Source organism: Nocardioides sp. 616, assembly GCF_002930065.1.
Taxonomy (GTDB): domain Bacteria; phylum Actinomycetota; class Actinomycetes; order Propionibacteriales; family Nocardioidaceae; genus Nocardioides; species Nocardioides houyundeii.
Genome location: NZ_POAG01000019.1, coordinates 233,536 through 279,321, shown reverse-complemented (window position 1 = coordinate 279,321; position 45,786 = coordinate 233,536). Strand labels below are relative to the sequence as shown.

At 71.4% G+C, this 45,786-nt stretch carries 44 protein-coding genes; 22 read left to right on the top strand and 22 right to left on the bottom strand.

Annotated elements, in window-relative coordinates:
* The 4 genes from C5H89_RS12585 to C5H89_RS12570 form a co-directional block, all read right to left on the bottom strand.
* Nucleotides 1-2,948 (bottom strand): DNA polymerase III subunit alpha (locus tag C5H89_RS12585; protein ID WP_205305002.1); only part of this gene is annotated, 2,948 nt, incomplete at its 3' end.
* Entirely contained in the window at nt 2,938-3,399 is a 462-nt protein-coding gene (locus tag C5H89_RS12580) for an SAV_6107 family HEPN domain-containing protein (protein ID WP_104107530.1), read from the bottom strand. The genes C5H89_RS12585 and C5H89_RS12580, both read right to left, overlap by 11 nt.
* 10 nt (nt 3,400-3,409) lie before the next feature.
* Nucleotides 3,410-3,757, bottom strand: coding sequence for a DUF6504 family protein (locus C5H89_RS12575; RefSeq protein ID WP_104107340.1), 348 nt, complete (start codon nt 3,755-3,757; stop codon nt 3,410-3,412).
* A gap of 100 nt (nt 3,758-3,857) precedes the next feature.
* A complete protein-coding gene (locus C5H89_RS12570) occupies nt 3,858-4,322 on the bottom strand; it encodes a hypothetical protein (protein WP_104107339.1) in 465 nt (154 codons plus the stop codon).
* Nucleotides 4,323-4,555: 233 nt separating this feature from the next.
* Between C5H89_RS12570 and C5H89_RS12565 the strand changes: the two genes are divergently transcribed.
* Together C5H89_RS12565 and C5H89_RS12560 are read left to right on the top strand one after the other, a co-directional pair.
* On the top strand, nt 4,556-4,909 hold the full coding sequence (locus C5H89_RS12565; protein ID WP_104107529.1) for an ArsC/Spx/MgsR family protein: 354 nt from the start codon (nt 4,556-4,558) through the stop codon (nt 4,907-4,909).
* A 47-nt stretch (nt 4,910-4,956) separates the two neighbouring features.
* Nucleotides 4,957-6,255 (top strand): NAD(P)/FAD-dependent oxidoreductase, encoded by a 1,299-nt coding sequence (locus C5H89_RS12560; protein ID WP_104107338.1) that lies wholly within the window; start codon nt 4,957-4,959, stop codon nt 6,253-6,255.
* A 28-nt stretch (nt 6,256-6,283) separates the two neighbouring features.
* Here C5H89_RS12560 and C5H89_RS12555 read toward each other — a convergent pair whose 3' ends face one another.
* Both C5H89_RS12555 and metF read right to left on the bottom strand, forming a co-directional pair.
* Nucleotides 6,284-6,892, bottom strand: coding sequence for an SIMPL domain-containing protein (locus tag C5H89_RS12555; RefSeq protein ID WP_104107337.1), 609 nt, complete (start codon nt 6,890-6,892; stop codon nt 6,284-6,286).
* Nucleotides 6,893-6,917: 25 nt separating this feature from the next.
* Entirely contained in the window at nt 6,918-7,808 is an 891-nt protein-coding gene (gene metF, locus C5H89_RS12550) for a methylenetetrahydrofolate reductase [NAD(P)H] (RefSeq protein WP_104107336.1), read from the bottom strand.
* Between the two features lie 59 nt (nt 7,809-7,867).
* Between metF and C5H89_RS12545 the strand changes: the two genes are divergently transcribed.
* Nucleotides 7,868-8,962, top strand: coding sequence for a polyprenyl synthetase family protein (locus C5H89_RS12545; RefSeq protein WP_104107335.1), 1,095 nt, complete (start codon nt 7,868-7,870; stop codon nt 8,960-8,962).
* 30 nt (nt 8,963-8,992) lie between these two features.
* On the opposite strand, the gene C5H89_RS12540 is transcribed toward C5H89_RS12545, so the two are convergent.
* Nucleotides 8,993-9,364, bottom strand: a complete 372-nt coding sequence (locus C5H89_RS12540) for an Rv2175c family DNA-binding protein (RefSeq protein ID WP_104107334.1) — start codon at nt 9,362-9,364, stop codon at nt 8,993-8,995.
* Nucleotides 9,365-9,512: 148 nt separating this feature from the next.
* On the opposite strand from C5H89_RS12540, the gene pknB reads away from it, so the two are divergent.
* The 4 genes from pknB (at nt 9,513) to aroF (ending at nt 14,566) form a co-directional block, all read left to right on the top strand.
* Nucleotides 9,513-11,558, top strand: a complete 2,046-nt coding sequence (pknB, locus tag C5H89_RS12535; RefSeq protein ID WP_240181840.1) for a Stk1 family PASTA domain-containing Ser/Thr kinase — start codon at nt 9,513-9,515, stop codon at nt 11,556-11,558.
* Nucleotides 11,559-11,604: 46 nt separating this feature from the next.
* On the top strand, nt 11,605-12,546 hold the full coding sequence (locus C5H89_RS12530) for a deoxyribonuclease IV (protein ID WP_240181839.1): 942 nt from the start codon (nt 11,605-11,607) through the stop codon (nt 12,544-12,546).
* On the top strand, nt 12,539-13,429 hold the full coding sequence (locus C5H89_RS12525) for a DMT family transporter (RefSeq protein ID WP_240181838.1): 891 nt from the start codon (nt 12,539-12,541) through the stop codon (nt 13,427-13,429). Before C5H89_RS12530 ends, C5H89_RS12525 begins: the two co-directional genes overlap by 8 nt.
* Before the next feature lie 87 nt (nt 13,430-13,516).
* Nucleotides 13,517-14,566, top strand: a complete 1,050-nt coding sequence (gene aroF / locus C5H89_RS12520) for a 3-deoxy-7-phosphoheptulonate synthase (RefSeq protein WP_104107332.1) — start codon at nt 13,517-13,519, stop codon at nt 14,564-14,566.
* Between the two features lie 39 nt (nt 14,567-14,605).
* Here the strand turns inward: aroF and C5H89_RS12515 are convergent, their stop codons facing one another.
* From C5H89_RS12515 to C5H89_RS12505, 3 genes are all read right to left on the bottom strand, one after another.
* A complete protein-coding gene (locus C5H89_RS12515) occupies nt 14,606-15,613 on the bottom strand; it encodes a GntG family PLP-dependent aldolase (protein ID WP_275887118.1) in 1,008 nt (335 codons plus the stop codon).
* Between the two features lie 38 nt (nt 15,614-15,651).
* A complete protein-coding gene (locus tag C5H89_RS12510) occupies nt 15,652-16,953 on the bottom strand; it encodes a 3-deoxy-7-phosphoheptulonate synthase class II (protein WP_101526100.1) in 1,302 nt (433 codons plus the stop codon).
* 168 nt (nt 16,954-17,121) lie between these two features.
* Complete coding sequence (locus C5H89_RS12505; protein ID WP_104107331.1) at nt 17,122-18,579, bottom strand: APC family permease; 1,458 nt, start codon at nt 18,577-18,579, stop codon at nt 17,122-17,124.
* A gap of 110 nt (nt 18,580-18,689) precedes the next feature.
* On the opposite strand from C5H89_RS12505, the gene C5H89_RS12500 reads away from it, so the two are divergent.
* Genes C5H89_RS12500 through glpK form a run of 3 tightly spaced genes read left to right on the top strand, consistent with a single transcriptional unit; the run spans nt 18,690 to nt 22,251 of the window.
* Nucleotides 18,690-19,892 (top strand): pyrophosphate--fructose-6-phosphate 1-phosphotransferase, encoded by a 1,203-nt coding sequence (locus C5H89_RS12500; protein WP_104107330.1) that lies wholly within the window; start codon nt 18,690-18,692, stop codon nt 19,890-19,892.
* 53 nt (nt 19,893-19,945) lie between these two features.
* The gene (locus C5H89_RS12495; RefSeq protein ID WP_104107329.1) at nt 19,946-20,788 is read left to right on the top strand and encodes a DUF1028 domain-containing protein; all 843 of its coding nucleotides are present in this window, start codon (nt 19,946-19,948) and stop codon (nt 20,786-20,788) included.
* Nucleotides 20,785-22,251 carry a glycerol kinase GlpK gene (glpK, locus tag C5H89_RS12490; RefSeq protein ID WP_104107328.1) on the top strand — a complete coding sequence of 489 codons (1,467 nt, stop codon included), beginning with the start codon at nt 20,785-20,787 and terminating at the stop codon, nt 22,249-22,251. Before C5H89_RS12495 ends, glpK begins: the two co-directional genes overlap by 4 nt.
* A 7-nt stretch (nt 22,252-22,258) precedes the next feature.
* Here the strand turns inward: glpK and C5H89_RS12485 are convergent, their stop codons facing one another.
* Nucleotides 22,259-23,164: a hypothetical protein gene (locus C5H89_RS12485; RefSeq protein ID WP_104107327.1), complete on the bottom strand. Its 906-nt coding sequence runs from the start codon at nt 23,162-23,164 to the stop codon at nt 22,259-22,261.
* A gap of 23 nt (nt 23,165-23,187) precedes the next feature.
* Between C5H89_RS12485 and C5H89_RS12480 the strand changes: the two genes are divergently transcribed.
* Nucleotides 23,188-24,420, top strand: a complete 1,233-nt coding sequence (locus tag C5H89_RS12480) for an oxygenase MpaB family protein (protein WP_104107326.1) — start codon at nt 23,188-23,190, stop codon at nt 24,418-24,420.
* Here C5H89_RS12480 and C5H89_RS12475 read toward each other — a convergent pair.
* The 5 genes from C5H89_RS12475 to C5H89_RS12455 are packed head-to-tail and all read right to left on the bottom strand — an operon-like array spanning nt 24,417 to nt 28,034.
* Nucleotides 24,417-24,887, bottom strand: coding sequence for a GNAT family N-acetyltransferase (locus C5H89_RS12475; RefSeq protein WP_104107325.1), 471 nt, complete (start codon nt 24,885-24,887; stop codon nt 24,417-24,419). The two genes, C5H89_RS12480 and C5H89_RS12475, sit on opposite strands and share 4 nt — an antisense overlap.
* A gap of 17 nt (nt 24,888-24,904) precedes the next feature.
* On the bottom strand, nt 24,905-25,558 hold the full coding sequence (locus C5H89_RS12470; protein WP_345840643.1) for a response regulator transcription factor: 654 nt from the start codon (nt 25,556-25,558) through the stop codon (nt 24,905-24,907).
* A gap of 9 nt (nt 25,559-25,567) precedes the next feature.
* The gene (locus C5H89_RS12465) at nt 25,568-26,104 is read right to left on the bottom strand and encodes a flavin reductase family protein (protein ID WP_104107323.1); all 537 of its coding nucleotides are present in this window, start codon (nt 26,102-26,104) and stop codon (nt 25,568-25,570) included.
* On the bottom strand, nt 26,101-27,276 hold the full coding sequence (locus C5H89_RS12460; protein ID WP_240181837.1) for a DUF5931 domain-containing protein: 1,176 nt from the start codon (nt 27,274-27,276) through the stop codon (nt 26,101-26,103). The genes C5H89_RS12465 and C5H89_RS12460 overlap by 4 nt, the downstream gene beginning before the upstream one ends.
* 11 nt (nt 27,277-27,287) lie before the next feature.
* A complete protein-coding gene (locus C5H89_RS12455) occupies nt 27,288-28,034 on the bottom strand; it encodes a lysophospholipid acyltransferase family protein (RefSeq protein ID WP_104107322.1) in 747 nt (248 codons plus the stop codon).
* 56 nt (nt 28,035-28,090) lie between these two features.
* On the opposite strand from C5H89_RS12455, the gene C5H89_RS12450 reads away from it, so the two are divergent.
* Together C5H89_RS12450 and C5H89_RS12445 are read left to right on the top strand one after the other, a co-directional pair.
* Nucleotides 28,091-28,858 carry an alpha/beta fold hydrolase gene (locus tag C5H89_RS12450; protein ID WP_104107524.1) on the top strand — a complete coding sequence of 256 codons (768 nt, stop codon included), beginning with the start codon at nt 28,091-28,093 and terminating at the stop codon, nt 28,856-28,858.
* Nucleotides 28,859-28,907: 49 nt separating this feature from the next.
* Nucleotides 28,908-29,363: a hypothetical protein gene (locus C5H89_RS12445; protein ID WP_104107321.1), complete on the top strand. Its 456-nt coding sequence runs from the start codon at nt 28,908-28,910 to the stop codon at nt 29,361-29,363.
* Here C5H89_RS12445 and C5H89_RS12440 read toward each other — a convergent pair.
* From C5H89_RS12440 to C5H89_RS12415, 6 genes are all read right to left on the bottom strand, one after another.
* Nucleotides 29,300-30,667 (bottom strand): glycosyltransferase 87 family protein, encoded by a 1,368-nt coding sequence (locus tag C5H89_RS12440; RefSeq protein ID WP_104107320.1) that lies wholly within the window; start codon nt 30,665-30,667, stop codon nt 29,300-29,302. The two genes, C5H89_RS12445 and C5H89_RS12440, sit on opposite strands and share 64 nt — an antisense overlap.
* A 126-nt stretch (nt 30,668-30,793) precedes the next feature.
* The gene (locus tag C5H89_RS12435; RefSeq protein WP_104107319.1) at nt 30,794-31,765 is read right to left on the bottom strand and encodes an ROK family protein; all 972 of its coding nucleotides are present in this window, start codon (nt 31,763-31,765) and stop codon (nt 30,794-30,796) included.
* Nucleotides 31,762-32,703 carry an ROK family glucokinase gene (locus C5H89_RS12430; RefSeq protein WP_104107318.1) on the bottom strand — a complete coding sequence of 314 codons (942 nt, stop codon included), beginning with the start codon at nt 32,701-32,703 and terminating at the stop codon, nt 31,762-31,764. The genes C5H89_RS12435 and C5H89_RS12430 overlap by 4 nt, the downstream gene beginning before the upstream one ends.
* Nucleotides 32,700-33,161: a hypothetical protein gene (locus C5H89_RS12425; protein ID WP_104107317.1), complete on the bottom strand. Its 462-nt coding sequence runs from the start codon at nt 33,159-33,161 to the stop codon at nt 32,700-32,702. The genes C5H89_RS12430 and C5H89_RS12425 overlap by 4 nt, the downstream gene beginning before the upstream one ends.
* Entirely contained in the window at nt 33,158-34,324 is a 1,167-nt protein-coding gene (locus C5H89_RS12420) for an ArsA family ATPase (protein ID WP_104107316.1), read from the bottom strand. The genes C5H89_RS12425 and C5H89_RS12420 overlap by 4 nt, the downstream gene beginning before the upstream one ends.
* Nucleotides 34,325-34,326: 2 nt before the next feature.
* Nucleotides 34,327-34,764, bottom strand: a complete 438-nt coding sequence (locus C5H89_RS12415) for an SRPBCC family protein (RefSeq protein WP_104107315.1) — start codon at nt 34,762-34,764, stop codon at nt 34,327-34,329.
* 134 nt (nt 34,765-34,898) lie between these two features.
* Here C5H89_RS12415 and C5H89_RS12410 point away from each other — a divergent pair, with 134 nt between their 5' ends.
* The 9 genes from C5H89_RS12410 to C5H89_RS19510 all read left to right on the top strand — a co-directional run.
* Complete coding sequence (locus C5H89_RS12410; RefSeq protein WP_104107314.1) at nt 34,899-36,686, top strand: AMP-dependent synthetase/ligase; 1,788 nt, start codon at nt 34,899-34,901, stop codon at nt 36,684-36,686.
* Nucleotides 36,687-36,842: 156 nt separating this feature from the next.
* Nucleotides 36,843-37,571, top strand: coding sequence for a Flp pilus assembly protein CpaB (gene cpaB, locus C5H89_RS12405; RefSeq protein ID WP_101524131.1), 729 nt, complete (start codon nt 36,843-36,845; stop codon nt 37,569-37,571).
* A gap of 6 nt (nt 37,572-37,577) precedes the next feature.
* On the top strand, nt 37,578-38,834 hold the full coding sequence (locus tag C5H89_RS12400; protein ID WP_104107313.1) for an AAA family ATPase: 1,257 nt from the start codon (nt 37,578-37,580) through the stop codon (nt 38,832-38,834).
* Between the two features lie 4 nt (nt 38,835-38,838).
* Nucleotides 38,839-40,362, top strand: coding sequence for a CpaF family protein (locus tag C5H89_RS12395; RefSeq protein ID WP_104107312.1), 1,524 nt, complete (start codon nt 38,839-38,841; stop codon nt 40,360-40,362).
* Nucleotides 40,362-42,263, top strand: a complete 1,902-nt coding sequence (locus C5H89_RS12390; protein WP_104107311.1) for a type II secretion system F family protein — start codon at nt 40,362-40,364, stop codon at nt 42,261-42,263. Before C5H89_RS12395 ends, C5H89_RS12390 begins: the two co-directional genes overlap by 1 nt.
* The gene (locus tag C5H89_RS12385) at nt 42,263-43,189 is read left to right on the top strand and encodes a type II secretion system F family protein (protein ID WP_104107310.1); all 927 of its coding nucleotides are present in this window, start codon (nt 42,263-42,265) and stop codon (nt 43,187-43,189) included. Before C5H89_RS12390 ends, C5H89_RS12385 begins: the two co-directional genes overlap by 1 nt.
* Nucleotides 43,189-44,790 carry a histidine kinase gene (locus C5H89_RS12380; RefSeq protein WP_104107309.1) on the top strand — a complete coding sequence of 534 codons (1,602 nt, stop codon included), beginning with the start codon at nt 43,189-43,191 and terminating at the stop codon, nt 44,788-44,790. Before C5H89_RS12385 ends, C5H89_RS12380 begins: the two co-directional genes overlap by 1 nt.
* The gene (locus C5H89_RS12375) at nt 44,787-45,461 is read left to right on the top strand and encodes a response regulator transcription factor (RefSeq protein WP_104107308.1); all 675 of its coding nucleotides are present in this window, start codon (nt 44,787-44,789) and stop codon (nt 45,459-45,461) included. The genes C5H89_RS12380 and C5H89_RS12375 overlap by 4 nt, the downstream gene beginning before the upstream one ends.
* A gap of 160 nt (nt 45,462-45,621) precedes the next feature.
* A partial coding sequence (locus C5H89_RS19510) for a Flp family type IVb pilin (protein WP_104107307.1) occupies nt 45,622-45,786 on the top strand: 165 nt, incomplete at its 3' end.

Genomic DNA, 45,786 nt, shown 5'->3' with positions numbered 1-45,786 from the left:
GCCCGGGCCGCCGGCGCCCCGGGCCCCCGCAGGCTCCGCAGCCCCCGCCCGCGGGCAGTCCGGTCCAGGGAGCGGCTGAAGCGGTCGAGCTCGGCCACGCCGAGCAGCAGGTCCCGGCGCGTGACCCGGGCACGGGAACCCACCTCGGTGTCGTCCGCCGCGATCCGGTGCACGGAGTCGAAGGCTCCGGCCAGCACGAGCCTCTCCACCACCGGCCGCGAGACGTGGGCACGGTGCCAGAAGTCACTGAGCGAGGCGAAGGGCCTGCTGGCCACGATCCGCTCCACCTCGGCGTCGTTGATCCCCTTGACCTCCGCCAGCGCCAGCCGCAGGGCATACCCCACCGGATCGTCGGGAGACCGCTCGACGGTGTACTCCCGGGCAGACCTGTTGACGTCGAGGGGGCGGATGCCGATGCCGAACTGGCGGGCGTCGTCGAGGATGAGCCGCTTGGGGTACATGCCCGGGTCATGGGTGAGCACACCGGCGAGGAAGTGCGCCGGCCAATGGGTCTTCAGCCAGGCGGACTGGTAGGTCGGCAGGGCGAACGCCGCTGCATGTGCCTTGCAGAAGCCGAAGGAGGCGAACGCCTCGAGCACCTTCCACACCTGGTCCACCACCGGCCGCGGATAGCCGCGGGCGCAGGCCCGGGGCAGGAACCAGGCACGGGTCTCGGCCATCCCCTCGACGTCGCCGAGAGCGCGCCGCTTCTCGTCGGCCTCGGCCAGCGAGACGTCCGCGAAGCAGGCGATGATCTCGATCACCTGCTCGTGGAAGACCACCACCCCGTGGGTGGGAGCCAGGATCGGGGCCAGGTCGGGGTGGAGGTAGGAAGCCTCCTTCCAGCCCTGCTTCACCTCCAGGTACGGCGTGATCATGTCGCTCTTGACCGGCCCCGGGCGGAAGAGCGAGATGTCGGTGATGATCTCCTCGAAGGAGTCGATGCCCGACTTGCCGACGAGCTCGCGCTGCCCCGGCGACTCGATCTGGAAGATCCCCAGGGTCCGGGCCGAGCTGATCAGGTCGTAGGTCGCCCGGTCGTCGAAGGGCACCTGCGCCTCGTCGTCGAGATCCACCTCGACCTGGTCGAGACGGGCGATCTCGTCGACGGCGTGCGCCATGGCCGACTGCATCCGGATGCCCAGCACGTCGAGCTTGAGCAGGCCGAGGTCCTCCACGTCGTCCTTGTCGAACTGGCTCATCGGGAACCCGGCGTAGCTCGCCTCGACCGGTGTCCGGTCGAGCAGCGTCATGTCGGAGAGCAGCACTCCGCAGGGATGGACCGCGATGTGGCGCGGCAGTCCGTCGAGGCGTTCGACGAGACCGAACATCAGGTCCAGTCGCTCCTCCCCCAGCCCGCTGGCCCGCAGCTCAGGCAGGTCACGCAGCGCCATCCGGGCGTCCCTGGCGCGGATATGGGGAAATGCCTTGGCGATCGCGTCGACCTCGCCCGGCGGCATGCCCAGCGCGGCACCGACGTCGCGGACCGCGTGGCGCACCCGATAGGTCTCCATCATCGACACGCACACGCAGCGCTCCCCGCCGTAGCGGTCGAGGATCGCCCGGTAGACCTCGAGGCGTCGGGCCGACTCCACGTCGACGTCGATGTCGGGCAGCGACTGTCGCAGCGGGGAGAGGAAGCGTTCCATCAGCAGGTTGTGGCGCAGCGGGTCGACGCCGGAGACGCCCAGGAGGTAGTTGACCAGGCTCCCGGCCCCGGACCCCCGGGCCGCGCACCGCACCCCCATCTCGCGGATCAGGTCGGTGACGTCGCTGACGGTGAGGAAGTAGGGGGCATAGCCCAGGGACCCGATGACTGTGAGCTCGTCGTCGAGACGCTTCCAGATCCGCTGCCGCGGCGCGTTGCCGTAGCGGGCGCCGATGGCAGCCTCGCACCGGGTCCGCAGGAGGGCATCGGCAGCCGGAGAGCCTGCCTGCCCGGTGGCGCCACGAGCCGTCTCCAGCTCCGGGAAGTGGATCTCGCCGATCCCCAGGTCGGCCCGGGGGTCCAGGGCGCACCGCTCTGCCACCTGGCGGGTCATCGCCAGCAGCTGATCGGCCTGCCGAGGGCCGAGCCCGGCGAGCCGGCAGATCTCCTCGGCGACCTCGGCCATCTGCCGGCCCGACTTCAAGAAGCCCTCGGCGTTGTCACGGTCCACGTGACGACGGTCCAGGGCGACCAGCCGCCTGGCGGCGTCGAGGACGTCGACTGTCGGGGCATCCAGCCGGTCGGCGTAGCGCACCGCGTTGGTGAGCACCGCCCCGAGACCGAGGTCGCGGGATCCGGCCGCCATCCGGGCCGCGTACGGAGCGCTGCCCGGCCCCCACCCGTCCGGGCCGCTGCCCACCCGGTGAGAGACCAGCTCGACGAGGAGGCTCTCGCGCGGCACGCAGGTCAGCCAGGAGTCCACCACCGCCCGCGCCAGGTCCTCACGGCGCCGGGCCAGGGCAGCTCCGAGCGAGGACGTCGGTCCCAGCAGCACCACCACGTCGCCGCTCATCAGATAGGGCGCCAGCAGCTCCAGGGTCGCCACCGGCCGTCCCCGCTCGCCGGCGAGGTGGACCGCCGAGACCAGCCGGCACACCTTCGCCCACCCGGCCCGCCCCTGGGCCAGCAGCGTGACCCGGGGCAGCCGGTCCTCACGGAACGCTCCCCCGCGCACCGGGCCTCGGCTCGGCGGCACCGGCCGCGTCCCCCGCCTGGGTCCGGCACCCATCTCGCACGCGGGGTCCATGGCGAGGTCCACCCCCAGGACCGGACGGATCCCGGCCCTGCTGCAGGCCTTGGCGAACTTCACCGCCCCGTAGGTGCCGTCCCGGTCGGTGAGCGCCAGCAGGTCCATCCTGTGCTCGGCTGCACGCTCCACCAGGGCATCCGGGTGCGAGGCGCCGTACTGGAGGGAGTAGCCCGACGCCACGTGGAGATGGGTGAAGGGATCAGGCGACACCGGTCCAACCACCCGGTCCCGTCGCGACCACGAGCCTCTGCTGCCCCACGGAGGTGTGCGGCACGAGCCCCAGACAGGACTCCACGACACCCAGGAAGCGGTCGGCGTCCCGGACCAGGTCATCGGCCTCCCGCTCGGTGACGGCACGGCTCGAGCCTGCCTCCGCGGCAGCCCGCTTCCCGGCTCCCGCAGCGAAGAAGGCTGCCCACTCGGAGAGCTCGGGGGTGACCTCGGCCAGCAGCACCCAGGCGTTCTTCTGGCGCCGTCGCGAAGGCGTCGGATGGGCGCGGGCCGCCAGCAGGGCCGCGGCAGCGCGCAGCGCCGCCACGTGGGCACACGCATAACGGGTGGGAACGTCCCGGGCGACCATCGCCTCCTGGAGGGACTGGGCCGCGCGGGCGAGGTAGGAGTGGGTGGTCGCGGGCAACAGGTGCGGGTTGGGCACCGTCATCGTCGTCACCTCAGTCCACGCATCCGACGAGCTGCCAGCGGCCGGCCGTCCCGTCGAAGGAGAGGTCGAAGACCCCACCCGCCGGAGCATCGTCGCGAGCCAGACCCCGCCCCGCCTCGACCCGCCACATCTCCCGCTCCACCAGCAGGTCGGCCCCACCGGTGCCGAGCGGCTCGTCGTCCCCCACCACGGCCCGGGCGCCCGAGGACTGCCACCACGGTGTCGTCTCCACCCAGTGGGCCACCACCGAGCGCACCTTCCACAGCCGGCCACGCCACAGGAACTGCTCCGGCGAATCGGGGTCGCCCCCGGGCACCAGCCCCTGCCGAACCTCCACGGGATCGTCGTAACGCCTCATGACTCCTCCTCCCGTTCGAACATTTGTTCGAACAAGGAAAAGGTACACCTCACCACCGACACCGGGTCAATGGATCAACCGGCGCCGGCGGCGCGTGAGCTCAGCTCTCGCGGAAGTAGCGGCTGGTGTCCTTGTGGAAGAGGAAGAACAGCAACAGCAGGCACAGGACGATCATCAGGACCGCCATCACCACGAACAGCGTCGGAATGCCGCTGGCCACGCACAGCACCGCCAGGAAGACGCCGAACACTGCGATCACCGCCAGCGAGAGCCGCGCCCAGGTGAACCCCTCGACGAAGAAGGCGACCAGCACCCCGACCAGCATCGAGAAGACCACGAACGAGGTGATCGCGACCGGGACGAACGCCGGGACCGTCAGGGTCTCGCGCACCGCGTCCAGGCCGCCCTCCTGAAGGATCACCCGCGCCCCGCTGTTGCCCTCGGCCCAGGAGGTCAGCAGGTCATCGGAGAAGACCCAGGTCAGCACGGTGATCACGCCCGCGGTCAGGACCAGCGCCAGCGCGACGAGGGTGACCCGGTTGACCGAGGCAGGCCGGACGATCATGAGTGGTTCTCCCAGGTGGACGAGGTGCGGCGCGGAAAGAGCGTGGACGGCGGCTGGCGCCATCCCTGACCAGGATCGCAGGACGGCAGCCGGGCACCGGCGGCGACAAGGCGTTTGGCCAGAGCCGCGCCGCAACGGTACCGGCGAGGTGATCGCCGGCGATCCCGTGGGGCCGGGCAGGATGGTGGCCGAGGACCTGCAGACCCGACGAACGAGAGCTCGAGGTGGAGACGATGGAGATCTGGCTCAACCCCGCCTGCAGCAAGTGCCGGGCCGCAGTCGCCGAGCTGGACGCGGCCGGGGTCGACTACACGGTGCGCCGCTATCTCGAGGACGTGCCCGGGGTGGAGGAGCTCGCCGAGGTGGTGGCCCGGCTCGGCGTCGAGCCCTGGCACCTGGCCCGCCCCGCGGAGAGCCGAGAGGCGGGGATCGACCTGCCCCGGGACCCCGAGCACCGGCAGGAGTGGCTAGCCGCCCTCGCGGCCCATCCCCGGGCGATCCAGCGTCCCATCCTCACCGCGAGGGACGGGACCACCGTCGTCGGCCGCGACGCCGACTCCCTGGTCCGGGTGATCGCCGCCGAGTGACCAGCCCAGCCGCGGCGCCTCCGAGAGGTCGGGACTAGCCTCTCGCCATGCGCGTGGTGGTGATCGGGGGCGGCTTCGGCGGCCTGGCCAGCGCCGCCCGGCTCGCCAAGCTCGGCCACGAGGTCACCCTGCTGGAACGCTCGCAGAGCCTCGGCGGCGCCTTGTCCTGGACCGCCGAGGCCGACTATCGCTGGGACTCGGGCCCCTCGACGACCCTGGTGCCCGCCGTGGTCCGCGACCTGTTCCGCAAGTCCGGCCGCCCCCTGGAGCGGGAGCTGGAGCTGGTCCCGGTCGAGGTGATCCGTGAGCACCGGTTCACGGACGGGACCTCGGTGCGGCTTCCGGGCGGCTCCCGGGCCCGACAGAAGGCCGCCTTCGACGCGCTCGGCGCCGGCCTCGGTGCGGCCTGGACGGCGTACGTCGACACCCTCGGCGAGGAGTGGGAGCTGCTGCGGCGCGACTACCTCGAGCGCCCGTGGGACCCCGCACTGGCCCGCCGCGAGACCCGGGACCTCCTCGAGGGCCGGGAGAGCCTGCGCCACAGGCTCCGCAAGGCGCTTCCGGACCCACGCCTGCGACTGGTGGCCGGCCACCCCCTCGCCATGGACGGCCACGACCTTCGCCGGGTGCCGGCGTGGCTGGGCACCGTGTCGTACCTGGAGCAGAAGTTCGGCGCCTGGACCGTCCCCGGAGGGCTGGCCCAGCTCGGCGAGGCCCTGGCGCACCGCCTCCAGACGCGCCGGGTGCAGGTTCTCCTCGGGACCCGGGCCGAGGACCTGGTGGTGCGCGCCGGACGAGCGGTGGCGGTGGTCACCGCGGCCGGCGAGGTGGACGCCGACGCGGTGGTCTGCGCCGTGGACCCGCACCGGCTCCCGGCGCTGCGAGCGCACGTGTCCAGGACCAGGCCCCTGACTCCGGGCCCGGTCTCCTACCTCGGCCTGACCGGCGAGGTACCGGACCTGCCCGCCGAGGTGGTGCTGCACGGCGACGTCCCGCTGGTGCTGCGCACGGGCGGGACCGCACCCCCCGGCGGGACCGCCTGGACGGTGCACGGCCGGGTCCCGTCCTCCGGCGACCTGCTGGCCACCCTGGCCGGTCACGGTCTCGACGTGCGTGGACAGGTCGCCGTACGCGTCGACCGCACCCCCGGACAGCTGCTCGAGCAGTGGGGCGGCTCCCCGCTGGGCGTCGCGTGGCAGGGACGCGGCACGGTGCGTCGCAGGCTCGGTCCCCGGACCCCCGTGCCCGGCGTGTACGCCGCGGGCGCCCACGCCACTCCCGGGTCCGGCCTGCCCTTCGTCGGGCTCTCGGCCGCCCTGGTCGCCCAGACCATCGGTCCCGCCTGAGCAGCCCGCCCTGAGCAGCCCGCCCGACCTACAGCAGCTGCCAGGTCACGGTGACTGCGGCGTCCAGCATCGACTCCCCCGGCTGGAGCCCAGCACTCGCCTCGTCCATGCGAGCGCTCCCTGGACTCCTCGGGAGCCCGTCCTCCAGCACGAGCACGTCACCCAGCCCCGCTCCGGCGAGCCCGGCCAGGTGCGCGGCCCGCTTCCTGGCATCGGCATAGGCGCTCTCCCGCGCCGCCGTGGCGGCCGGCCCGGGATCGGTGACCTCCAGAGCCACGGCCTCGATCCGCAGCGCGTCCCCGACCTCTGCGGCCAGCCCCACCACCAGGGCGGAGGCCGAGGGCAGGTTGGGACAGCGGATCCGGAGCCGGTGGGAGGCCTCGAAGCCGTCCGGGGTCCCGTCGGGGCCGGTCGTGGCCCACATCTGCAGCCCCGCGCTCGCGACGTCGGCCTCCCGGCCACCGGCCCCGGTCACGAACCCTCGGGCCACGGCCACGATGCCGCTCACCGCGGCGTCGACGCCGGCCACGGCCTCGGCCACGGTGGACGCCCGGTGGACGCCGACCACCGTGACCACGGCGGAGTCCGGGACCGCCGGTGCGGACCCGTGACCCGTGACCGTGACCGTGCGCTGCATGCGGCGAGACTAGCCAGCGCGAGGCTCACACGGGAATGCGCAGCGCCGCCCAGATCTCCCGGGTCGCCCGGGACCGGTTCAGGGTGTAGAAGTGCAGCCCCGGGGCACCCCCGGCCAGCAGCTCCGCGCACATCTCGGTGGCGATCCGGACACCTTCGGCGCGCAGCGCCGCCGGGTCGTCCTGGTGGGGCAGCAGCCGATCCTCGGTCTCCCCGGGAATGGCACGGCCCGACATCTCGGCCATCCGGCGCATCGAGGCGATGCCCAGGATCGGCATCACCCCCGGGATGATCGGGAAGTCCACGCCGGCGGCGCGGGCGCGCTCGACCAGACCGAAGTAGTCCGAGGCCCGCAGCACCATGTCGGTGATCGCGAACTCCGCCCCCGCGTCGTACTTGGCGCGCAGGGCACGGACGTCCGCCTCGAGGCTCTCGGCGTCGCGGTGCCCCTCGGGGAAGGCCGCGACCCCGACCGAGACCTCGGCCGCGGACCTGATGAAGGAGACGAGCTCGCTGGCGTAGCGCACTCCCCCCTCGGTCTGCACCCACGGGGTCCCCGGCCCGGCGGGCGGGTCGCCCCGCAGGGCCAGGACATTGCGCACCCCGGCGGCGACGAGGTCGTCCAGGATCTGGCCGATCTCCGCGCAGGTGTGCCCCACGCACGTCAGGTGCGCCATCGGCAGCAGGCTGGTCTCGCGTGCGATGCGACCGGTGATCGCCACCGTGCGGTCGCGGGTGCTGCCGCCGGCCCCGTAGGTGACCGAGACGAAGGTGGGCCGGAGCTTCTCCAGCTCCCGGATCGAGTCCCACAGCACCCGCTCGCCGGCCTCGTCCTTGGGTGGGAAGAACTCGAAGGAGAAGGAGTGGTCACCGCGGCTCACGAGGTCACCGATGCCAGGTACGGGGGCGGGACTCATGCGCCGAATCCTAGGGACGGACCACCTCTCCCCCCGGGGATGTCCACTGGCTAGTCTTCATGACTGTGTCCGCGCCGTCGCACGACCTCATCTCCTCCGGCTGGGACCCAGCGGCCTTCCGCAGCTCGGTCCAGGACGCGCTGGACGAGTTCCTCAGCGAGCAGGCCGACCGGCTGGCACCCCTGGGCCCGGACGCCGCGCGACTGCTCGAGGAGGCCAGAGCGGCGATGACCGGGGGCAAGCGCTTCCGGGCCGCGTTCTGCTGGTGGGGATACCGGGCGGTGCAGCCCAGGGTCGAGGACGAGGCGGCCCTGGTGCGGGCCTGCGCGGCGCTGGAGCTGCTGCACGCGAGCGCCCTGGTGCACGACGACTACATGGACGCCTCCGACACCCGCCGGGGCCGGCCCGCGACGCACCGGGCGTTCGAGGCCGAGCACCGCCAACGCGCCTGGCGCGGGGCGCCCGGACAGTACGGCGCCTCCGCGGCGATCCTGCTCGGCGACCTGCTGCTCTCCTGGTCCGACGAGCTGCTGCGGCGCTGCGGCCTGCCGTTCGCGCAGGTGGCTCCGGCACTGGAGGTCTTCGACCTGTGTCGCTCCGAGGTGATCGCCGGCCAGTTCCTCGACGTCTCGGTACAGGCCCGCGGCCACGCCGACGTGGAGACCGCGATGACCGTGCTGCGCTACAAGTCGGCCAAGTACTCCATCGAGCGTCCCCTGCACATCGGCGCGGCGCTGGCCGGAGCGACGCCCGCGGACCTCGCCCGGCTCTCCGGCTTCGGCCTGCCCCTTGGCGAGGCCTTCCAGCTCCGCGACGACCTCCTCGGTGTCTACGGCGACCCGGCGACCACCGGCAAGCCTGCGGGCGACGACCTGGTGGAGGGCAAGCGCACCGTGCTGGTGGCACTGGCGCTGGACGCCGGCGGGGACGGCGCCCTCGAGCTCGACACCGCACTCGGCCGCCCCCTGGACGCCGCCCAGGTGGACCGGCTGCGGCAGATCATCGACGCCTCCGGCGCCCATGACCAGGTCGAGGTCGTCATCGAGCAGCTCTGCGCGCTCTCCTTGACCGCGCTCGACCAGGCCGAGATCGAGGACGACGCCCGCGGAGTGCTGCGCGACCTCGCGGCCGCGGTCACCCAGCGCACCGTCTGAGGCGCCGTCTGAGGCACCGCCGGCGAGCCGTCAGAAGGCCATCGCCTGGGCGCGGCGCTTGACCTCCGCACCCCGGTTCTCGCGCAGCGCGTCGATCGGCCGGCCCGGCAGGTCCAGGTCGGTGAAGAGCCAGGCGATCGCCTCACGGTCGTCGTAGCCCCCGTCGTGCAGCACCGTCAGCAGGCCCGGCAGCCCCTTGGTGACCAGCCCGTCCTGGATGAAGTCCGCGGGGATCTGCTGTCCGGCCCCGGGACGCGGGACGGCCGCGGCCAGCTCGTGCTCGCGGATCATGGTGCGCACCCGGCTCACGGTCACGCCGAGGAGCTTCGCGGCGGCCGCCCAGTCGATCCAGTCGGGGACGAGGGCGTCGAGGTCGGCATCGGCCAGAGGTACGTCGTTCATGTGCCCATCGTGCCACCCACCGGCTCGCCGAGCCGAGCCGCGGAGGGGGCACGCCACGCCGGGATGGACTGCCGCGCCCGCTCGGTGGCCCACGTCCGTACGATTGGGCCACGGATTCTTCCCCGTCCGGTCAGTTCGGAGGTCCCTGGTGGAGCCAGACCAGCATGCGCCCAGCCGCACGCCCCGCGACTCCGGCGACCCCATGGTCGGGCGGACCCTGGAGCAGCGCTACCGGATCCTGAGGCGGGTCGCGCGCGGTGGCATGGCCTCGGTCTACGAGGCGGTCGACACCCGGCTGGACCGGGTGGTGGCGGTCAAGGTGATGCACCCGGGGTTGGGCGAGGACGAGGAGTTCGTGGCTCGCTTCGTCCGCGAGGCGCGTGCCGCTGCCGGGCTCTCCCACCCCAACATCGTCTCGGTCCACGACCAGGGCGAGGACGACGGGACCGTCTTCCTGGCCATGGAGTACGTCGCCGGCCACACCCTGCGCGACGTGATCCGCAAGGAGTCCCCGATGACCCCGGCGCGGGCGCTGGCGCTGCTGGACCCGGTGCTGTCGGCGCTGGCCACGGCCCACCGTGCCGGCCTCGTGCACCGCGACATCAAGCCCGAGAACGTGCTGATCGCCGACGAGCCGGGCCGCAACCAGGTCAAGGTCGCCGACTTCGGGCTCGCCAAGGCGGTCAGCGCCAACACCCAGCACACCGCCACCGGCGTCCTCATCGGCACGGTCTCCTACCTCGCGCCCGAGCTGGTCGTGCAAGGCCGCGCGGACGAGCGCGCCGACGTCTACGCGGTCGGCGTCATGCTCTACGAACTGCTCACCGGCACCAAGCCGCACGATGGCGAGTCGCAGATCCAGGTCGCCTACAAGCACGTCCACGAGGACGTGCCCGCTCCGTCGGCGAAGGTGCCGGGCATCCCGGCGTACGTCGACGCGCTGGTGGCCCGCGCCACCGCCCGGGACCGTGGCCAGCGCCCGGCTGATGCCAGCGTCCTGCTGCACCAGGTGCACCGAGTGGCGCAGACCCTGCGGGACGGACTGCTGGAGGACCCGGAGCTGGAGGCCGACCTGCGCCCGCTCCCCGTGCAGGCCCCCCTGGACGTGGAGGAGGCCGCGGACCGCGACGGGTTGGTGGACATCGAGGACCCCGCCGACGGCGACATCGTGCCGTTCCCCACCGAGGTCGACCACACCCGCCAGATCCAGACCCTGCCGGCTCCCGAGGCACCGCCGGCTCCCCCGGCCATCCGGCGGCTCCCGGCACCCCGGACCGACCTCCCCGACGAGCCGACCGACCGACCGCGGCGGTCGCGGCGCGGCCCGATCCTGCTGGCCGTGGCGCTGGTGCTGGTCGTCGGCGTCGGGGTGGGCGCCTGGTGGTTCGGCTTCGCGCGCTACACCACCACTCCGGGAGTCCTCAACATGGTCGAGGCCGAGGCCCTGTCCTCGTTGGAGGACGCCGGCCTCGAGGGCGAGCTGGGAGACCCGGCCTACTCCGAGACCGTCCCAGCCGGCGCGGTCCTGGCCACCGACCCCGACCCCGGCGAACGGGTGGTCAAGGGAGGCACCGTCACCGTGGTGCTCTCCCAGGGCTTGGAGCGCTACGACGTACCGGCGCTGGAGGGCATGGACCTCGATGCCGCCCAGGACGCGATCACGGGCCTCACCCTGACCTACGGGCGGGCCGTGGAGCAGTTCAGCGAGACGGTCGCGCCCGGAGTCGTGATGTCCTCGGACCCGCCCGCGGGCACCACCCTCAAGCCCGGCTCCACCGTCAACGTGGTGGTCAGCAAGGGTCGCAAGCCGCGCACGGTCACCGACTTCACCGGTCGCAGCGCCGACCGCGCCGAGCAGGTGCTGACGAAGCGCAAGTTGGTGGTGACCCGCGAGGAGGTCTTCAACGACGACGTCCCCGCAGGTCAGGTGATCAGCCAGGCCCCCAGCAGCGGGACCCTCTTCAAGGGCGAGACCGTGGCCCTGACCGTCTCCCGCGGTCCCGAGCTGGTCGAGATGCCCAACGTCGTGGCCTCGGGAGTGGACGCGGCCACCGAGCAGCTGGAGGCACTGGGTTTCGTCGTGGAGACCCGGGAGTCGAGCACCTACATCGGGCTGGGATTCGTGCTGAGCACCGATCCCGACGCCGGCGAGTCGGTGCCGAGGGGCTCGACGATCACCCTCAGCCTGATCTGAGCGCACCGGCCGGGGGCCGGCCCGCGACGGCGCCTAGGCTGGGACGGTGCCCCAGAACGCCCTGCTCGACGCGACCGCCGCCACCCCGCCCGCTCAGCCGTCCCCGGCCCAGCGCAACCCGGTGGGCACCCATGTGGTGGTGGGCAAGGGGCTGGTGGCCGGAGCACTTGCCAGCGCCGACGAGCTCGGCTGCGAGGCGATCCAGATCTTCGCGGGGAACCCTCGCGGGTGGGCCCACTCTGCCGGCGACCCGGTCCAGGACGCCCGCTTCCGCACGGCCTGCGCCGAGCGCGGCCTGCGGGTGTTCGTCCACGCCCCCTACCTGGTCAACCTGGGCTCCCCCACGGCCGCGACCTACGAGAAGTCCGCCGCCGTGCTGGCCCACAACCTGCGCCGGGGTCGAGAGCTGGGAGCAGAGGGAGTCGTGGTGCACACCGGGTCCTACGTCGACCCCGGCGACAGCGACGTGCGGTACGCCGAGGCCATGAGGCAGGTCCGCGAGTCGCTGCTGCCGATCCTGGAGACCCTGGAGGGCGACGACGCGCCCTGGCTGCTGCTCGAGCCCACCGCGGGCCAGGGCCGGTCGCTGTGCGCCGGGGTCGAGGACCTGGCGCCCTACCTGGCCGCGGTGGACCACCATCCCAAGGCCGGGATCTGCCTGGACACCTGCCACGTCTTCGCAGCCGGCGCCCCCCTCGACGAGCCCGGTGGGACCACAGCCACGGTGGACCGCCTGGTCGAGATCGCCGGACCGGGCCGGCTGCGCCTGGTGCACGCCAACGACTCGATGGACGTCCGCGGCGCCGGCAAGGACCGGCACATGCGGCTCGGCGAGGGACACATCGGGATCGGTGCGTTCGCCGAGCTGCTCTCCCATCCCGCGACGGCCGGGGTGCCGTTCGTGCTGGAGACCCCCGGTTCGCGCGAGGTCGGGAACCCGGACCTGGCACTGCTGAGGAGGCTGCGCGCGGATGCCTGGGGTGACTGAGCGACGTACCACCCTGGTCGCGAGCCTGGCCCTGCTCGCGATGACCGCGAGCTGGGGTTCCACGTTCTTCCTCATCAAGGACCTCCTGGACCGGGTGCCCACCCTGGACTTCCTGGCGGTCCGCTTCGCCGTGGCCAGCCTGGCGCTGTTCGTCCTCGCACCCCGGGCCGTGGCCAGGCTCTCGGCGGAGTCCCGGCGCCACGCGCTGGTGCTGGGTCTGCTCTACGGTGTCGCGCAGATCCTGCAGACCGCCGGCCTGGCGCACACCGCCGCCAGCGTGAGCGGCTTCATCACCGGCATGTACGTCGTGTTCACCCCCCTGCTGGCCGCCTGGATCCTCAAGACGCGGATCACCCGCCTCACCTGGGGTGCGGTGGCCCTGGCCACGGCGGGTCTGGCGGTGCTCACGCTCAACGGGCTGAGCCTGGGATACGGGGAGGCCATCACCTTGGTGGCCGCGGTGATCTACGCCCTGCACATCGTGGGTCTGGGCGCGTGGTCCAAGCCCGACGAGGCGTTGGGCATGTCCATCGTGCAGCTCGTCGTCATCACCCTGGTGTGCCTGACCGCCACCGCCCCGGACGGGATCGTGCTGCCGGCGACCCGGGGCGACTGGCTCTCCCTGCTCTACATGGCCCTGGTCGCGGGCGCCGCGGCACTCGTCGTGCAGACCTGGGCCCAGGCCCACCTGCCGCCCACCCGGTGCGCCATCATCATGAGCCTGGAGCCGGTGTTCGCCGCGCTCTTCGCCGTGCTCCTGGGCGACGAGTCCGTGACCTCGCGACTGGTCGTCGGCGGGCTCATGGTGCTCACCGCCATGGTGGTCGTGGAGATCGTGCCGCGGCGCAAGATCGAGGGCGAGGTCCCGCACCTCGCGGTCTGACTGGGTGTCCTGCCTGATGCCCTGGCGGCGCGGTCCACATCGTGGTGTGACGCGTGAGGCGCCGCGCTGCACCACTACCGTCGCCCCATGGTCGTCGTCATGTCCCCAGAGGCCACGGAGGAGGACATCGCCCGGGTGGTGTCCCGCGTCGAGGGGGTCGGCGGGAAGGCCTTCGTCTCCACCGGCGTGGAGCGAGCCATCATCGGCCTGGTCGGCGACCTGGAGTCCTTCCACCACCTGAACCTGCGCGCCCTGGGCGGCGTCGCGGACGTCCACCGGATCTCAGACCCGTACAAGCTGGTGAGCCGTCAGCACCACCCCCAGCGCTCCACGGTGTGGGTCGGCCCCCCGGAGCACCAGGTGCCCATCGGCCCGGACTCCTTCACCTTCATCGCCGGCCCGTGCGCGGTGGAGACCAGCGAGCAGACCATGGCCGCGGCCCGGATGGCGCAGTCCGCGGGAGCCACCCTGCTGCGTGGGGGTGCCTACAAGCCGCGCACCTCGCCGTACGCCTTCCAGGGCCTCGGCGAGGACGGCCTGAAGATCCTCAGCTCGGTCCGCGCCGCGACCGGGATGCCGATCGTCACCGAGGTGGTGGACGCCCGGGACGTCGACGTGGTGGCCGCACACGCCGACATGCTCCAGATCGGCACCCGCAACATGGCGAACTTCGGCCTGCTGCAGGCCGTCGGCACGGCCGGCAAGCCGGTGCTGCTCAAGCGTGGCATGACGGCCACCATCGAGGAGTGGCTGATGGCCGCGGAGTACATCGCCCAGCGCGGCAACCTGGACATCGTGCTCTGCGAGCGCGGCATCCGGACCTTCGAGCCGTCGACCCGCAACACCCTGGACATCTCGGCCGTCCCGGTGGTGCAGGCCACCAGCCACCTGCCGGTCATCGTCGACCCCTCGCACGCTGCCGGACGCAAGGACCTCGTGGTGCCGCTGACCCGCGCAGCCATCGGCGTGGGTGCCGACGGCGTCATCGTCGACGTCCATCCGAACCCGGAGACCGCGCTGTGCGACGGGCCCCAGGCACTGGTGGGCAGCGAGCTGCGCGAGCTGGCCCAGGCAGTGCGCCGGATGCCGCCGGTGGTCAACCGGGTGGACTCCAGCACCCGGATCAGACGCGCCTGAGCGTGTCGCGAGGCTCATCGGGGTGAGCCTGGTGGCTGCTCAGCTCGTGAGCTTGGCGAGCACCGTCGCCGCGCGCTGGGCGTCCTCCCGATCGATCCCGAGGTGGGTCACGAGTCGGACGGTGCGGGGACCCACGGTGGAGATCCTGATCCCCTCGGCCGAGGCGGCCTCGACGAGCTCGGCGGCGTCGCTCCTCTCGAGGACCACGATGTTGGTCTCCACCTGCTCCGGGTCGACCCCGCAGGCCTCGGCCAGGAGGCGCGCGTGCTCGTGGTCCTCGGCGAGCCTCTCCACATGGTGGTCCAGGGCGTGCAAGCCGGCCGCGGCCAGGATCCCCACCTGCCGCATGCCGCCCCCCATGCGCTTGCGCCACACCCGGGACTCGGCCATCGCCTCGGCCGAGCCGACCACCAGCGAGCCCACCGGGGCCCCCAGCCCCTTGGAGAGGCAGACGGCCATCACCTCGGCGCGGGCGCCGTACGCGGAGAGCGGGGTGCCGGTGGCGACGTGGGCGTTCCAGATCCGGGCCCCGTCGACGTGCAGGCCGACCCCCTGTGCGGTGGTGAAGGCGTGCAGCGCGTCCAGGTCCGCCAGCGTGAGCACGGTGCCGCCGGCGAAGTTGTGGGTGTTCTCCACCGAGACCGCCTTGGTGCGCACGAAGAACGGCCCCATGTCGGGGGCGAACATCCGCTCCACGGCCGGCAGGTCGACCCCACCGCGCGGGTGGCTCCAGGTGCGCATCGTGAGCCCGGTGTAGGCGGCGTGCGCCCCCAGCTCGGCGCGGGCGATGTGCGCCGACGACTCGCACAGCACCTCCTCCCCCGGCCCCACCAGGGTGCGGACGGCGAGCACGTTGGCCATCGACCCGGTCGGGGTGAACAGGGCGTCCTCGTGGCCGAACAACCCCGCCACCCGCTCCTCCAGGGCGCGGACCGTCGGGTCCTCGCCGTAGACGTCGTCGCCGACCTCGGCTCGGGCCATCGCGGTACGCATGTCGGGAGTGGGGCGGGTCAGGGTGTCGGAGCGCAGGTCGATGAGGTTCGTCACGCACCGATGCTATGCAGGTGCTGGTGGAGCCCGCTGCGTCAGGCCTTGCGCAGCATCTCCGCCACCAGGAACGACAGCTCCAGGGACTGCACCCGGTTGAGCCGGGGGTCGCACACCGACTCGTAGCGGTCACTGAGGCCGGCCTCGTCCAGGGCCTCGCCACCGCCGACGCACTCGGTGACGTCGTCCCCGGTGAGCTCCACGTGCACGCCACCGGGCCAGGTGCCCAGCGAACGGTGCACGTCGAAGAAGCCCTGGACCTCCTCGATCACGTCGTCGAAGCGCCGGGTCTTGTAGCCCGACGACGCCTCGAAGGTGTTGCCGTGCATCGGGTCACAGACCCAGGCGACCTTGACGCCCGCGGCATCCACCTTCTCCACCAGGGTGGGCAGGCCGTCGCGGATCTTGTGGGCGCCGAACCGGGTGATGAACGTCAGTCGGCCCGGCTCGTTGTCCGGGTTGAGCTTGGCGGCCAGCGCCAGCGCGTCGTCCGGCGTCGTGGTGGGGCCCAGCTTCACGCCGATGGGGTTGCGGATGTGGCTCAGCAGCTCGACGTGCGCACCGGAGATCTGGCGGGTGCGCTCACCGATCCACAGGAAGTGGGCCGAGACGTCGTACGGCGCCTGGGTCCGGCTGTCGATCCGGGTCATGGCCTGCTCGTACTCCAGCAGCAGCGCCTCGTGGCTGGAGTGGAAGTCGACCCGGTGGAACTCGTCGGGGTCGGCACCGATGGCCCGCATGAAGGTCAGGGCGCGGTCGATCTCGCTCGCCACCGTCTCGTAGCGCTGGCCCGCCAGCGAGTCGCGCACGAAGTCGGTGTTCCAGGTGTGCACCTGGCGCAAGTCGGCGTAGCCGCCGGTGACGAAGGCGCGGACCAGGTTGAGCGTGGCGGCGGAGGAGTTGTAGACGTCCACCAGTCGCTGGGGGTCGGGCTCCCGGTCCTCGGCGGTGAACGGGAAGCCGTTGACGGCATCCCCGCGGTAGGCCGGCAGGGTGAGGCCGTCCCGCGTCTCGGTGTCGGAGGACCGGGGCTTGGCGTACTGCCCCGCGAGCCGGCCCAGCTTGACCACCGGCACCGACGCCGCGTAGGTCAGCACCACCGCCATCTGCAGCAGCACCCGCAGCTTGTTGCGCACGTTGTCGGCCGTCACGCCGTCGAAGGTCTCGGCGCAGTCCCCACCCTGGAGCAGGAACGCCTCCCCCCGGCTGACCGCGGCCAGCTTGGTCATCAGGTCGTCGCACTCGCCGGCGAAGACCAGCGGCGGAGACTTGCGGAGCCGGGCCACCGCCCGGTCGAGCGCGGCACGGTCGCCGTACGTCGGCTGCTGGGCCGGGCCCATGGCATGCAGCTGCTCAAGGGTGGGGATGACGTCCGAGGACACGAGGGAGGAGTCGGGTGGGAAGGTGCTCACCGTCCCAGACTACGTCCGACGCGCGAGCGTCCAGGACCCGTACCACAGGCGTGGTCTGCTCCGCGTGAGGCTCGGGGCGGTCCCCGAGCACCCTCGTCACTCGTGGTCGAGGTGCTCGATGTCGCGGAAGCCGGTCTTCTTGGCCCGCACGCCGCGGTTGGTGAGCCAGGTCAGCGCCCACAGCACCACCCCGATGCCGAGCAGCCACAGCAGGATCTTGTACTGCAGCGGGTCCCGCTCGTCCCAGGGCACCACGAGCAGAACGAGGGCGAGCACCGCGCCCAGCAACGGGGTGAGGCCGGGCGACTTGAAGAACCCCGAGGCCGGGTCCCGGCGCAGCACCAGGCAGGCGATGTTGACCACGCTGAAGACGGCGAGCAGGAGCAGCGCCGTGGTGCCGGAGAGCTGGGTGACCACCGGGCTGTCCGACTCCCGCGCCACGTACCAGAGCAGGCCCAGGGCCAGCACGGTGGAGAAGAGGATGCCGACCCAGGGTGCGCGGGTCCGGGGCGCCACCTTGCCCAGGACGCGCGGCAGCACGTCCTGGTGGGCCAGGCCGTAGAGCAGGCGGCTGGCCATCAGCATGTTGATCAGTGCCGTGTTCGCCACCGCGAAGACGGCCAGGAAGGGGAAGATCCGGTCGATGGGGAAGTCGGGTGCCCCCTTGCTGACCACCTCGAGCAGCGCTCGACCCTCTGACTCGTTGATCGTCTCCAGCTCGCTGGGGGTCAGCACCGTCACCACCGCGACCGCCACCAGCATGTAGATGAGCACCGCGATGCCCAGGCCGGTGAGCATGGTCCGCGGGAAGATCTTCTGGGGCTCCTGACACTCCTCCACCATGTTGACGGAGTCCTCGAACCCCACCATGGCGAAGAACGCGATGGAGGTGGCGAGAGTGACGGCCATGAACATGCCCTGGTCGTCGGCGCTCTCGAAGGTGAAGACCTGCCCGACGTCGCCCTCCCCCTGGGCCATCGCCCAGAAGCCGACCAGGATCACGATGCCCAGCGCGGTCATCTCCACCAGGGTGAGGATCACGTTGAACTTGACCGACTCCCCCACCCCACGCAGGTTGATCAGCGCCAGCAACACCATGAAGGCCATCGCGATGAGCATGATGACCGTGGTGCTCGGCGCCTCGTCCAGCCATCCGTTGACCACCAGCCCGCCGGTGAGGTTCTGGGCCAGCACGTTGGCCGAGGTCGAGGCACTGGTGATGCCGGAGCAGACCACCGCGAACGCCACCAGGAAGGTGACGAAGTGGATGCCGAAGGCCTTGTGGACGTACAGCGCCGCCCCCGCCGCCTGGGGGTACTTCGTGACCAGCTCGAGGTAGGACAGCGCGGTGAGGGTCGCCACGACGAAGGCCAGCAGGAACGGGAGCCAGACCATGCCGCCGACGATGGCGGCCATCTGCCCGGTCACCGCGTAGACGCCGGCCCCCAGGATGTCGCCGACGATGAACAGCAGGAGCAGGCCAGGCCCCATCACCCGCTTGAGCCCGGGCTCCCCCGTGGACGTCGTGGTCGGTTCGGCATCTGTCTCGGCCATGTGCGCTCCTCGCCCCTCGAGCCACCGCCGATCACCGGCGCGCCCCGCCCACTGTGGTCTCCCACTGTGTCCTCGGGCAGACGGGAGCGCAACAACCTAGACTTCCCGGCATGTCTCCCAACCGTGTCGCGATCCTGACCGCCGGCGGCTATGCGCCCTGCCTCTCCTCGGCCGTCGGTGCCCTGATCGAGACCTGGACCCAGGTCTCCCCGGAGACCGAGATCCTCGCCTACCGGCACGGCTACCAGGGCCTGCTGACCGGGGACAGCGTCGTCGTCGACGAGGACGCCCGGCGCGGCGCCTCGATCCTGCACCGCTTCGGCGGCAGCCCTCTGGGCAACAGCAGGGTGAAGCTGACCAACGATGCCGACTGCCGCAGACGCGGGCTGATCGGCCCCGACGAGACGGCCCTGCAGGTCGCGGCCGACCGGCTGGTCGCCGACGGGGTCTCGGTGCTGCACACCATCGGCGGGGACGACACCAACACCGCAGCGGCCGACCTGGCGGCGTACCTGAAGGAGCACGAGGTCGAGCTCACCGTCGTCGGCCTGCCCAAGACGATCGACAACGACATCGTCCCCATCCGGCAGAGCCTGGGGTCCCAGACCGCCGCGGAGCAGGCGGCGCTGTTCGCCCGCAACGTGCTCGCCGAGCACGGGTCCAGCCCCCGGATGCTCATCGTCCACGAGGTCATGGGACGCAACTGCGGCTGGCTCACCGCGGCAGCGGCACGCTCCTACCTGGACTGGCACGCCGAGCAGGACTGGCTGCCGAGCATCGGTCTGACCCCCGAGCGCTGGAACATCCATGCCGTCTACGTGCCCGAGCTGGCGATCGACCTGGAGGCCGAGGCCGCCCGGCTCAGCGCGGTGATGGACGAGATCGGCTCGGTCAACATCTTCCTGAGCGAGGGCGCCGGCGTCTCCGACATCGTCGCCGAGCTCGAGGCCGCCGGCACCACGGTGGCCCGCGACGCCTTCGGCCACGTCAAGCTCGACACCATCAACCCCGGCAAGTACTTCGCCGAGGCGTTCGGATCCCGGATCGGCGCCCAGAAGCAGATGGTGCAGAAGTCGGGCTACTTCTCCCGCTCCGCTCCGGCCAACGCGACGGACCTGGCGCTGATCCGCCAGATGGCCGAGGTCGCCGTCGAGTGCGCCGTGCGCGGCGAGTCCGGGGTCGTGGGGAACGACGAGGAACGGGGCGACGAGCTGCGGGCGGTCGAGCTGTCGCGGATCGCCGGGCACAAGGCGTTCGACGTCGACCAGCCGTGGTTCACCGCCATGCTCTCCTCGATCGGACAGCTGCCCTGAGCCACCGGCTCCACCTCGGCCGCCGTCGTCCCCGTCGGCACTAGGGTCGGCCCATGACCTTCTCCATCGTCGCAAGATCCGACGACGGCCAGTCCTGGGGCGTGGCCGTGGCGTCGAAGTTCCTGGCCGTCGGGTCGGTCGTGCCGGCCGCCGTGGCCGGCCTGGGGGCCCTGGCCACCCAGGCCGACGCCAACGTGGCCTACAAGGGCCAGGCACTGGCCCACCTGGACGAGGGAGCCACCGCCCAGGTGGCCCTCGACCGGCTGCTGGCCGAGGACGACGGGCGCGAGGACCGGCAGGTCGGCATCGTCGGTCTGGACGGCGACGCCGCGACGTACACCGGGCGGCACTGCCACGAGTGGGCCGGAGGCCGCACCGGCCCCGGGTTCGCGGTCCAGGGCAACATCCTCGCCGGCCCCGAGGTGATCGAGGCGATGGTCCGAGCCTGGCAGGAGGACACCTCCGCCCCGTTCGCCCGGCGACTGCTCGCGGCGCTGGCCGCCGGGGACGATGCCGGCGGCGACCGCAGGGGACGGCAGTCCGCGGCGCTGCTGGTGGTCCGGGACGGAGCCGGGTACGCCGGCCGGGACGACCTGGCCGTCGACCTCCGCGTCGACGACCACACCGACCCAGTGGCCGAGCTGGCGCGGCTGCTGGACCTCCACCAGCTCCACCTCACCGCCTCCACCGCCGCGGAGCGGGTCAGCGTCGACCCGGGGCTGCTCGGCGAGCTGGAGGAGCGTGCCCAGTCGCTGGGGCACGACCGGTTCGCCGCCTGGGTGGCGTCGGAGAACTACGAGATGCGGGTCGCCCCGGGGTTGGCGCCGGAGTGGATCGACGTCCAGGTTCTGAAGATCCTGCGCGACGCCACGACGACCCGGGAGGCACAGGCATGAGCGTCATCGCCATCGACGCCGGGACCACCGGCGTGACCGCCGTGGCGGTCAGCCCCCAGGGGACCATCACCGCCCGTGGCTACCAGGAGTTCAACCAGCACTTCCCCCGCCCCGGGTGGGTCGAGCACGCGCCGGAGGAGATCTGGCAGGCCACCCTGGCCGCGACCCGAGAGGTCCTCGCCCAGGTCGAGACCGGCGACATCACGGCGATCGGGATCACCAACCAGCGCGAGACGATCCTGTTGTGGGACCGCGAGACGCTGGGCTCCCCGCGGCGCGCGATCGTCTGGCAGGACCGGCGTACCGCGGAGGTGTGCACCCGGATGCGGGAGGCCGGTCACGAGAAGCGAGTGGCACAGCTGACCGGCCTGCGGTTGGACCCGTACTTCTCCGGCACCAAGCTGGCCTGGCTGGCCGAGCACGAGCCGCACACCTGGGCACTGGTGGAGTCCGGGCGCTACGCCGTGGGCACCGTCGACTCCTACCTCATCGCCCGGATGACTCGCGGCACCTGGCACGTCACCGACGTCTCCAACGCGTCCCGCACCCTGCTGTTCGACCTCGAGGCCGGCGACTGGTCCGCGGAGCTGTGCGACCTGTTCGGGGTGCCTCGGGACTCCCTGCCCGACGTCGTGCCCAGCTGGGGAGAGGTCGCGGTCACCGACGCGGCCTCCTTCTGCGGTCTCTCGGTGCCCGTGGCCGGCATCGCCGGCGATCAGCAGTCGGCCCTGTTCGGTCAGACCTGCTTCGAGGAGGGGGACTCCAAGTGCACCTACGGCACCGGGTCGTTCATCCTCACCAACACCGGCACCACCGTCGCCCGCTCCGACGCGGGGCTGCTCTCCACCGCTGCCTGGCGGAGCCCGGACGGAGTGACCACCTACGCACTCGAGGGGTCCATCTTCGTCACCGGCGCCGCGGTCCAGTGGCTGCGGGACGGGCTGCAGATCATCGGGTCCGCGGCGGAGACCGCCGGCATCGCGGCCACGGTGCCCGACGCCGGGGGTGTCGTCTTCGTGCCGGCGCTCACCGGTCTGGGCGCGCCGCACTGGGACCCCCACGCACGCGGACTGATCATCGGGCTGACCCGAGGGACCACCCGCGCCCACCTGGTGCGCGCCACCTTGGAGGCCATCGCCTTCGAGGTGCGCGACGTCTTGGAGACGATGCCGGACCTGGCGTCGCTGCGCGTGGACGGCGGCGCCGCCGCCAACGACCTGCTCTGCCAGATCCAGGCCGACCAGGTGGGGGTCCCGGTGGAACGCCCGCGAATCGTGGAGACCACCGCACTGGGCGCCGCGTTCCTGGCCGGACTGGGGACGGGGGTCTGGGACTCGGTGGACGACCTGCGCGAGACCTGGCAGCTCGGGCGGAGCTTCGAGCCCCGGTCCGATCGCCAGGCCTCCGACCGTGCGTACCGACGCTGGCAGGACGCGGTCGAGCGGTCCAAGGGCTGGGCCTAGCGCTGGGCTAGGGCTGCTGCTGCTCCAGGGTCGCCAGCGACTCCACGGCCGCCTGGTGCGAGCGCCCCCGCTCAGCCACGGTCCCCTCCGCCTCGGCTCGGACGTCCTCGGCGTCGGCGAGCTCGTCGTCGACCTGCTCGGCCGCCGCCTCCAGCTCGGCCAGCCGCCGTCGCAGCTCGTCGATCTCCGACTGCAGCTGCATGCTCCGGGCCTCCAGCTCGGCCACCTCACGCGCCGCCGCCTCGTGCTCCTCCCTCGCGCTGGCCAGGTTGGCGCTCTCCTGGCTCACGCGGTCCCGTGCGGCACTGAGCCTCTTGGCGTCCGCATCCGGGTCCGGCACCACCCGGAGCTGGGGCCGGGGCGCGACGGGGGCCTCGCGGGTGCTGGCGGCGAAGCCGAGGGCTGCCGGCGCGGCCACCGCGGCGGCGACGTCGACGGGATCCACCCCCGTCGCGCTCAGCGCCGCGACCAGCAGCCCGCTGCGCACCGCCTCGGCGGCGTCCGCGTCCAGCACGGCCGCGGTCAAGGTGGCCTCCACGTGGTCGGCCACCGAGTCGGTGACGCGCTGGCCGGCCTCCGCAGCGAGGCTGCGAGCACGCCCGGTGACCGCGGCGGTCACCTGCCGCCGCTGCCGGGTCAGCGCCCGCAGCTCCTCCCCGACCAGGTTGGCCTGTGCCTCGCGCAGGGCTGCTCCCACGGCGAGGAGCTGCTCCACCTGCTCGGCCTCCCGGCGCACCAGCAGGTTGACGACCCAGGCGGCCAGCGAGGGCTTGCGGAGGCTCTTGATCCGGACGGAGAGCTTCGGGTCCGAGCCCTTCAGGTCCTTGGCTCGCCGGTCCCTGGCGGAGGTGAACTCCGCCAGCGGCAGTGAATAGAGCTCATCAGCCGCCTGCAGAAGATGGTCCGTGGGCACACCGCGAGCATAGGCTGGGCGATGTGACCTCCGACACCGAGTCCGCACGCCCCGAGATCCCGCACAGCGTGAGCAGGGTGGCGGAGGCCCGGCAGCGATTCCCCGCGCTGGCGCCCAGGTACTTCGAGGCGATGTGGGAGGGCGATCCGCTGGCCGACGCGTTCGTGGCCGACGTGGCCAGCCTCGGCCACGGTCGTGCGATGAGAATGCTCCGTACCGCCTGCCGGGAGGGGATCGACTCCGTGCCCCAGGCGCCCGAGTCGCTGCGCGCCCTTTTCGTGGAGCTCGACGACGTGCCCGACTGGGTGGACCTCGCGGCCATGGACCACGCGTACCTCCACGTCGGCCGGTACACCCGCCAGGCCGGCATCGTCCTGGGGGCCGCCTCGCTGGTCAGCGGCTATGCCAACGCCACGGCGTCCCGGCCCCTGGAGATGACCGGGCGGTACGTCGAGAGCGCCGGCATGCGCACCATCGAGGTGGCGTCCTGGCTGGTCGAGGCCAGCGCCCAGGGTGGTCTGCAACGTCACGCCGCGGGGTTCGAGCTCACGGTGCGGGTGCGGATCATCCACGCCCTCGTGCGCGCTGCCCTGGTCAAGGACCCGCGCTGGCAGGACCACGACTGGGGGGTGCCCATCTGCCAGGCGTTCCTGGCCTACACGCTGGTGGAGTTCTGCCTGATCCCCCTGCGCGGCATGGCCGCCATCGGAGCGGCGCTCCTGCCTCACGAGGTGGCCGGCTACTACGCGCGCTGGCGCTACGTCGGGCACCTGCTGGGGATCCACCCCGACCTGCTGCCCGGGGACCAGACCGAGCAGGAGCAGCTGGAGGAGATCTACCTGTTCACCCGTCCCGAGGTCGACGGCTACTGCCGCGACCTGGTCGCCTCCATCAACGCCGAGTTCCTAGTGCCGGAGATCGAGCAGCTGCTCCCCCACACTCGGCTGCACCGCGTGGCGCCTTCGGTGGTGCACGGGCTGGAACGGGTCTTTCTCGGCGACCGGATCGCCGACGAGCTGGGCATCCCCGACACCCGGGTCAAGACCGTGATCCGTGCGGTCGGGCCGGTGCTGGGGGCGGTCAACCGGGCGGTCGACCGCGTCCCGGGCAGCCTGGCTGCGCGCGCCACGCTGGGTGAGCGCTATCGGGTCAAGCAGGACGCCAGGCTGCGGGCGCGCTACGACGTGCACCACGACCTGGTCGACGCCGCACCCTCCGGCGAACCGCACCCGGCACGCGAGCAGGCGACCGCCTAGCCCCTGGTGCTCGGCGCGGACGAGGACGAAGTCGAGAGCGAGTACTCCATCTCGATCGGGTGCGGCGGCCAGACCGCCTCGCGGGCGGTCCCGGTGGGGCGCCACCCCAGGTGCTCGTAGAGCCCTCGGGCCCGGTGGTTGTCCGCCAGGCACCACAGGTGCGGCGTGCCTCCGGCTGCTCGGATGTGCGCCACCGCGCGCTCCACCCCGGCGCGCCCGAGTCCCGTCCCCCAGCACGCGGGGTCCACGAACAGGTGGCGCAGGTTGTCGTCGTCATACGCCGCACAGGCGCGCAGGCGCTCGGACCCGACAGCCTCCACCCGCACCTCGGGGTCTTCCAGCACGAGCACCCATCGAGCCAGCACGTCATCGAAGGGGAACGGATGCCGCTGGGGGTCGAAGACGTGCACGAGCGCCTCGAGGTTGGCAGCGCGTTCCAGCTCGGTCAGCCCGATCGCATCCGCCATGTCTGCGGGTCGCCAGGTCACTCCTCGTCCAGGCCCTGCTCGATCGCGTACCTGGTGAGCTCGACCCGGTTGTGCATCTGCAGCTTGCGCAAGGTGTTCTGCACATGGTTCTGCACGGTGCGGTGGGAGATGAACAGCCGCTCGGCGATCTGCTTGTACGACATCCCCTTCGCCACCATCCGCAGCACCTCGGTCTCCCTGTCGGTCAGCTCGGGCGTCCCGTCCAGGGTCCTGGGGTCGGAGATGCGCCGGAACTCGCCCAGCACCAGCCCGGCTAGTCCCGGGGTGAAGACGGTGTCCCCGGCCGCCACCCGTCGTACCGCGGAGATCAGCTCCTCGCGCGAGGCCGACTTCACCAGGTACCCGGTGGCGCCCGCCTTCACGGCTTCCAGCACGTCGTTCTGCTCCCCCGAGGCGGACAGGATCAGGACCCGGGCGCCCGGGTCCTGCTCCAGCACCGTGCGGGTCACCTCGACGCCGTTCGGCTCGGGGATCTGCAGGTCCAGCACGACCACCTGGGGTCGGGCCGCGGCGAACCGGGCCACGGCCTGCGCGCCGGTGGCCGCGACGGCGACCACGTCGAAGCCCGCCGCCTGCAGGTCTCGCTCCACGGCGTCGCGCCACATCGGGTGGTCGTCGACGACCATCAGCCTGGTGGGTTGCTCGCTCACGCGGCGACCCTAGTCCGCCGCGGGCCCGCCCGGCCCGCCCACGCGCCGATACCGACCGCGGCGGTGCAGCAGCGGGTCGTCCTCGTCGCCGATCTCCGCAGCCGTGATGGTGGCCGTGACGAGCAGGGACCAGCCCACCTCGGCGAGGCTCTCGACCTCGACCCGCGCCCAGGTGGTGGCCGACTCCAGTCGGGGTCCGTGGGTGCCCGCCACGAACACCCCGGTCCGGAAGAGCCCACCGGGCGCTGGTGCCACGCCGGCGAAGGCGTCGGCGAGGTCGCGGTGCTCCCACCGCAGCAGGTGTACGACGGCCGCCCGGGTGCGCTGCAGCACCTCGACGAGGTCGGAGTCCGGGTCGAGCAGGCCCAGCACCCGACCCGGCTCGCCACCCGCGACCATCACCGAGGAGACCGTCAGCCCTGCTCGGCCCTGCTCGTCGCCGGCGGTCCAGAGCGTCACCACGCCGCCGAGCCGGCCGCGCAGCCGGCGGGCGGGGTCTCGATCCGGTTCCTCGGACGCGAAGGGATGTGTGGTGTGGATGGTCATCGGGGCTCCTCCAGCCGAGCGGTCAGCTCCCATTCGGTGCCCTGGGCGCCCGTGTGAACCGAAGCGGTCCCTGCGAGCTCCTCCAGACGCCCCCTGATCGAGGACGCCACGCCCAGCCGTCCTTCGCGCGCGGCCGCCTCGAGCCGGTCGGGCGGGATGCCCGGCCCTTCGTCCCGCACGCTGACGGTGACCTCGTCACCGGCGTGCTCGAGCAGCACCCAGGCCGGGGCGTCGAGCCCCACGTGCAGGCTGACGTTGTCCAGGCAGGCACGCACCGCACCGACCAGCGCCTCCACCCGCGGTGCCGGCATGGGCACCGGCGTCCCGGGGGTCACCACAGTCACCCGCGACGAGGCCAGCGCCTCCACGGCTGCGGAGAGGTCCCTGCGGGCCTGGAGGGTCTCGGCCTGCGACGCGGGGACAGCCTCCGTCAGCGTGTCCTGGGCCCGGATCAGCGAGCGCAGCCGGGACTCCTGCTCGGCCGCCAGCCGGCTCAGCTCACCGAACTCGCCACCGATCTCGGCCCCGCGGCGCTGCACCAGGCTGAGCACCTGCAGCACGCCGTCGTGCACCGCCCGAGCGAGCCTGGCCCGCTCCTCGGCCGCGGCCGTGGCCCGATCGGCGCGGGCGGCCTGGACCGCCATCTCGCGCACCGAACCCGCCATGTAGCCGACCACCGTTCCCCCCAGGAGCAGCAGGAAGACGTGCCCGTAGTTGGTCTGCGTCACCTCCTGGCGGATCGCCACGTCGACCACCGAGAGGATCACGGCCGCGACCAGGCCCCCGCGCCAGTGCCAGTGCACGGCCCAGGCGAGCAGGGCCCCCATCACCCAGAACCCGGGCAGGGTGGCCCGGAAGCCGTCACCCTTGAGCCAGGGGGTGATGCCCAGGGCCAGCGCGGCCACCGCGAGGTCGCTGCCCAGCAGCCACAGGGTCCGGCGCGCCGCGTCCCGGTAGGCGACGAGCGCGACACCGGTCCAGAGCACCAGCAGAGCGACGGCCACGAGCGCGGCGGTGGGCCGGACGAAGTTGTCCCAACGCCACACGGTGAGCCCCACCATGTTGATGGTGACCAGGACGCGGAGCACCGCGAGGGCGTCGAAGAGCCGGTCCTCGACGCCGGCACCGGCGGCGGCGTCGGGATCCCGCAGCCCAGGACGGGGCCTGGGCACGGCCTGGCTGGTCAGGACGCCCGCTTGGCCTCGGCCTGGGCCGCGGCCTCGCGCTCGAGACGCCGGGTCTCGTCCTCAGCCTTCTTGGCCTCGTCCTTGGCCCGGGCGGCGTACATGTCGACGTACTCCTGGCCGGAGAGGCGCATGATCTCGTACATGATCTCGTCGGTGATGGAGCGCAGGATGTAGCGGTCGTTCTCCATGCCCTCGTAGCGGGAGAAGTCCAGAGGCTCGCCGAAACGGACCATGGGCCGGGTGATGGAGCCGAACTTCTTGCCCGGAGGAGCGACCACGTCCGTGCCCACGACGGCCACCGGGATGACCGGCGCGCGGCTCTCCAGCGCCAGCCGTGCGACGCCGGTCTTACCGCGGTAGAGCTTGCCGTCGTGGGAGCGGGTGCCCTCGGGGTAGATCCCGAACAGGTCGCCCTGGGCCAGGATCTGCTTGGCGGACGCCAGCGCGCCCTCGGCCGCGTTGCCACTGCTGCGATCGATCGGCACCTGGCCGGAGCCGGCGAAGAACTTCTTCTGGAACCAGCCCTTGACCCCAGGGGTGGTGAAGTACTCCGCCTTGGCCACGAAGGTCACCCGGCGCGGCAGCGTGAGCGGCATGAACAGCCAGTCGGCGTAGGAGAGGTGGTTGCTGGCCAGGATGGCGGGTCCCTCGGCAGGGACGTTGGCCGCTCCCTCGACCTGGGGACGGAAGATGAGTCGGAGAAATGGCCCGAGGGCGATCCTCTTCAGGAACCAGTACAGCACGACGCGAGCCTAGACCCCCCGGGCCTATTTGCCGATGCTGGTGCAGAATGCCCGGCATGGCCATCCATCCGCTCGCCTCGCCGCTGTCGCGCACTGCCCGTCCCGAGCAGACCGGCGGCCGCCGGATCGGCGTGCTGCTGAGTCACGGCTTCACCGGCTCGCCCGCCTCCATCACGCCCTGGGGCGAGGCACTGGCCGCGCACGGGTACGGCGTTGAGGTGCCTCGGCTGCCCGGGCACGGCACTTCGTGGCAGGAGCTCAACCGCACCACCTGGGACGACTGGTACGCCGAGCTCGACCGGGCCTTCGACCGGCTGGCGCGGGAGAACGACGAGGTCGTCGTCGGCGGCCTGTCCATGGGTGGCGCCCTGGCCCTCCAGCTCGCGGCCGACCGGGGGGAGGCGCTGCGGGGCCTGGTGCTGGTCAACCCGGCGGTGGCCACCACCCGCAAGGACGTGCTGGCGCTGCCGGTGCTCAAGTGGGTCGTCCCCTCCCTCCCCGGCATCGCGAACGACATCAAGAAGCCCGGCGGCGAGGAGCACGGCTACCTCCGCACCCCCCTCAAGGCGACTCACTCGATGATGCGCCACTGGCGACTGCTCCGGGAGGACCTGGTGCGCATCACGGTCCCGGTGCTCTTCTTCAAGTCCGCCGTCGACCACGTGGTCGACCCGTCCTCGCTGGAGATCATCAAGTCCCGGATCTCTTCCCGGGACTTCACCGAACGCTCGCTCGAGGAGAGCTTCCACGTGGCCACGCTGGACAACGACGCCCCCACCATCTTCGAGGAGTCCGCCGCCTTCGTGGCTCGGGTGACGGCCTGAGGCGCCCGTCGTGGAGGCGTCAGTTCCGTCCCCCGGCTAGTGTCGAGGAGTGACTTCGCGGGACGACGAGGCCTGGAGGGCGATCGTCGAAAACTACGGCGAGCGGCCCAGCCTCGACGACCTCGGGACCGAGACCGCCAGCGGACGACGTGCGCGCCCCACCGGTGAGGGCGACCCTGCCGCCGCGGACCCCGGTCCTTTCACCGGCCCCACGGGGTCCGACGAGGCCGCCGACGACCCGCCGGAGTCCGGCGGAGAGACCGACGACGACTTCGTGCCCCAGCCGGCGCCCCCGCTGCCGGAGGTGCCGCCCCTGCGCCGGGCGTCGTGGTCCGCGGTCCTGGGGATCCCGATCCTGATGCTCGTGCTGGCCCTGACCGGCTGGCGTCCACCCACGCTGGTCTCGCTGGTCGCGGTGGTCTGCTTCGTCGCCGGCTTCGGCTATCTCGTCGCGACGATGTCGCGGGACCCCCGCGACCCCTGGGACAACGGCGCGCAGGTCTGACGTCTCGGTTCGTCCTGGGGCCACGTGGTCACCGCGAGGATCAGGGCAGCGCCGATGAAGTAGAAGTAGTTGGGAAAGGCCTGCTTGGAGAAGAGCACGGTCACCAGCAGGCTCAGCCCCACGCCCAGCGCCAGGGCGGTCGGTCCCGGCCTGGTGCGCCAGGCCACCAGGGCCGAGACGACCAGCCCCAGGACTAGCGACGGGCCGGAGACGAACCAGCCCGGCAGCTCGCCGAACACGTCGGCCAGGCCCGGCAGGAGCGACATGGAGTCGTTCCGGAACGGCTGGACGAACTGCCACTGCACGACCGAACGCCAGAACCCGACCGGGTCGAGGGCGAAGAAGGGCAGCACCACCAGTAGGGCGGTCGCCAGGGTCGCGATCAGGGCCTTGCGGCCATGGCCGCGCCACGCGCTGGCCAGGCTCGGCAGCGCCACCACCAGGTACTGCTTGGAGGCCAGCAGCAGTCCCAGCGTGATCCCGGCCCACCCGGGCCGCCGGCGCGCCAGGGACCAGACGGTGAGTGCGAGGAGCAGGCCGAGCAGCGGCTCGATCCAGTAGGCGTTGACCACGACGCGCGAGACCGGAGCGCTGACCAGCAGCACCGCCATCGCGCGGCCCGTGCGGTCGGTGGCCAGGTGCCGGACCAGGACCGCGGTGGCCAGCAGGGCCGCGAGGTGGACGTACCTGACGTCACCGAGCAGCCGGCCCGGCACGTCCAGGAACAGCGGGGCGGGCAGGTACGGGAAGCCGTACTGGATGCGGCCGTCCTGCACCACTCCCGGCCCGTAGAGGCGGGCGGTGCGCTCTGGGTCGAAGATGTTGGGCATGGTGATCGAGTACGGGTTGACCCCGTGCAGCAGGGCGTCGACCCCCTCGTCGAGGAACACCTGGACGTCGATGACCTGGAGGTGGAACTCGAAGTCGAGCAGGATCAGGCCCGAGTGCACCGCGAGCAGGACGACGAACCCGATCCGAGACGCCTTCGCAACCCCCAACACCGCGACGGCTCCGCTGCCCAGGTACAGCGCGACGATCACCACCGTCCCGGCAGTGTGCTGGGCGTAGTCGAGCCCGTACCTGACCGCGGTGTCCGTCAGGCAGATACCGGTCAGCAGCAGCGCCGGCCACCACGGGTCCAACCGGTCCATCGGAGTCGGCCGGGCCAGCATGAAGAGCGCCGCGAAGACCCCGAGCACCAGGATCGTGGGCACGACAAGCGTGGGGATCTGCTGGGTCTGGTAATACAGACCGATCGCGGCGGCGGTCAGAACCGCGACGCGCGCTCCGCGGTGCTCAACCACGACTCACCTCCTGTTCGCAGTGTTCGTCGGCACGTGTGCCGCCTCTCCCGCCTGGTGTGCTTGCGCAAGCCTGTGCCCAGGAAGTCTGTCAGCCGTTGCCCAGCGGGCGCGGATGATCACTCACACTCACCCACCAGCGTCCGTGCCTTCCACCTGACGCCTGGCCTGGACCGCCGCGCCCACCAGACCTGCCGCTGGACCGAGGGCGGCGACGACGATCGGCGGCAGGTCCCGGTGCCCGGCTCCCACCAACGACGACGCCAGGGCATCTCGGGCAGGACCCAGGAAGTGCTCCCCCGCCACCGCGAGTCCACCACCCACGACCACCCGGGCCGGATCGAACGCGGCCGTGAGGTTCGCCAGTCCCGCACCGAGCCACTCACCCACGGTCGTGAAGGCTGCGATCGCGGAACGGTCGCCGGCGCCGGCGGCCACCCCGACCATCGGACCCGTCAGGCGGTCCGGGTCCCCGCCGCAGAGCTCGGTGAGCAGCGTGGGGCCCTCGGTGAGCGAGGCACGGGCGGCCCGCAGCAGGGCGTTCCCGGAGCAGTACTGCTCCCAGCAGCCACGCCCTCCGCACTCGCACGTCAGGCCTCCCGGCACCACCCGCATGTGCCCGAACTCGCCGGCCATGCCACCGGCCCCACGCACCAGGGTGTCCCGCACGAGCAGTGCGCCGCCGATGCCGGTGCCGAGCGTGACCATCAGGACCGACGAGGCGCCGCGGGCCGCCCCATGCTCCCGCTCCGCCACGGCAGCACAGTTGGCGTCGTTGTCCAGGAACACCGGAGCCGACCAGCGCTCGGACAGCCGGGTCCGGACCGGCTCGTCGCGCCAGGGCAGGTGGGGCGCGAACATCACCCGGTCGCCGGAGGAGTCGACGAAGCCGGCCGCCGCCAGGCCCACAGCCGCCAGGGGCGCACCGTCCGCCGCCTCCAGGACGGCCCCGGTGAGTGCCTCCTCGAGATGGTGCACCTCGGCCAGCCGGCCCGGCGTCGCGCGGCCCGCCGTGCGCAGCACGGCGCCGTCCTCGGAGACCACGCCAGCCAGGATCTTGGTTCCCCCCACGTCGACGCCGACCCACACGGGGGTCCTCACATCGCCTCCCGAGCAAGGTCTGCAGCGCCCACGACCCCGGCCCAGGTGCCCAGGTGCGCCAGGCGCACCTCGCTGAGGGGCCGGGTGTCCCGGCCGGGGTGGTGAGCCGCGAACGCCGCCCGCAGCGGGGCGAGCAGCAGCTCTCCGGCTGCACTCACCCCGCCGCCGACCAGCACCACCTCGGGATCCAGGATCGCAGCGAGGGACGCCAACCCCTCCCCCAGCCGCTGGCCCAGCGACGCCAGCCGCGCGATCGAGAAGGGATCGCCCTGTGCTGCCAGCCGGGACACCAGCTCTCCGGTGATGAGGTCCGGCGACCCGGCCAGAGCCAGCAGCGGTCCTGAGGACGGATCCGTCTGCGCGGCCTCGCGAGCTCCACGCACCAGCGCCGTGCCGGACCCGTAGGCCTCCAGACAGCCACGGGCACCGCACCCACAGGCCCGGCCGTCCGGCACCAGCCTGAGGTGACCGATCTCCGCCGCGACCCCGTGAGCTCCCCGTTGCAGACGCCCCGAGCCGATGATGCCGCCCCCGACTCCCGTGCCGACGGTCACCAGCAGCACGTCCTGGACCCCGGCTCCGGCGCCGAACCGGAACTCACCCCACACCGCGCAGTTGCCGTCGTTCTCGACCACCACCGGCAGGTCGAGCCGGTCCTCCAGCACCCGACGCAACGGCAGGTCGCGCCAGGGCAGGTTGGGCGCGGACAGCACCCTGGACCGCGTCACGTCGACGAAGGCCGCCACGCCGAGCCCGACCGCCTGTGGCTCGTGCTGGCCCGAGGCGTCCCGCACCACCGCGACCAGGTCGTCCAGCAGTGCGTGGACGTCATGAGCCGGAGTGGGCACCTGCCGACGCTCGAGCACCGTGCCGCAGGGGTCCACCACCGCCGCGGCGATCTTCGAGGCGCCCACGTCGACCCCTACCGTCAGGGTCACTCCCGGACCCAGCCCTCGTCGTCGTCAAGGGCGATGCGCTCGACGCCTTCCGACTCCGTCCGGGCCTGGGCAGGCGCGAGGGCCGCAGACACGGCGCGCCCCAGCGACACCACCGCCGCGCCCAGGTGCACCCGGACCTCGGGTGGCAGTCCACGCACGGAGTGCACGACGCGGCACACCGGGCACGCCGTGCACTCGGAGTGACCGCGCGGCATCCCTGGCTGCTCGCCCGGATCCGCGTCGGGGCCCGTGTCGGGGTCCACGTCGGGGCCGGGGCCGGGGCCGGCTTCGGGGCTCTGGAACGAGCTCGCCATCTGGCCCATCAGGTCCTCGACGTGCTGACCGAGCCCCGGCCCCCGCTCCCCGGCCCAGCCCGACAGCGCGCCGAGCAGCTTGGCGGCCTCCTCGCCCACCGACCCGACCTGGGGCCCCACCACGTCGTCCTCGTGCGCGGTCATGACGCCTCCTCCACGAATCGCACCTGCAGCTGCTCGTTCTCCACCCGTGCCCCGGCCACTCGCAGCCGGGCCAGCGCCGCGGGCAGGGTGATGACGCGACGATAGGACCCGACGGTCACGACCAGGTCGTCATCATGGCGCACCAGCTCCACCTCGGCCCGAGTGGTGAGCGGCAGCAGCAACGACAGGACGCGTCCCCGACCGGACTCGGTCACCGTGAAGGGCTGCCGGGCGGGCAGGGCCAAGGGGTCGCTGCCGGCGTACACCTGGGCGGCCAGCGCGGCCAGCGCCTCGACCCCGATGGGCTCCTCGGTCCGGTAGACCGACCGCCACAGGGGGAGGCCGGAGAACGACTCGGAGACCTCCGCCAGCACTGCCTCCTGTGCCTGAACCCATCCGGAGCGCCACGGGTCCGAGCCGTCGCTGGGGAAGACCCTGTTCGCCACCACCCCGTCCACGGTGTAGCCGTAGAGCGACAGGGTGGTCCAGGAACGCCGCGCCTCGGCGAGTACCACCCGCTCTGGGGTGAGGACCAGGCGCACGCTCGCGCCCGGCCCGGACAACAGCGCCCGCACCTCGTCGAGCTCGGAGTGCAACCGCTCGAGCGCGTCGAAGACCGAGTCCTGGGGCATCGGCACCCCCGCAGCGCGCGAGAGCACCGGCCGCAGGCTCTTGACCACCCGTCGTTCCACCGGCAGGACGCGCCGCATGTACCAGCCCAGCGCCTCCGGGAGGGCGAGCAGCCGCAGCGTCTCCGCGGTGGGTGCACAGTCGACCACGATCAGGTCCCAGCCCCCCGAGCGCGCCTGGCGGCGCAGCTCGAGCAGCGCCAGGACCTCCTCGGCCCCCGGCAGGACCGTCAGCTCCTCGGCCGCCACCGGGTCCACGCCCACGGCATCGAGCAGGGTCAGCAGATAGCGCTGCAGCTCGCCCCAGGACTCCTGGAAGCGCTGTTGCGCGTCGACCTGCTGCACGAAGAGTCCGGGCGCCACCTCGCGCGGGGAGGTGCCCACCTCGACGCCGTAGGCATCCCCCAGGGAGTGCGCTGCATCGGTGGACAGCACGAGCGTGCGTCGGCCGCCCCGGGCGGCCAGCGCGGCCGTGCCCGCGGCCATCGTCGACTTCCCCACCCCGCCCTTGCCGGTGAAGAGCAGTACCCGCAAGGTCAGAGCGACTCGACGCGCTTCTTGAGGCCCTTCAGCGCCGTGTCGATGAGGATCTTCTCGCCCTTGCGCTTCAGCATGCCGATCAGCGGGATCGACACGTCGAGCGCCAGCCGGTAGGTGACCTCGGTGGAGCCGTCGCCGAGGTCCTCGAGGATGTAGGCGCCGTCCAGGGCCTTGAGCATCTTGCCCTCGACCAGGGTCCAGGTGACCGCGCGGTCACCGTCCCAGTCGTAGGTCAGCGTGTACTCGTCCTTGATCGGCGAGACGTCGAGGGCGAAGAAGACCGACTTCGCTCGCTTGCCGGACCCGGAGTCCACGACCTCCACGGTCTGCACGCCCTTGGCCCAGGCGGGGTACGCCTCGAAGTCCGCGATCACGTCCATCACGGCTGTCGGCGGCGCATCGATGATGATCGAGGACGTGGTCTGTTCGGCCATCCCTGCCTCCACTCGGTCGCCGACGAGCCGGTGGGCCGTCGTAGTCAGGTCAGGTCAGGGACCCTACCGGATCTCGTCCAACCCCAACGCAGCGGTAACGTGCGCCTGACACCTGCAATGAGGAGGCCCCCCACGTGCGCGAGTTCGCCACGCCCCTGACGACCGAGATGCCCAGCACCGGCAATCTCACCGACGACGTCGTCAACAACGCCCGTGAGGCAGCTGACGCCGTGGTCTTCAGCCGCAACACCGGAGACGCGTGGCTCGACGTCACGGCTGCGGAGTTCCTCGCCCAGGTCCAAGACGTCGCCAAAGGACTGATCGCCGCAGGCATCGAGGTCGGGGACCGGGTGGCCCTGATCTCCAAGACCCGTTACGAGTGGACCCTCCTGGACTATGCGATCTGGTTCGCCGGTGCCGTCACGGTGCCGATCTACGAGACCTCCTCCTCGTTCCAGATCCGGCACATCCTCGCCGACTCCGGCGCCCGGGCCGTCGTGGCCGAGACTCCCGAGCACGTGGCGCGCATCGTCTCGGTCCGTGCCGAGCTCGAGGAGCTGCACCACGTCTGGTCACTGGCCGACAACGCGCTGGACGTGCTCACCCAGCTCGGCCAGGACATCTCCGACGAGGCTCTGGAGAAGCGGCGCACCACCGCCACCCCCCTGGACCTGGCGACCCTGATCTACACCTCGGGGACCACCGGTGAACCCAAGGGGTGCATGCTCACCCACGGCAACTTCATGTTCGAGCTGGGGGTCGCGGTCGACGAGCTCGACGAGCTGTTCAGCGACGGCGCCTCGACGCTGCTGTTCCTCCCCCTCGCCCACGTCTTCGCCCGCATCATCCAGATCGGGGTCGTCAAGAGGCGGGTGCGACTGGGACACAGCGCCGACATCAAGAACCTGGTCGCCGACCTGGGCGAGTTCCAGCCCACGTTCATCCTGGCTGTTCCGCGGGTGTTCGAGAAGGTGTTCAACTCCGCCTCCCAGAACGCCGCGGCCGACGGCAAGGGCAGGATCTTCGACCGCGCCGCCGAGGTGGCCATCGCCTGGTCCAGAGCGATGGACAAGGGGCGGCCCTCGATCGCGCTGCGGGTCCAGCACGCGCTCTTCACCCGACTGGTGTTCAAGAAGCTGGAGGCCGCGCTCGGTGGCCGCTGCTTCCATGCCGTGTCCGGCGGCGCCCCCCTGGGCGAGCGACTCGGCCACTTCTACCGGGGCATCGGCCTGACTATCCTCGAGGGCTACGGCCTGACCGAGACCACCGCGGCATTGACGGTGAACCTCCCCGGCGCCCACAAGGTCGGATCGGTCGGTCGCCCGCTGGGCGGCACCACGGTCCGGGTCGCCGACGACGGGGAGCTGCTCTTCAAGGGCGGGCAGGTCTTCGCCGGGTACTGGAACGACGAGGCTGCCACGGCCATTGCGGTGGACCGGGACGGCTGGTTCCACACCGGCGACGTCGGTGAGATCGATGACGAGGGATTCGTGCGGATCACGGGTCGCAAGAAGGAGATCCTGGTGACGGCCGGCGGCAAGAACGTCGCCCCCGCCGCCCTCGAGGACCGACTGCGCGCCCACCCCCTGATCGACCAGTGCATCGTGGTCGGGGACGGCCAGCCGTTCATCGGCGCCCTGATCACCCTCGACCCCGAGACCGTCCCCGCCTGGGCCACAGCGCAGGGACGGACGGGTGGGCTCACCGCCCTCATCGACGATCCCGCGCTGCGGGCCCAGATCGACGCCGCCGTAGAGGATGCCAACAAGTCCGTCTCGCGGGCGGAGTCCATCCGCAAGTACACGATCCTCTCCGCGGAGTGGACCGAGGAGGGCGGCCAGCTGACGCCCAGCCTCAAGCTCAAGCGCAGCGTCGTCATGCGGGAGTTCCGCGAGGACGTGGAGGCGCTCTACCTTCCTTGACGAAAACGCGAACAAGACCCGGTACAGACCACTAGCGTTCGATCCGCAGTTCCTCCACATGCGCAACAGATGTTGGGCAATGTGTGAGGGAAGGAACAGCGCAGTGTCCGGCCGGAGTTGAGCCGGGGCCTGCCGGAAACCGGAGGGCTCAACCCCATGGATCGTCGCAAGCTCCTGCTCGTGGTGGCTGTCATCGTCGCGGCTCTCGGCACCGCACTCGTCTTCGTCTACGTCCAGGGCGCGGACAAGCGCGCCGCCGAGCAGTACGACACCGTCGAGGTGCTCACGGCCGTGAGCCCGATCACCGCCGGAGAGACCGTCGAGGATGCCGCTGCGGCGGGCAAGCTGCAGCGTCAGAGCCTGCCCCGCACCGCGGTGCTCCCCACCGCGCTGAGTGACATCAACGCCCTCTCGGGGCTGGCCGCCAACAGCAACATCTATGTTGGCGAGCAGCTCGTCCAGGAGAAGTTCGGTGGGCTCGGCGAGTCCTCGGTGCTCCCCATCCCCGACGGTCAGACGGCCGTCTCGGTCCAGCTCACCGACACCGCGCGAGTGGCCGGCTTCGTGGCCGCCGGCTCCGACGTGGCGGTCTGGCTCACCGGGGCCAACGAGCAGGGCCAGTCCATCACCCGCCTGCTGCTGCCCAAGGTCAAGGTCCTGGCCGCAGGGTCGACGACGCTGGTCTCCACCACGTCCACCGACGAGTCGGGCGCCGAGACCACCGAGCAGCTGCCCAAGACCCTGCTGACCCTGGCCGTCGACCAGCCCCAGGCCGAGCGCCTGATGTTCGCCGCCGCGAACGGTGAGCTGTCCTTCGGCCTGCTGACCGAGAACAGCAAGATCCAGCCCGGTCCCGGCGTCTCCCTCCAGACCCTCTTCCAGTAGGCCGACATGCCAATCCTCCTCGACGCGGACCCGGCGAAGGCCGCACCGCTCGTCGCCGTCCTCCCCGCCGGCACCCAGGTGGTCGACAGCGCCGATCGCCTCTTCACCTGGCTCACCCACCGCAGCGACGAGTACGCCGTCGTGCTGGGGCCGAGCCTCTCGGTCCCCGAGGCGATGACCATCGCCGACCGGATGCGGACGGTGCTGCCGACCGCCAGCGTCATCCTGGTGCGCGACTCGGTCGACACCGATGTGCTCACCAGAGCCATGCACGCCGGAGTCCGCGAGGTGGTGAGCGCCGGCGACCTGCCCCAGGTCACCGCCTCGCTGCAGCGGGCCCACGCTCTGTGGGCGGCCCTGCGCGGCACGGCGTCCGCGCCGGCCAAGCTGGGGCGGGTCATCACGATCTTCTCCCCCAAGGGCGGGGTCGGCAAGACGACGATGTCGGTCAACCTCGGCATCGCGCTGATGCGCGGCGGCGAGAACCGGGTGTGCGTGGTGGACCTGGACCTGGCTTTCGGCGACATCGCCATCACCCTGCAGCTCTTCCCGACGCACTCGATCGAGCACGCCATCGGGGGCGAGAGCTCGATGGACTACGCCTTCGTCGAGGAGCTCATGACCCCGCACGAGAGCGGGCTCATGGTGCTGGCGGCCCCGAGCCAGCCCGACGCCCGGGAACGGGTCAGCGGCGCCCTGGTGACTCGTCTGCTGCACACGCTGCAGTCGCACTTCGACTACGTCGTCCTCGACACCGCTCCCGCCTTCGACGAGCAGACCCTGACGGCGCTGGACGAGACCGACGACTGCATCATCGTGGCCACCCTCGACGTCCCCACCCTCAAGAACGTCAAGGTGGCGCTGGAGACGCTCGACGTGCTCGGGGTGGCTGAGGGCCATCGGCACCTGCTGCTCAACCGGGCGGACGAGCAGGTCGGCATCGGCGCGGACAAGGTGGAGGGGATCCTGGGCATGGGGGTCACCGTGCAGGTGGCGACCTCGCTGGACATCGCGAAGGCGACGAACGCCGGCCGTCCCCTGATGCTCTCCTCCCCGTCCCACCCTTCCTCCAAGGCGCTGAAGAGTCTGGCGGACAAGCTCATGGGCTACGAGACGGCACCTCCTGCTGCGGTGCCCCCGCAGAAGGGGCGCACCCCCAGGCTGCCGCGCCCCGAGCCGATACCTGCCCCCCAGCCCGCGACCCCGGCCACCACCGACAAGCGCGACGAGGGCCCCAAGCGCTTCCGCATCAGCAGGAGATGACGACATGAGCAATCTCTCCGAACGCCTGGCCGCACGACGCAGGGCCGAGGCTGCCCAAGCCGACTTCGCCCCCGGCGAGGTTGTCGACAACCTCCAGCTCCCCGTGGAGACGTTCGCGCCCGAGGCGCCGTTGGAGCAGGTGGCCGCGCCCCCGCGACCAACGGGGAGCGCCTCGGACTCCCCGCTCAACGACCGCCGCGCCACCCCGACGCCGGTGACACACGTCAGCGGCCGCAAGGTCGCTCCCGTGGGCAACGAGCGCATGGACGACCTCAAGGCGTCCGTGCACGCCGAGCTGCTGCGCCAGCTCGGGCCCCAGCTCTACGACGCGAACATGGAGCAGACCGACCTGGATCAGAAGGTCAGGGCGGCGCTGGCCGACGTGCTGCAGAAGCAGGATCGTCCGATCAGCCACGCCGACCGGACCCAGATCACCAGTGAGATCAGCGACGACATCCTGGGATACGGGCCCATCGAGCCCTACCTGCGCGACCCGGACGTCTCGGAGATCATGGTGAACGGCGCGCACAACATCTGGCTGGAGTACAAGGGGAAGCTGGTTCCCGCGGACGCGGTCTTCCAGGACGAGTCCCACCTCCGCCGCACCATCGACAAGATCGTCTCCCGGATCGGGCGCCGCGTCGACGAGTCCAGCCCCATGGTGGACGCCCGTCTGCCCGACGGGAGCCGCGTCAACGCGGTGGTACCGCCGCTGTCCATCGATGGGTCTGCGCTGACCATCCGCAAGTTCGCCACCGACCCGCTCACCGCCGACGACCTGGTGCGCTTCGGCTCCATCAGCGCGCGCACCAAGGACTTCCTGGACGCCTGTGTCCGGGGACGCCTCAACATCATCGTCTCCGGGAGCACCGGCGCCGGCAAGACCACCACCCTGAACGTGCTGTCGTCGTTCATCCCCGAGGACGAGCGCATCGTCACCATCGAGGACGCCGCCGAGCTCCAACTCAAGCAGGAGCACGTGGTGCGCCTGGAGTCCCGCCCCTCCAACATCGAGGGCAAGGGCGCGGTGACCATCCGCGACCTGGTCAAGAACAGCCTGCGCATGCGACCAGACCGCATCATCGTCGGTGAGGTCCGAGACGCCTCGGCCCTCGACATGCTGCAGGCCATGAACACCGGCCACGACGGATCCATCTGCACCCTGCACTCCAACGGTCCCCGGGACACGCTGTCTCGTATGGAGACCATGGTGCTGATGGCCGGCATGGACCTGCCGGTGCGGGCCATCCGGGAGCAGGTCGCCTCCGCGGTGGACCTGATCGTCCACCAGTCCCGGTTCCGGGACGGTTCGCGACACATCACCCACGTGACCGAGGTGGAGCGGATGGAGGGCGACGTGATCACGCTCCAGGACGTCTTCCTCTACGACCACTCCGCCGGCTTCGACGCGGACGGCAAGGCGCTGGGCGGCCTGCGGTCCACCGGGCTGCGTCCCAAGTTCCTGGAGAAGATGGCCTACAACAACGTCCAGGTGGACCCGATCCTCTTCGCGACTGAGAGGTTCTGATGCGTCTCCCCCGTTTCCTGGCGGCCGCGGGTCTGATGGCCCTGATCGGTCTGCCAGTCACCGCCCAAGCCGCGGACGACACCACGATCGCCCACGTGGAGCCCAGTGCTGACGGTGTGCGGATCCTGGTGAGCGTCCCGCCCGGTGCCGACGTCGACCTCTCCAGCGTCGCCGTCGAGATCGACGGCTTCCCGACCACGTCGACGGCGGAGCCGGCCGGGGGCCAGAAGATCGAGCGCACCACCATCCTGGCCATCGACACCAGCAAGTCGATGGCTGGCGCCCGATTCGAGGCGGCCAAGTCCGCGGCTAGCGCCTACCTGGCGACGGTCCCCGCGGACGTGAAGGTCGGCATCGTGACCTTCGACGGCCAGGTCGAGGAGGCGCTGCTGCCGACCACGGACCGGGCCGCTGCCACCGCGGTGCTGCCCGGGCTGGAGCTCAGCGGCGGGACCCGCCTCTACAACGGCGTGCTTGCCGCCACCGAGATGGCCGGCGACGAGGGTCAGCGGAGCATCCTGGTCCTCTCGGACGGAGCCGACACCAGCAAGACCAAGCTGACCACCGTCATCCGGGCCATCGAGAGCTCGGGAGCGCTCGTCGATGTGGTGTCGCTGGACCAGGACGGCGCGATGCAGGAGCTGAACAGCCTCAGCGAGGCCGGCAACGGCACAGTGATCAGCGCCGAGCCTGAGGCTCTCACCGCCGCGTTCTCGGCGGAGGCGCAGGTCCTCGCCCGGCAGATCCTCGTCAGCGCCACCCTCCCGACGCAGGTCGAGTCTCGCGAGTCCAACGTCGTGGTCATCATGCGCTCGGGCGCCCAGACGCTCACGGCCGAGGCATTCGTGCCGATCCGCGACCAGGGCTACCGGGCGCCGTCCTCGGTCCGGCTGCCCTCGCAGGACCAGGGCCTGATGCTTCCGGAGTGGGGCAAGTGGGCAGCCCTCGCCCTCGTCGGCGTCGGTCTCCTGGGCTTCCTAGCCGCCCTGCTCTCCGGCTTCACCAAGCGGGAGCTCACGGCGGAGGAGCGGGTGAACCTGTACACCGCCGGAGCCGGAGCGACCGGGACCGGGCCGGCGCCCGGCCGCGCCTCCGGCCAGACCCTGGCGCAGGCCAAGGGCGCTGCCGAGTCCGTCCTGAAGCGCAACAAGTCGCTCGAGGACCGGATCGCCAAGCGGCTCGAGGCCGCTGGCAGCGACATGCGGGCATCGGAATGGCTGCTCACCCACCTGGGCGTCGTCCTGGTCGCCGGTCTCGCCGGCCTGCTCATCGGCAAGGGGAACCTCGTCGTCGGCCTGATCTTCATCCTGCTCGGTGTGGTGCTGCCGTGGCTGTGGCTCGGGCGGAAGAGGAAGAAGCGCCTCAAGCAGTTCGAGACCCTGCTCCCCGACACCCTCCAGCTGATGTCCGGGTCCTTGTCCGCAGGGCTCTCACTGGCACAGTCCATCGACACCATCGTCCGTGAGGGCAGCGAGCCGATCGCGGGCGAGTTCAAGCGAGTCCTGGTGGAGACCAGGCTGGGCGTGACCATCGAGGACGCCATGGAAGGCATCACCGAGAGGTTCGACAGCAAGGACTTCGCCTGGATCGTGATGGCCATCCGTATCCAACGCCAAGTCGGCGGAAACCTCGGCGAGCTGCTGGACACCGTGGCGGTCACGATTCGGGAGCGCGAGTACATGCGTCGGCAGGTCCGGGCGCTGGCCGCCGAGGGCAAGCTCTCCGGATACGTGCTGGGTGGCCTGCCCCCCGGCTTCATGCTCTTCCTCGTGCTGACCAAGCCCGACTACGTCGGCGTGCTCTTCGAAACGCCGCTGGGGTGGGCCATGCTCGGCGGCGGGCTCGTGCTGCTGAGTGTCGGGGCGTTCTGGATGAGCCGACTCGTGAAGGTGGAAGTCTGATGACAATCTTTCTGCTCCTCGGCGTACTCATGGTCGGGGCAGCTATCGTGCTTGCCGCCATGGCCACCCGGGACGCCTCCAAGGAGCAGAGCGGGCTGAGCCGCTCCATCGCCGCCCTGGAGGCCATGGGCGAGATGCCGAAGGAGCTGACGGCCGAGTTCGACCGTCCGTTCTCGGAGCGGGTCCTGGCCCCTCTGCAGGCGCGCGCCCTGGCGATCGGCCGCCGGTTCACCGGCTCCGACAGCACCGAGCGCATCTACCGCAAGCTCGAGCTGGCGGGCAACCCGCCTGGCTGGACCGTGGACCGGGTCGTGGCCATGAAGGTGATCGGAGCCGTCGCCGGTCTGGTGCTGTTCTTCCTGTTCTCCTTCATGCTCGGCTTCGCCCTGCCCACCCGAATCGGGTTCGTCGCCGTGGGCACCGTGATCGGGTACTTCGGCGCCAATATGTTCCTCTACCAGAAGGCTTATGACCGGCAGAACTTGCTGCAGCGGGAGCTTCCCGACGCCATCGACCTCCTCACCATCAGCGTCGAGTCCGGCCTGGCCTTCGACGCCGCAGTCCAGCAGGTGGCACGCAACACCACCGGGCCGCTCTCCGAGGAGTTCTCACGGGTGCTGCGCGAGATGCAGATCGGCACCGGCCGTGCCGACGCCCTGCGCGGCCTGGCGGAACGGACCAACCTGGACGACCTGCGCAGCTTCGTCAGCGCGCTCGTCCAAGCCGATGCCTTCGGTATCCCGATCGCCCAGGTGCTCCGGGTGCAGTCCGCGGAGATGCGCACCAAACGTCGACAGCGCGCGGAGGAGAAGGCCCAGCAGGTCCCGGTCAAGATGACCGTGCCGCTCATCTTCTGCATCCTGCCCACCCTGTTCATCGCCGTCATGGGGCCGGCCGCGATCACCATCATGGACAGCCTCGGCTGATGTCACTGCGTGCGGAGCGCCAGCACGCGGGCCTCATCAACGGCAGCCGCGCCTTCGTGCTGCTCGCGGTCGGGGTCTCGATCCTGTGGAGCCGCGAGGTGGACGCCCTGGGCGGGCTCTTCTCGTTGGCCACCACCTGGGTGGCTGCCTCGTGGTTGATGCGCACGGCGACGCCCGTCATGCTGGCGTGCCTGGCAGAGGCCTGTCTCATGGGCATGATCGCCGGGTTGTTCTACGACGTGGCGCCCGCGCTGCTCGCCGGCCTCGCAGTCCCCCCGTTCGTCCACGGCCTGGTCCGCAGCGTCCGGGGCGTCACGGAGTCATTGGCGGCGCAGACCATCGCGATGGCGGCGGTGATGGCCCTGCGCAGCGATGCGCCCAGCGTGTCCCAGGTCGCCGACATCTTCACCTGGGTGGTGACCGGACTGGGTCTCGGACTGGTGGCGAGCTTCTTCGTCAGCACGCTCCCTCAGGACGACAGCTCGGCGGCCTACCGAGAGGCGCGGCTGCTGATCACCGAGCTGAACGACCTCTCGGCCAAGCTGCAGGGCGGCCTGGACCCGATGAGCATGGGCGGGACCATCCTGGAGGAGGTCAGCGAGGAGCTGCCGCTGGAGGTGGTCGTGCTCCACGTGCAGCGCGACAGCGTGCTGCTACCGCTAGTCACCCGCTCCTCCGCGGACGGGGTGGACAGCGACGACAACGACGAGATGGCCAACGCTGTCTGGCACGACGGCAAGCCCCGGGTGCTCGGCAACGACGTGGCCTTCCAGGTCACCAGCTCCGGGACCCCCATCGCGGTGGTCACCGGCCGGCTCGCGCCGCACGTCGACCCAGACCCCACGCAGGTGATCGCCCAGCTCGACGCACTCGCCACCCGCCTGGCCCCCAAGGCGCTCCGCCTGGACACGGCTCAGCTCTTCACCGCCTTCCGGGACGCGGCGATGTCGGACGAGCGTCGGCGTCTGGCGCGAGAGATGCACGACGGAGTCGCCCAGGACATCGCGTCGATGGGGTACGTGGTCGATGCCCTGATCGGCGCGGCTGCCTCCCCGGCGCAGGAGGCCGCGCTGCAACAGCTCCGGGCGATGATCACCTCCGTCGTCGGCGAGGTACGACGCTCGGTGATGACGCTGCGCACCCAGGCCGGCTCCAGCGAGAGCCTGGGCGCCGCCATCGCCACGCTGGCGCGCCACCTCAGCGACGTCTCCGGCATCCCGATCAAGGTCACTGTCGACGAGCGGACCAGCAGGCTGCGTCACGAGGTGGAGGCTGAACTGCTGCGGATCGCCCAGGAGGCGATGAACAACGCGGTCAAGCACTCGGCCGCCCAGCTCATCGACGTGCACTGCCGGGTCCAGGCGCCAGCGGCGGAGATCGTGGTGAGCGACGACGGCCAGGGGCTCCAAACCGGCCGGCACGACTCCCACGGCCTCTCCATCATGAAGGAGCGCGCCGCCCTGATCGGCGGGATCCTGGAAGTGAGCTCCAGCCCTGTGCGCGGCACCCGCGTGTCGGTGCGGCTGGGGCAGCTGGCCGAAGCGGGACTGAGCATGCCCTTGACCCACCCGAGAACGGAAAAGGATGCGATCGACGCATGAACCACACTGAGACCGAGCTGCCCACCGGACCTACCACCGTGCTCCTCGTGGACGACCACGAGCTGATCCGACACGGTCTCGCGACCGCCTTCTCCCTCGACCCGGGCACCACGGTGCTGGCCCAGGCCGGCTCGGTCGGCGAGGCGATGCGCGCCTTCTCCGAGACGCGGCCGCAGACCGTGGTGACCGACCTCCAACTGCCGGACGGCACCGGTCTGGACATCGTCCGGGCCGTGCGCAAGGCAGCCCCCCACACAGGCCTGGTGGTGCTGACCATGCACTCCGGCGACGAGCAGATCTTCGCTGCCATGGAAGCCGGTGCCTCCGCCTTCGTCGGCAAGGACGCACCCTCCACAGAGGTGGTCAAGGCCGCCAAGCACGCTGCGATCTCCCCACGCACGTTCCTCTGCGCCGGGCTATCCGCCGCCATGATCCGGCGGATGAGCGGTGAGACCTCGCGGCTCTCCGACCGTGAGCAGGAGGTCCTGATGCTCCTGGCGGACGGCCTGGGTGCGGGACAGATCGCGGGCAAGCTGTACATGAGCGAGTCCACTGCAAAGTCCCACATCGCCCGGATCTACCAGAAGCTCGGTGCCACGAACCGGGCTCAGGCCCTCGTGACGGCCATGCGCAGCGGGCTGCTGTCCAGCATGAACCCCATGGGGCACTGAGTCTCCCCCGAGACGCGTCGGCACTAGTCCCAATTGACTAGGTGAGCGTGACTGTTCTTCCGATCACCTCCGGCCCCGCATTGCCGGAGGATTACCTCAACGGATCAGGCGAGTGCCTGCCGGACCAGAATCCCAAGCATTCACCGGAAGGACCACCCCAATGCTCCAGTACCTCACCATCCTCCTCGACGCGAAGAAGTCCAAGATGGACGAGCGCGGCGCCTCCGCCGTCGAGTACGGCCTCCTCGTCGCCGGCATCGCCGCCCTCATCGTCGTCGTCGTGTTCGCCTTCGGCGGCCTCGTCTCCGGCATCTTCAACGACACC

Excerpts from the sequence above, each read along its gene's own strand:
- C5H89_RS12580 (WP_104107530.1), bottom strand. The coding sequence starts at position 3,399 with ATGACGGTGCCCAACCCGCACCTGTTGCCCGCGACCACCCACTCCTAC.
- C5H89_RS12575 (WP_104107340.1), bottom strand. The coding sequence starts at position 3,757 with ATGAGGCGTTACGACGATCCCGTGGAGGTTCGGCAGGGGCTGGTGCCC.
- C5H89_RS12570 (WP_104107339.1), bottom strand. The coding sequence starts at position 4,322 with ATGATCGTCCGGCCTGCCTCGGTCAACCGGGTCACCCTCGTCGCGCTG.
- C5H89_RS12565 (WP_104107529.1), top strand. The coding sequence starts at position 4,556 with ATGGAGATCTGGCTCAACCCCGCCTGCAGCAAGTGCCGGGCCGCAGTC.
- C5H89_RS12560 (WP_104107338.1), top strand. The coding sequence starts at position 4,957 with ATGCGCGTGGTGGTGATCGGGGGCGGCTTCGGCGGCCTGGCCAGCGCC.
- C5H89_RS12555 (WP_104107337.1), bottom strand. The coding sequence starts at position 6,892 with ATGCAGCGCACGGTCACGGTCACGGGTCACGGGTCCGCACCGGCGGTC.
- metF (WP_104107336.1), bottom strand. The coding sequence starts at position 7,808 with ATGAGTCCCGCCCCCGTACCTGGCATCGGTGACCTCGTGAGCCGCGGT.
- C5H89_RS12545 (WP_104107335.1), top strand. The coding sequence starts at position 7,868 with ATGACTGTGTCCGCGCCGTCGCACGACCTCATCTCCTCCGGCTGGGAC.
- C5H89_RS12540 (WP_104107334.1), bottom strand. The coding sequence starts at position 9,364 with ATGAACGACGTACCTCTGGCCGATGCCGACCTCGACGCCCTCGTCCCC.
- aroF (WP_104107332.1), top strand. The coding sequence starts at position 13,517 with ATGGTCGTCGTCATGTCCCCAGAGGCCACGGAGGAGGACATCGCCCGG.
- C5H89_RS12510 (WP_101526100.1), bottom strand. The coding sequence starts at position 16,953 with ATGGGCCCGGCCCAGCAGCCGACGTACGGCGACCGTGCCGCGCTCGAC.
- C5H89_RS12505 (WP_104107331.1), bottom strand. The coding sequence starts at position 18,579 with ATGGCCGAGACAGATGCCGAACCGACCACGACGTCCACGGGGGAGCCC.
- C5H89_RS12500 (WP_104107330.1), top strand. The coding sequence starts at position 18,690 with ATGTCTCCCAACCGTGTCGCGATCCTGACCGCCGGCGGCTATGCGCCC.
- C5H89_RS12495 (WP_104107329.1), top strand. The coding sequence starts at position 19,946 with ATGACCTTCTCCATCGTCGCAAGATCCGACGACGGCCAGTCCTGGGGC.
- glpK (WP_104107328.1), top strand. The coding sequence starts at position 20,785 with ATGAGCGTCATCGCCATCGACGCCGGGACCACCGGCGTGACCGCCGTG.
- C5H89_RS12475 (WP_104107325.1), bottom strand. The coding sequence starts at position 24,887 with ATGGCGGATGCGATCGGGCTGACCGAGCTGGAACGCGCTGCCAACCTC.
- C5H89_RS12465 (WP_104107323.1), bottom strand. The coding sequence starts at position 26,104 with ATGACCATCCACACCACACATCCCTTCGCGTCCGAGGAACCGGATCGA.
- C5H89_RS12450 (WP_104107524.1), top strand. The coding sequence starts at position 28,091 with ATGGCCATCCATCCGCTCGCCTCGCCGCTGTCGCGCACTGCCCGTCCC.
- C5H89_RS12425 (WP_104107317.1), bottom strand. The coding sequence starts at position 33,161 with ATGACCGCGCACGAGGACGACGTGGTGGGGCCCCAGGTCGGGTCGGTG.
- C5H89_RS12415 (WP_104107315.1), bottom strand. The coding sequence starts at position 34,764 with ATGGCCGAACAGACCACGTCCTCGATCATCATCGATGCGCCGCCGACA.
- cpaB (WP_101524131.1), top strand. The coding sequence starts at position 36,843 with ATGGATCGTCGCAAGCTCCTGCTCGTGGTGGCTGTCATCGTCGCGGCT.
- C5H89_RS12400 (WP_104107313.1), top strand. The coding sequence starts at position 37,578 with ATGCCAATCCTCCTCGACGCGGACCCGGCGAAGGCCGCACCGCTCGTC.
- C5H89_RS12395 (WP_104107312.1), top strand. The coding sequence starts at position 38,839 with ATGAGCAATCTCTCCGAACGCCTGGCCGCACGACGCAGGGCCGAGGCT.
- C5H89_RS12390 (WP_104107311.1), top strand. The coding sequence starts at position 40,362 with ATGCGTCTCCCCCGTTTCCTGGCGGCCGCGGGTCTGATGGCCCTGATC.
- C5H89_RS12385 (WP_104107310.1), top strand. The coding sequence starts at position 42,263 with ATGACAATCTTTCTGCTCCTCGGCGTACTCATGGTCGGGGCAGCTATC.
- C5H89_RS12380 (WP_104107309.1), top strand. The coding sequence starts at position 43,189 with ATGTCACTGCGTGCGGAGCGCCAGCACGCGGGCCTCATCAACGGCAGC.
- C5H89_RS12375 (WP_104107308.1), top strand. The coding sequence starts at position 44,787 with ATGAACCACACTGAGACCGAGCTGCCCACCGGACCTACCACCGTGCTC.